The sequence below is a fragment of the Microbacterium sp. 67-17 genome (assembly GCF_001898325.1).
Taxonomy (GTDB): Bacteria; Actinomycetota; Actinomycetes; order Actinomycetales; family Microbacteriaceae; genus Microbacterium; species Microbacterium schleiferi.
Genome location: NZ_MKTR01000021.1, coordinates 1 through 57,671 on the forward strand (window position 1 = coordinate 1; position 57,671 = coordinate 57,671).

General features: G+C 67.2%; 49 protein-coding genes (1 of these 49 running past the window's edge). 33 read left to right on the plus strand and 16 right to left on the minus strand.

Annotated features, from left to right (window positions below; translation table 11 throughout):
- From BGO47_RS09075 to BGO47_RS09085, 3 genes are all read left to right on the plus strand, one after another.
- The coding region (locus tag BGO47_RS09075) for an AAA family ATPase (RefSeq protein ID WP_292710969.1) at positions 1 to 2,392 on the plus strand (2,392 nt) is incomplete at its 5' end.
- Positions 2,393 to 2,650: 258 nt separating this feature from the next.
- Positions 2,651 to 3,028 carry a sulfate permease gene (locus tag BGO47_RS09080; RefSeq protein ID WP_228162880.1) on the plus strand — a complete coding sequence of 126 codons (378 nt, stop codon included), beginning with the start codon at positions 2,651 to 2,653 and terminating at the stop codon, positions 3,026 to 3,028.
- A gap of 232 nt (positions 3,029 to 3,260) precedes the next feature.
- Complete coding sequence (locus BGO47_RS09085) at positions 3,261 to 4,412, plus strand: acetate kinase (protein ID WP_292711164.1); 1,152 nt, start codon at positions 3,261 to 3,263, stop codon at positions 4,410 to 4,412.
- On the opposite strand, the gene BGO47_RS09090 is transcribed toward BGO47_RS09085, so the two are convergent.
- The 3 genes from BGO47_RS09090 to BGO47_RS09100 all read right to left on the minus strand — a co-directional run bounded on the left by BGO47_RS09090 (position 4,409) and on the right by BGO47_RS09100 (position 5,983).
- Positions 4,409 to 4,900, minus strand: coding sequence for a DUF305 domain-containing protein (locus tag BGO47_RS09090; RefSeq protein ID WP_252370853.1), 492 nt, complete (start codon positions 4,898 to 4,900; stop codon positions 4,409 to 4,411). The genes BGO47_RS09085 and BGO47_RS09090 overlap by 4 nt on opposite strands.
- Positions 4,897 to 5,301, minus strand: a complete 405-nt coding sequence (locus tag BGO47_RS09095; protein WP_292710973.1) for a four-helix bundle copper-binding protein — start codon at positions 5,299 to 5,301, stop codon at positions 4,897 to 4,899. The genes BGO47_RS09090 and BGO47_RS09095 overlap by 4 nt, the downstream gene beginning before the upstream one ends.
- Before the next feature lie 160 nt (positions 5,302 to 5,461).
- Positions 5,462 to 5,983 carry an ATP-binding protein gene (locus BGO47_RS09100; RefSeq protein ID WP_228162877.1) on the minus strand — a complete coding sequence of 174 codons (522 nt, stop codon included), beginning with the start codon at positions 5,981 to 5,983 and terminating at the stop codon, positions 5,462 to 5,464.
- A gap of 94 nt (positions 5,984 to 6,077) precedes the next feature.
- Here BGO47_RS09100 and BGO47_RS09105 point away from each other — a divergent pair, with 94 nt between their 5' ends.
- From BGO47_RS09105 to BGO47_RS09185, 17 genes are all read left to right on the plus strand, one after another.
- Positions 6,078 to 6,362: a metal-sensitive transcriptional regulator gene (locus tag BGO47_RS09105; RefSeq protein WP_045246014.1), complete on the plus strand. Its 285-nt coding sequence runs from the start codon at positions 6,078 to 6,080 to the stop codon at positions 6,360 to 6,362.
- A 49-nt stretch (positions 6,363 to 6,411) separates the two neighbouring features.
- The gene (locus BGO47_RS09110) at positions 6,412 to 6,765 is read left to right on the plus strand and encodes a heavy-metal-associated domain-containing protein (protein ID WP_138172298.1); all 354 of its coding nucleotides are present in this window, start codon (positions 6,412 to 6,414) and stop codon (positions 6,763 to 6,765) included.
- Positions 6,762 to 9,050, plus strand: coding sequence for a heavy metal translocating P-type ATPase (locus tag BGO47_RS09115; RefSeq protein WP_292710978.1), 2,289 nt, complete (start codon positions 6,762 to 6,764; stop codon positions 9,048 to 9,050). Before BGO47_RS09110 ends, BGO47_RS09115 begins: the two co-directional genes overlap by 4 nt.
- 27 nt (positions 9,051 to 9,077) lie before the next feature.
- A complete protein-coding gene (locus BGO47_RS09120) occupies positions 9,078 to 9,368 on the plus strand; it encodes a YHS domain-containing protein (RefSeq protein ID WP_292710980.1) in 291 nt (96 codons plus the stop codon).
- 29 nt (positions 9,369 to 9,397) lie between these two features.
- Complete coding sequence (locus BGO47_RS09125) at positions 9,398 to 9,979, plus strand: hypothetical protein (protein WP_292710982.1); 582 nt, start codon at positions 9,398 to 9,400, stop codon at positions 9,977 to 9,979.
- Between the two features lie 155 nt (positions 9,980 to 10,134).
- The gene (locus tag BGO47_RS09130) at positions 10,135 to 10,614 is read left to right on the plus strand and encodes a DUF6153 family protein (protein ID WP_138178302.1); all 480 of its coding nucleotides are present in this window, start codon (positions 10,135 to 10,137) and stop codon (positions 10,612 to 10,614) included.
- A gap of 110 nt (positions 10,615 to 10,724) precedes the next feature.
- Entirely contained in the window at positions 10,725 to 11,351 is a 627-nt protein-coding gene (locus BGO47_RS09135; RefSeq protein ID WP_292710986.1) for a DUF305 domain-containing protein, read from the plus strand.
- Positions 11,352 to 11,443: 92 nt separating this feature from the next.
- On the plus strand, positions 11,444 to 11,566 hold the full coding sequence (locus BGO47_RS09140; protein ID WP_292710989.1) for a hypothetical protein: 123 nt from the start codon (positions 11,444 to 11,446) through the stop codon (positions 11,564 to 11,566).
- The gene (locus tag BGO47_RS09145) at positions 11,563 to 12,414 is read left to right on the plus strand and encodes a F510_1955 family glycosylhydrolase (RefSeq protein ID WP_292710992.1); all 852 of its coding nucleotides are present in this window, start codon (positions 11,563 to 11,565) and stop codon (positions 12,412 to 12,414) included. Before BGO47_RS09140 ends, BGO47_RS09145 begins: the two co-directional genes overlap by 4 nt.
- A gap of 52 nt (positions 12,415 to 12,466) precedes the next feature.
- Entirely contained in the window at positions 12,467 to 14,914 is a 2,448-nt protein-coding gene (locus tag BGO47_RS09150; protein ID WP_292710995.1) for a phosphoketolase, read from the plus strand.
- Positions 14,911 to 17,523: a heavy metal translocating P-type ATPase gene (locus tag BGO47_RS09155; RefSeq protein ID WP_292710998.1), complete on the plus strand. Its 2,613-nt coding sequence runs from the start codon at positions 14,911 to 14,913 to the stop codon at positions 17,521 to 17,523. Before BGO47_RS09150 ends, BGO47_RS09155 begins: the two co-directional genes overlap by 4 nt.
- Before the next feature lie 19 nt (positions 17,524 to 17,542).
- Positions 17,543 to 20,749 (plus strand): HAD-IA family hydrolase, encoded by a 3,207-nt coding sequence (locus tag BGO47_RS09160; protein WP_292711001.1) that lies wholly within the window; start codon positions 17,543 to 17,545, stop codon positions 20,747 to 20,749.
- On the plus strand, positions 20,746 to 20,895 hold the full coding sequence (locus tag BGO47_RS09165; protein ID WP_292711006.1) for a hypothetical protein: 150 nt from the start codon (positions 20,746 to 20,748) through the stop codon (positions 20,893 to 20,895). The genes BGO47_RS09160 and BGO47_RS09165 overlap by 4 nt, the downstream gene beginning before the upstream one ends.
- Positions 20,896 to 20,933: 38 nt before the next feature.
- Positions 20,934 to 21,992: a type II glyceraldehyde-3-phosphate dehydrogenase gene (locus BGO47_RS09170; protein WP_292711009.1), complete on the plus strand. Its 1,059-nt coding sequence runs from the start codon at positions 20,934 to 20,936 to the stop codon at positions 21,990 to 21,992.
- Complete coding sequence (locus tag BGO47_RS09175) at positions 21,982 to 22,299, plus strand: DUF2933 domain-containing protein (RefSeq protein ID WP_292711011.1); 318 nt, start codon at positions 21,982 to 21,984, stop codon at positions 22,297 to 22,299. The genes BGO47_RS09170 and BGO47_RS09175 overlap by 11 nt, the downstream gene beginning before the upstream one ends.
- Complete coding sequence (locus tag BGO47_RS09180) at positions 22,296 to 23,306, plus strand: DMT family transporter (RefSeq protein WP_292711014.1); 1,011 nt, start codon at positions 22,296 to 22,298, stop codon at positions 23,304 to 23,306. Before BGO47_RS09175 ends, BGO47_RS09180 begins: the two co-directional genes overlap by 4 nt.
- Positions 23,303 to 24,817 (plus strand): multicopper oxidase family protein, encoded by a 1,515-nt coding sequence (locus BGO47_RS09185; RefSeq protein ID WP_292711017.1) that lies wholly within the window; start codon positions 23,303 to 23,305, stop codon positions 24,815 to 24,817. The genes BGO47_RS09180 and BGO47_RS09185 overlap by 4 nt, the downstream gene beginning before the upstream one ends.
- 306 nt (positions 24,818 to 25,123) lie before the next feature.
- On the opposite strand, the gene glnA is transcribed toward BGO47_RS09185, so the two are convergent.
- The gene (glnA, locus tag BGO47_RS09190; protein WP_292711021.1) at positions 25,124 to 26,548 is read right to left on the minus strand and encodes a type I glutamate--ammonia ligase; all 1,425 of its coding nucleotides are present in this window, start codon (positions 26,546 to 26,548) and stop codon (positions 25,124 to 25,126) included.
- Positions 26,549 to 26,689: 141 nt separating this feature from the next.
- Here glnA and BGO47_RS09195 point away from each other — a divergent pair, with 141 nt between their 5' ends.
- Positions 26,690 to 27,085: an RDD family protein gene (locus tag BGO47_RS09195; RefSeq protein ID WP_292711024.1), complete on the plus strand. Its 396-nt coding sequence runs from the start codon at positions 26,690 to 26,692 to the stop codon at positions 27,083 to 27,085.
- A gap of 15 nt (positions 27,086 to 27,100) precedes the next feature.
- Here BGO47_RS09195 and BGO47_RS09200 read toward each other — a convergent pair whose 3' ends face one another.
- Positions 27,101 to 27,811: a DUF4191 domain-containing protein gene (locus BGO47_RS09200; protein WP_292711027.1), complete on the minus strand. Its 711-nt coding sequence runs from the start codon at positions 27,809 to 27,811 to the stop codon at positions 27,101 to 27,103.
- 155 nt (positions 27,812 to 27,966) lie between these two features.
- Here BGO47_RS09200 and BGO47_RS09205 point away from each other — a divergent pair, with 155 nt between their 5' ends.
- Entirely contained in the window at positions 27,967 to 29,307 is a 1,341-nt protein-coding gene (locus BGO47_RS09205) for a hypothetical protein (protein ID WP_292711030.1), read from the plus strand.
- A 33-nt stretch (positions 29,308 to 29,340) separates the two neighbouring features.
- Here the strand turns inward: BGO47_RS09205 and sucB are convergent, their stop codons facing one another.
- From sucB to BGO47_RS09220, 3 genes are all read right to left on the minus strand, one after another.
- Positions 29,341 to 31,026, minus strand: a complete 1,686-nt coding sequence (gene sucB / locus BGO47_RS09210) for a 2-oxoglutarate dehydrogenase, E2 component, dihydrolipoamide succinyltransferase (protein WP_292711033.1) — start codon at positions 31,024 to 31,026, stop codon at positions 29,341 to 29,343.
- 62 nt (positions 31,027 to 31,088) lie between these two features.
- Positions 31,089 to 32,462 (minus strand): dihydrolipoyl dehydrogenase, encoded by a 1,374-nt coding sequence (lpdA, locus tag BGO47_RS09215; RefSeq protein ID WP_292711036.1) that lies wholly within the window; start codon positions 32,460 to 32,462, stop codon positions 31,089 to 31,091.
- The gene (locus BGO47_RS09220; protein WP_292711039.1) at positions 32,459 to 33,943 is read right to left on the minus strand and encodes a leucyl aminopeptidase; all 1,485 of its coding nucleotides are present in this window, start codon (positions 33,941 to 33,943) and stop codon (positions 32,459 to 32,461) included. The genes lpdA and BGO47_RS09220 overlap by 4 nt, the downstream gene beginning before the upstream one ends.
- An 83-nt stretch (positions 33,944 to 34,026) precedes the next feature.
- Here BGO47_RS09220 and BGO47_RS09225 point away from each other — a divergent pair, with 83 nt between their 5' ends.
- From BGO47_RS09225 to BGO47_RS09235, 3 genes are all read left to right on the plus strand, one after another.
- Positions 34,027 to 34,944: a PAC2 family protein gene (locus BGO47_RS09225; protein ID WP_292711042.1), complete on the plus strand. Its 918-nt coding sequence runs from the start codon at positions 34,027 to 34,029 to the stop codon at positions 34,942 to 34,944.
- A 223-nt stretch (positions 34,945 to 35,167) separates the two neighbouring features.
- Positions 35,168 to 36,544 carry an RNA polymerase sigma factor gene (locus tag BGO47_RS09230; RefSeq protein WP_292711045.1) on the plus strand — a complete coding sequence of 459 codons (1,377 nt, stop codon included), beginning with the start codon at positions 35,168 to 35,170 and terminating at the stop codon, positions 36,542 to 36,544.
- The gene (locus BGO47_RS09235; protein ID WP_292711048.1) at positions 36,541 to 37,239 is read left to right on the plus strand and encodes a coenzyme F420-0:L-glutamate ligase; all 699 of its coding nucleotides are present in this window, start codon (positions 36,541 to 36,543) and stop codon (positions 37,237 to 37,239) included. The genes BGO47_RS09230 and BGO47_RS09235 overlap by 4 nt, the downstream gene beginning before the upstream one ends.
- 6 nt (positions 37,240 to 37,245) lie before the next feature.
- Here the strand turns inward: BGO47_RS09235 and BGO47_RS09240 are convergent, their stop codons facing one another.
- Together BGO47_RS09240 and BGO47_RS09245 are read right to left on the minus strand one after the other, a co-directional pair.
- Positions 37,246 to 38,262, minus strand: coding sequence for a sugar-transfer associated ATP-grasp domain-containing protein (locus BGO47_RS09240; protein ID WP_292711051.1), 1,017 nt, complete (start codon positions 38,260 to 38,262; stop codon positions 37,246 to 37,248).
- Between the two features lie 32 nt (positions 38,263 to 38,294).
- Positions 38,295 to 38,516, minus strand: a complete 222-nt coding sequence (locus BGO47_RS09245) for a hypothetical protein (RefSeq protein ID WP_228178845.1) — start codon at positions 38,514 to 38,516, stop codon at positions 38,295 to 38,297.
- A gap of 157 nt (positions 38,517 to 38,673) precedes the next feature.
- Here BGO47_RS09245 and BGO47_RS09250 point away from each other — a divergent pair, with 157 nt between their 5' ends.
- Positions 38,674 to 40,749, plus strand: coding sequence for a DNA topoisomerase IV subunit B (locus BGO47_RS09250; protein ID WP_292711167.1), 2,076 nt, complete (start codon positions 38,674 to 38,676; stop codon positions 40,747 to 40,749).
- Positions 40,750 to 40,783: 34 nt separating this feature from the next.
- Here the strand turns inward: BGO47_RS09250 and BGO47_RS09255 are convergent, their stop codons facing one another.
- Positions 40,784 to 43,243 carry a DNA topoisomerase IV subunit A gene (locus BGO47_RS09255; RefSeq protein ID WP_292711054.1) on the minus strand — a complete coding sequence of 820 codons (2,460 nt, stop codon included), beginning with the start codon at positions 43,241 to 43,243 and terminating at the stop codon, positions 40,784 to 40,786.
- A 71-nt stretch (positions 43,244 to 43,314) separates the two neighbouring features.
- Between BGO47_RS09255 and BGO47_RS09260 the strand changes: the two genes are divergently transcribed.
- A complete protein-coding gene (locus tag BGO47_RS09260; protein WP_292711058.1) occupies positions 43,315 to 44,436 on the plus strand; it encodes an alkaline phosphatase family protein in 1,122 nt (373 codons plus the stop codon).
- A 23-nt stretch (positions 44,437 to 44,459) separates the two neighbouring features.
- Here BGO47_RS09260 and sepH read toward each other — a convergent pair whose 3' ends face one another.
- The gene (gene sepH / locus BGO47_RS09265) at positions 44,460 to 45,506 is read right to left on the minus strand and encodes a septation protein SepH (RefSeq protein WP_292711061.1); all 1,047 of its coding nucleotides are present in this window, start codon (positions 45,504 to 45,506) and stop codon (positions 44,460 to 44,462) included.
- Between the two features lie 210 nt (positions 45,507 to 45,716).
- Here sepH and BGO47_RS09270 point away from each other — a divergent pair, with 210 nt between their 5' ends.
- Positions 45,717 to 46,010, plus strand: coding sequence for a DUF4193 domain-containing protein (locus BGO47_RS09270; RefSeq protein ID WP_292711064.1), 294 nt, complete (start codon positions 45,717 to 45,719; stop codon positions 46,008 to 46,010).
- 25 nt (positions 46,011 to 46,035) lie between these two features.
- Here the strand turns inward: BGO47_RS09270 and BGO47_RS09275 are convergent, their stop codons facing one another.
- A complete protein-coding gene (locus BGO47_RS09275) occupies positions 46,036 to 46,506 on the minus strand; it encodes a DUF3093 family protein (protein WP_292711067.1) in 471 nt (156 codons plus the stop codon).
- 24 nt (positions 46,507 to 46,530) lie between these two features.
- Between BGO47_RS09275 and dut the strand changes: the two genes are divergently transcribed.
- From dut to dxs, 5 genes are all read left to right on the plus strand, one after another.
- Complete coding sequence (dut, locus tag BGO47_RS09280; RefSeq protein ID WP_292711070.1) at positions 46,531 to 47,004, plus strand: dUTP diphosphatase; 474 nt, start codon at positions 46,531 to 46,533, stop codon at positions 47,002 to 47,004.
- Positions 47,001 to 47,630, plus strand: a complete 630-nt coding sequence (locus tag BGO47_RS09285) for a DUF3710 domain-containing protein (RefSeq protein WP_292711073.1) — start codon at positions 47,001 to 47,003, stop codon at positions 47,628 to 47,630. The genes dut and BGO47_RS09285 overlap by 4 nt, the downstream gene beginning before the upstream one ends.
- 59 nt (positions 47,631 to 47,689) lie before the next feature.
- Positions 47,690 to 48,382 (plus strand): DUF3159 domain-containing protein, encoded by a 693-nt coding sequence (locus tag BGO47_RS09290; RefSeq protein WP_292711170.1) that lies wholly within the window; start codon positions 47,690 to 47,692, stop codon positions 48,380 to 48,382.
- 132 nt (positions 48,383 to 48,514) lie between these two features.
- Complete coding sequence (locus tag BGO47_RS09295; RefSeq protein ID WP_292711076.1) at positions 48,515 to 51,349, plus strand: aconitate hydratase; 2,835 nt, start codon at positions 48,515 to 48,517, stop codon at positions 51,347 to 51,349.
- A gap of 120 nt (positions 51,350 to 51,469) precedes the next feature.
- Positions 51,470 to 53,416 carry a 1-deoxy-D-xylulose-5-phosphate synthase gene (dxs, locus tag BGO47_RS09300; protein WP_292711079.1) on the plus strand — a complete coding sequence of 649 codons (1,947 nt, stop codon included), beginning with the start codon at positions 51,470 to 51,472 and terminating at the stop codon, positions 53,414 to 53,416.
- Between the two features lie 69 nt (positions 53,417 to 53,485).
- On the opposite strand, the gene BGO47_RS09305 is transcribed toward dxs, so the two are convergent.
- The 3 genes from BGO47_RS09305 to BGO47_RS09315 all read right to left on the minus strand — a co-directional run.
- The gene (locus BGO47_RS09305) at positions 53,486 to 55,633 is read right to left on the minus strand and encodes a 3-hydroxyacyl-CoA dehydrogenase NAD-binding domain-containing protein (RefSeq protein WP_292711082.1); all 2,148 of its coding nucleotides are present in this window, start codon (positions 55,631 to 55,633) and stop codon (positions 53,486 to 53,488) included.
- A 12-nt stretch (positions 55,634 to 55,645) separates the two neighbouring features.
- Positions 55,646 to 56,851: a thiolase family protein gene (locus BGO47_RS09310; protein WP_292711083.1), complete on the minus strand. Its 1,206-nt coding sequence runs from the start codon at positions 56,849 to 56,851 to the stop codon at positions 55,646 to 55,648.
- 73 nt (positions 56,852 to 56,924) lie between these two features.
- Positions 56,925 to 57,671 carry the 3' portion of a ribonuclease D gene (locus BGO47_RS09315; protein WP_292711086.1) on the minus strand. 456 nt of this gene lie beyond the right edge of the window, so only the last 747 of its 1,203 coding nucleotides appear in the window; the start codon falls outside the window, past its right edge; it ends in the stop codon at positions 56,925 to 56,927.

Below are 57,671 nucleotides of genomic sequence, written 5' to 3' on the forward strand. Positions count from 1 at the left end.
CGCGAAGCTCCTGCGCGCGGAGGATGTGCCGCTGGAGCGGATCGCCAGGCTCGGCGCGTCGGTGGTCGCCGCGGTTGCCGAGAAGCGCACGACGTGGAGCCACTGGAATCTCTACGCCGAGGCCGCACGCCAGACGATGGGCTGGCGCTTCACCGCCACCGAGGACCGCGAGGCGATCACGGGGATGGTCACCGACGCCGCGGAGCAGGCGTCCATCCGGCTCACGCCGCCCGAGCTGGCCTCCAGCCCCGCCGCGTTCCAGCGCGCGGACGGGACGAGCATGTTCCGCCCCCGCAACACCGCCCGCTACAGCGGTGCCGCGGTGCTCGCCGCCGAGGACCGTCTGCTTGCACGCTCCCGCGAGCAGGTTGCACCGCGCCTGGCCGACGCAACCATCGCGCACGCGCTGCAACCCCACCGTGGGCGCACGCTCGGCGACGACCAGCGCGCCGCGCTCGCAGCGATTGCGTCGTCGGGTCGGGTACTCGACCTGCTCGTCGGCCCTGCGGGGGCGGGGAAGACCACCGCGCTGCGCGCGCTGCGGCGTGCGTGGGAGGCCGAGCACGGGCGCGGCGCGGTCGTCGGTCTGGCACCGTCCGCGGTCGCGGCCGAGGTGCTGGCCGGTGACCTCGGCATCCCGACGGAGAACACCGCGAAGTGGTGGCAGACCCACCGCGACCACGGCACCGGGTTCACCGCCGGGCAGCTCGTGATCGTGGACGAGGCATCCCTCGCCGGGACGCTCGCGCTCGACCGGCTCGTGCGCGTCGCAGCCGACGCCGGAGCGAAGGTGCTGCTCGTGGGCGATCCCGCGCAACTCCAGTCCGTCGACGCCGGGGGAGCGTTCGGGATGCTCGTCGCCGACCGTGCCGACGTGCCCGAGTTGACCGACGTGCGCCGCATCACCGCAGCCTGGGAGAAGGGTGCCACCCGCGATCTACGCAACGGCCGCATCGAAGCCATCGACACCTACCAGGCCCACGGTCGTATCCGGGCGGGCGAAACCGAGCGCATGGCCGACGCCGCCTACGCCGCCTGGCAGCGCGACCGCGCGTTGGGGCTGGCGAGCATCCTCATTGCCGAGTCGAGCGCGATGGTCACCACCCTGAACCGGCGCGCCCGCGCCGACCTCATCCTCGCCGGGCAGGTCGACGCGCGCGCCGAGGTGCGGCTGCACGACTGCACCGAGGCGTCCGTCGGGGACGCGATCATCACCCGCCGCAACGACCGTGAACTGCGCACCGGACGCGGCTGGGTGCGCAACGGCAGCCGGTGGACGATCACCGCCATCGGCATCGACGGGTCGCTACGAGTGCGGCCTGCCGGGCGACGCGGAGGCGCGACGCTGCGACTCCCTGCCGGATACGTCGCCGAGCATGTCGAACTCGGCTACGCGGTCACCGCATACCGGGCGCAAGGAGTCACGGTCGACACCGGACACACGCTCATCGAGCCCGGCGCGACCCGCGAGAACTTCTACGTCGCCATGACCCGTGGCAAGGCCGGGAACTTCGCCTATGTCTCCCTCAACCGCCCCGATGATGACCACATTCACCCGCCCGCTCAGGACACCCTCGTGGTCGCGGCGCGCAAGGTGCTCGCCGGGGTGCTCCAGCACGTCGGCGCGGAACTCTCCGCCCGCCAGACGATCGCCGCCGAGCAGGATGTGTGGGGCTCGGTCGCGCAACTCGCCGCCGAATACGAGACCATCGCCGCCGCCGCGCAACAGCCACGGTGGGAGGCTCTGCTGCGAAGGACGCGGCTCACCGAGGCCGAGGCATCCGCAGCAATCGACTCGACCGCGTTCGGCGTGCTCAGCGCAGAGCTGCGCCGAGCCGAAGCCGACGGCTACGATGCCGAGCGCCTTCTGAGCGCTCTCGTCGCTTCTCGTCCGCTCAATGACGCGGGCGATGTGGCCGCGGTGCTCCACGAGCGGGTGATCCGCGCCCTGGAGCACACGAACGGCGCGGGGCGCGTGCGCCAGCCCGCCACGCCCATCGCCGGAGTCGTCACTCCCGCGCTCGGCCCGATGGACGACGATATGCGCAGCGCACTCCGTGAACGTGCCGCGCTCATCGAGCAGCGAGCAGATGCGCTCGTCACCGAGGCCGTCGAGTCCTCGGGGGAGTGGATCTCGGGACTCGGGATGGAACCCTCTGATCCGCAGCTCGCCGCACTTTGGCGACGCGAGGCACGCACCGTCGCGGCCTATCGCGACAAGTACGGCATCGCCGTGGCCAGGGGGCTCGGCCTTGTCGGCGATGATGCTTCGCAACGCGCAGACGCGGCACGAGCACGCGCCGCGACCCTTCGCGCGCAACAGCTCGCGGTACGCGCGGCAGAACCTGGACCGACCACCCGCAGTCTCAGGGTCGCTGGGCCGCGCCTGTAAGGGCAGAACGGGCATGCTCAGCGACTGCTCATTGCGAGCCGACATGCCACTGGGCTGGAGTGCGCGCCAGACGCGGGGCTCCTTACTTGGCGCTCTCGCGACTCCCGCCGCATCCCTTCCGCGTCTCGCGGGTCGGGCGTACTCTGATCTTGAGGTAGTAGCCACGATTTCTAGGTCGCTTTCGACGGTCCCTCGGGACACTCACCACATGATCTACCTCCTCGGCGGAGCTACGCACCCTCTCGGGAGGCGGACATCGTGTTCCGACTGCTCTGGAATCTCAGCATCCGAGTTCGGCTGTTCCTGCGGACGTACATGCCGACGAACATCCTGCTCGACGCGCTGCACACGCGCCGCGGCCTGAAGTGGGGCGTGCCCGCCATGCTCATCGCCGTGCTGTACCTGCTCGGCGCGTGGCTGCTGACGGTGTGGATCGCCGACGGCGGGCCGGGCTGGCTGAACCTGGTCGTGCTGCTGTTCATCTGGAACGCGCTGAAGTTCCTCGTCAACGGCCCGATCACCCTCATCATCCTGATCCGGGCTCGCCGCGCCGAGCGGCGCCAAGCCTTCGAGCAGAAGTCGGCGGCTTACGCGATGGGCGGGCCTCCTCCGGTGCTCGCCTCTACGAGAGGCTGACAAGCCCCGCTGTCGCGCCTCTCATACCGCAGGCCGCGCGAAAGGGGGGAGGGAGCGACCGAGGCGCTACCGCGCTAGCGCGCCGATTAGCCGACTCCGGCTGTTCGTTGGACGCCGTCAGGCGCAAGAAGCACCGACGCGTGGAAGGTTCGGAGTTGGCATCGACGGGGGGCCACTCATGGCACATAGAATCCGACGACGATGACGATTGAGCACTTTCTGGGGGCTACGGATGACCGTCGTGCTGGTGCTGAACGCGGGCTCCTCCTCGATCAAGTGGCGGCTGGTCGACGGGCAGTCCGGAACGGCAATCCGGGGCGGCACCGTGGAACGGCTCGGTCACGATGCCTCCGAGGGAACGGGGCACGGTGCCGCGATCCGGGATCTGCTTGCCGAGCTGCGCCATGAACCTGTCGGCGTCATCGGTCACCGGGTGGTGCACGGCGGCAGCCGGTTCGATTCCGCGACGCTGATCACCGACGAGGTGGAGCAGCAGATCGACGATCTCGCCGCCTTGGCGCCGCTGCACAACCCAGTCAATCTCGCGGGCATCCGCGCCGCCCGCGCCGTGTTCCCCGGCGTCCCGAACGTGGCGGTGTTCGATACCGCGTTCCACCGCACCCTGCGCCCGGCAGCCACCGCCTATGCGCTGCCGCCGGAGCTCGTCCGGCAGCATCGGATCCGCCGGTACGGGTTCCACGGCATCTCCTACCAATACGTCTCCGCCCGGGCGGCCGAGCGGCTGGGGCGGCCGCTGTCGGAGCTGCGGCTGATCGTCTTCCATCTGGGGAACGGCGCCTCCGCCTGCGCGATCGCCGGCGGGCGGTCCGTGGACACCTCGATGGGCATGACGCCCTTGGCAGGACTCGTCATGGGCACCCGCGCCGGCGACCTCGATCCCGGAGTGCTCATCGCCCTCGGCCGAGCGGGCCTCGGATGGGACGAGCTTGAGGAGCTGCTGACCCGCGAGAGCGGCTTGCGCGCTTTGGCCGGCACCGAGGACATGCGCGACATCCACGCGGCTGCGGTCGCCGGCGATCCCGCCGCGACTGCGGCGCTGGAGGTCTACCACTACCGGCTGCGGCACTACCTCGGCGCCTACCTCGGCCAGCTCGGCGGCGCCGACGCGATCGTGTTCACCGGCGGTGTCGGCGAGAATGCCCCGGCGACCCGCGCCGCCGCCGTCTCCGGCATGGAGCGTCTCGGGATTCGCCTCGACGACGAGCGCAACCGCGCGACGGCGGGGCGGGAGGCGCGGACGGTCTCCGACTCCCGCTCCCCGACCGCCGTCCTGGTCGTGCCCACAAACGAGGAGCTCGAGATCGCCCGGCAGTCTCTAGCCGCGGTGACTCGGCCCGACGCTGATCCAGCAGGGCCGGTCTAGTTCCCGAGCCGCTGCAGGATGTCCTTCATCTGATCGATTTCTTGTTGCTGGGACTCGACGATCTCGCCGCAGAGGTCTTTGATCTCCAGGTCGGTGATGTTCGACTGTTCGCAGAGCAGGATGGCTCGGGAGTGGTGGGGGATCATCGAGTCCAGGAACTGCTGGTTTCCCACGAACGTCGCGGCCCTTCCCATGAAGAACGCGCCGACCGTGAGCAGGGCGAATGCGACGATGAGCCCGATGTTGAGCGGCTTGTTCGGGAACATGCGCCACATGATCGCGATCATGATGATGCCCATCGGGAACACCATCATCAGGGCCATGTAGAGGTTGCTGATGTTCAGGTAGAGATCGCCGACGACGTTGATCAGTGCGAACGTGAAGAAGTACATCACCACCAGGCTCAGGGCCAGCGCGATGAGCAGGCGCAGGTAGCTCTTCGCACCGCCGGTGTGCGAGGCCCGTTCGTGCGGGGTGTGGTCGCTCACAGCAGGCCGAGCAGCTTCTCGCAGGCCTGCTCGCAGGTCCGGCAGGCTTCCGCGCACACCCGGCAGTGCTCGTGCATGCCGGCGTGCTGTTCGCATTCGTCGGCGCAGGCCGTGCACGCGGTGCGGCAGGCTTCCAGGGTGGCTCGCGTGACGTTCGCGTCGTAGCCGGTGCGCCGCGACAGGATGCGACCGGTTGTCTCGCATAGGTCCGCGCAGTCGAGGTTGGTCCTCACACACTTGGTGAGGTCGGCGATCATGTCCTCGCTCAAACAGGCGTCGGCGCACGCGCTGCACGCCTGGGCGCAGTCGACGCAGGCCTGAATGCAGGCCAGTAGTGCCGCCTGATCGAGGTCTCCCAGATCCTTCGGGTGGGTCCGGAGCATCTGATCCGCGATGGTCATCTCAGTCCTCCTTCTCGTCGGCCCGTATCGGGTCGGTTGCGAAGAACCGTAGGCCGGGCGGCAGCGGTCGACGACCGGCTTGCATACGCTAGGGGGGTATGTTATGAGGAGTCCTGCCTTCCACACCCGGGCAGTAGGCGCCCGGGAGCGGCGACCGGCGCTAGAGCCGGTCGAGGATGAAGTCGACCCGCTCCTGCGCCCCGAGCACTGGGACGTGCACGATCGGGAACGGCAGCGCCGCGTATACCTCGGTGAGCAGGTGATGGATCCGCTGCTGGGCGGCGGTGTCCTCGGTGCGGGCGTAGTCCGGCGCCAGCGGCAGCAGGTCCAGGATGAACGTCGTGCGGTAGTCCACCTGCTCGAGCGCGGCCACCAGGATCGGGTCGGGTTCGAGCTGCAGGAAGCGGTAGTAGGCCAGCGAGTCTGGGATGGCCCGGTCCAGAAACACCGTCGTGGCGGGATCGAGGGCGGCTTCCTCGGCGAGCTGCATGTCCAGCACGCCGCGCTGGAACTCGCGCTGCTTGGCGCGGACCTCCTCGACGGTTCGCCCCTCGATGCGCTGGAGATCGATGTAGTGGCGGGCGTGCTCGATGGTGGTGGTGTAGCCGCGGTCGCGTAGCAGGTTCACGGTCGTGGTCTTGCCCGAGCTAGGCCCACCGGTGATGACGTACCAGTTAGTCACGTTCGCCCTTTCAATTTGCGTTCTCCGGGAATATTTGGACTGACATGTACCCTATACCCCTAGTAGGTATATGGTCAGGTAGGAGGTGGTCGGAATGGCACACGGATACGTGGATGACAAGCAGGCGCTGCTGGCGCGGTTGCGTCGTGCGGAGGGTCAGGTGCGCGGGATCGCGCGGATGGTCGATGAGGACGTGTACTGCATCGACATCCTCACCCAGGTCTCCGCGGTGACGAAGGCGCTGGAGTCGGTCGCGCTGACCCTGCTCGAGGATCACCTCGGGCACTGCGTCGCCCAGGCGACCGCCGAGGGTGGCCCCGTCGCGGAGGAGAAGCTGCGTGAGGCGAACGCCGCGATCGCGCGGCTGGTCCGCTCCTAAACATTCGTCCCCACAAACATTCATTCAATGCTCGCGAAGGGAGCACATCATGACCGGACAGGGATTCCAGGACCTCGGACTGCAGGCGACTAGCGGCGGCGGTTGCGCGTGTTGCAGCCCGACCACGCACGGCACCGCGGCGAAGGCCGAGGCTGCACCGCCGGCTCAGCCTGGGGTGGGTGGCGTGTCGGCGCAGTTCCTGGTGGAAGGGATGACCTGCTCGCATTGCGTGCGCAGTGTGACCGAGGAGGTCTCCGCCATCGACGGCGTCTCCGGCGTCGAGGTCGATCTGCACGCGGGCGGCGTCTCGACGGTGACCGTGTCCAGCACCGCCCCGGTGGACGCTGCCCGCGTGAGGGAGGCGGTCGAGGAGGCCGGATACAGCCTCGCCAGCGCGTCATGAGTACGGCTACGGATGTCGATCTCGACATCACCGGGATGACGTGCGCGTCGTGCGCGACGCGGGTCGAGCGGAAGCTGAACAAGCTGCCCGGGGTGGAGGCGACCGTCAACTTCGCCACCGAGAAGGCCCGTGTCCACGCCGAGTCCCCGGTGGCGGTGGAGGAGCTGATCGCGGCCATCGAGCAGGCGGGGTACGGGGCGACCGTTCCTGCCCCACCCGCCACCGACCCCGTCGAGGGGCAAGCTGGTGCGCCTCGCGATGAGGAGCTGCTGTCGTTGCGGCAGCGGCTAATCATCTCGACGCTTCTGGCGGTGCCCGTCGGGGTGCTGTCGATGATCCCTGCGCTGCAGTTCACCTCCTGGCAGTGGCTCGCCCTGACCCTCGCCGCCCCCGTGGTGGTGTGGGGGGCATGGCCGTTCCACCGGGCCGCGGCGATCAACGCCCGCCACGGCGCGGCCACGATGGACACCCTGATCAGCGTCGGCGTGCTGGCCGCGTTCGGCTGGTCGCTGTATGCGCTGTTCTTCGGCGGCGCCGGGATGCCAGGGATGCGGATGAGCGTCACCTTCGTCGGCACCCCGCAGTCCGGCGGTCACGAGGTATACCTGGAGGTCGCCGCGCTGGTGACCGTGTTCATCCTGCTCGGCCGCTACCTCGAGGTCCGCGCCAAGCGGCAGTCCGGGGAAGCGCTTCGAGCCCTGCTCGAGCTCGGCGCGAAGGACGCGGTGGTCCTCCGGACAGGCGTCGAGCAGCGCATCCCCGTCGGCCAGCTCGTCCCCGGCGACCGCGTCGTGGTGCGGCCGGGCGAGAAGATCCCCGCCGACGGCCTGGTCGCCGAGGGCGTCTCGGCGGTGGACGAGTCGATGCTCACCGGCGAGTCCGTGCCGGTGGAAGTCGGCCCCGGCTCCCGCGTCGTCGGCGCGACCGTGAACACCGGCGGTCGCCTGCTGGTGGAGATCACCCGCGTCGGAGCGGACACCGAGCTGGCCCGGATGGCCCGGCTGGTCGAGGAGGCGCAGACCGGCAAGGCGCAGGTGCAGCGCCTCGCCGATCGGGTCTCGGCGATCTTCGTGCCCGTCGTCATCGTCCTCTCGTTGGCCGCGTTCGCCGGCTGGCTGATCGCCGGAGCCGGGCTGGAGGTCGCCTTCACCGCCGCGGTGACGACCCTGATCATCGCGTGCCCGTGCGCGCTCGGGCTGGCGACGCCGACCGCGTTGCTGGTGGGAACCGGCCGCGGCGCGCAGCTGGGCATCCTGATCCGCGGACCGCAGGTGCTGGAGCAGACCCGCCGCATCGACACCGTCGTGCTGGACAAGACCGGCACGGTCACCGCCGGCACCATGACCGTCACCGGCATCCACCCCGCCGAAGGCACCGACCCGGCGGAACTGCTCCGAGTCGCCGCCGCGCTGGAGCACGGCTCAGAGCACCCCATCGGCCGCGCCATCACCGCCGCCGCGACCGTTGCGGCAGGCGCGGTGGAGTCCTTCTCCGCCGAAGCCGGTCAGGGCGTGCACGGCATCGTCGAGGGCCGGATGGTCGCTGCCGGCCGCGCCTCGTGGATCACGACGCGATGGGCCATCCCGGTCCCCGAGGAGCTCGCCGCGACGATCGCGGCGGACGAATCGGCGGGAGCGACCGTGACGGTGGTGGCGTGGGACGGGCAGATGCGCGGCACGATCAGCGTCGCCGACACCGTCAAGCCCACCAGCCCCGAGGCGATCGCCCGACTCCGAGCGCTCGGGCTGACCCCGATCCTGCTCACCGGCGACAACCCGGGCGCCGCCCGCGCGATCGCCGACCAGGTCGGCATCGAGGACGTCCGTGCCGGGGTCACCCCGCAGGGCAAGCTCGACACCATCCGAGAGCTCCAGGCCGCGGGACGCGTGGTCGCGATGGTCGGCGACGGCGTGAACGACGCCGCCGCCCTGGCCGCCGCGGACCTCGGCATCGCGATGGGCACCGGCACCGATGCGGCCATCACCGCCGCCGACCTGACCATCGTCTCCGGAGACCTGGTGCTGGTCCCGGATGCGATCCGGCTGGCCCGCCGCACCCTGGGCACGATCAAGGGGAACCTGTTCTGGGCGTTCGCGTACAACGTCGCCGCGATCCCGGTCGCGATGCTCGCCCTGCTCAACCCCATCCTCGCCGGCGCCGCTATGGCGTTCAGCAGCGTGTTCGTGGTCACCAACAGCCTCCGGCTGCGCCGCTTCCGCCCCCTGTCCGTCCCGACCCCCAGCGCAGCCCCGGTCTCGCGGGAGCCCGCCCCGATCCGGGCCTGACCCATCGCTCAAGAAGGAGAAGACATCATGTCCCACGACCACGATCACTCGGGGCGCGACCACACGGATGACCACGCTCACGAGCATGCTCACGGAGCGCAGAATCACAGCGCGCACGAGCATCACCATCACGAGCCTCCGGCGGGGGCAACGAACCTGGTGACCTGTCCGGTGATGCCCGGCAACCGGGTCGATCCGGCGTGGGCCGAGCAACGCGGCCTGTTCCGGGACTACGAGGGCGCCCGCTTCTGGTTCTGCTGCCCCGAGTGCGGTCCGCTGTTCGACGCCGACCCGGCCCGCTACGCCCACGCCGCCTGACTGACGACGGCGACAGAACGGAGCGCACGGTGGACACCGCGGTTGGATTGGTGCAAGCGTACTTGCGGGTAAACGGATACTTCACCGTCGCCGAGTACCCGGTGCTGGACGCGGCCGGTGCCGACAGGCCCCGCACCGTCACCGACCTGGACATCCTCGCGATCCGGCTCAACCGCGCACCCGACGACGATCCGGACCCTGCGCTCGGCGCCCGGCCGGGCATGCCGGACATGATCGTGGGCGAGGTCAAGGAAGGCGCCCCTAAACTCAACCCGGCTATGCGCGACCCCGCTGTGCTGGAAGCCGCCTTCGCGCGGTTCGGCTGCTGCTCACCCGCCGACGCGCCCGCCCTCGTGCAAGAGCTGCTCACGGTCGGGCAGGTCACCGCCCCGGAAGGTCACCTGATTCGCGCCGTCGCGTTCGGCAATACCGCGAATCCAGCCCAATCGGCCTCGTGGCACACCGTCGCCCTCGCGCACGTCCTCGACTACCTCCGTCGCCACCTGGACCGCAACTGGGCGGCCGTCGGACGCACCCAGATCAAAGACGACACCCTCGGGCTGCTCGCACTGATCGAGAAGTCCCATCGCAGCGGGGCCGGCCTACGATGACCGAGCGCCCGACACGTGCCATCCAGGATCTTCGCCCGCACCGCGGCCCGGTTCAGTCGACTCGGCTGGTCACGACGCTCGCGCGTCGCCTCAGGTGCGCGCCGATCAGAATCCGGCGCGCCCGGAGTAACCTGGATGCGGGAAGGAGGTCGGCGGTGAACCACATCCGAGCTCTCGTGCACGCCCGGTCCGGGCTGCACCGGCTCCTGCTGACCTTCACCACCGCCCTTCTGCTGATCGCCGGCCTGCTGGCCATGCATACACTCACCGGCACCCTCTTGGGCGGGCATTCCGACACGACGGCGACCGCGTTCGAATCCGCCCATGTGGACGCCGGCACCGACATGAGCGCCGTCACCGCGACCGAGACCACGCCCGGCATGAACTCCGAAGCTGCTGCCGGTCATTGCGCAGGCGACTGTGGCGGCTCGGGCGGAGTGCCGGATCACTCGATGCTGACGATGGTGTGCGCGCTAGCACTGCTAGCCGCCGCCATCGTGCTGCTGGCGCCGGTCCTGCTGGCTCGCCTCGGCGTCGCCCTCGCCCTGCTGCGACTCCACGGACGCATTGTCCTGGCCGCGCTGCCGCACCCGCGACCACCCTCTCTCCTCGTCCTGTCCATCAGTCGAACCTGATTCCCCGCCCGTGCCGGCGCGACCGCGTGCCGGACGGTTCTCTCGCCGTGCCCACCCCGGGCGGGCGGAATCAGCTCACCCGTTTCGACTGACAGATAAGGACCCCTCTCATGCGTTTCCGTACCCTCGCGCTGACCACCGGCGCTCTCGCCATCGCGCTCGTGCTCGCCGGCTGCGCCCCCACGGGCAGCTCTATGCCCGGCATGGATCACGGCCCCGGCGGCATGACCAGCACGACACCCGACACCACCGAGGAAGCGTCGTTCAACTCGGCGGACGAGATGTTCGTGACGATGATGATCCCCCACCACGAGCAGGCCATCCAGATGGCCGATCAGATCCTGGCCAAGGACGGCATCGACGAGCGGGTCGTGGCCCTCGCCGAGCAGATGAAGGCCGCTCAGGATCCCGAGATCCAGACCATGAAGGGCTGGCTCGAGGACTGGGGCATCCCCTACGACGACTCCATGTCCGGCATCGGCGGCATGGAGGGCATGGACCACGGCGACGGGATGATGTCCGAGGAGGACATGGCGGCCCTCGATGCCGCTACCGGTGTCGAGGCGACCCGCCTGTTTCTGGAGGGCATGATCACCCACCACCAGGGCGCGGTCATGATGGCCGAGATGGTGCTCGACAACGGGCAGAACCCGGATGTCGCCGCGCTGGCGCAGCAGATCATCGACGGGCAGACCGACGAGATCACCACGATGCAGGACATCCTCGCCACCCTCTGACCCCCCCCGGCCCCTCGGGCGGAGCCGATACCAAGCCGGCTCCGCCCGAGCCCCGGCGACCCGCCAGGCCATCGCTTCCAGGAACCGGCAGCGTGACCCGTCGAAAGGCCCCCGTCATGACGTCCCGCACCCTGGCCGCCTCCCTGGTGGCCATCCTCCTCGCCCTGATCATCCTGTCCGTGGCGACTGTTCTCTTCATCGGAGCCATCGCATGAGAAGCCAAACCATCACCGTCGCCGCGGCGGCAATCGTCGCCGTCGGGCTCCTCCTGGCCGGCTGCGCGGGCTCTACCGCCCCGGCGCCCGCACCGACCGAGCCTGCGTTCGGGCATGTGCACGGCATCATCGACCTCGGTGAGGGCACCGTGCTGCTCGGCGCGCACACGGGCCTGTACACGCTCACTGCCGCCGGCGTGCTCGCAGGCCCGGTGGGAGGCAACGACTTCGACGCGATGGGCCTCACCGCCCACGGCGACACGCTCTACGCATCCGGGCACCCGGGACCGGCCACGCCGACCGAGCTCGGTGAGCACAACCTCGGCATCGTCCGCAGCATCGACGCCGGCGCCACCTGGGAGCCGGTCGCCTTCACCGGGCAGGAAGACTTCCACGTCCTCACCGCCACCGCCGAGGCGATCTACGGGATCGGGTCCAGCTCGATCACCGTGCGCACCAGCCCCGACGGCGGAACCACCTGGGTCGACGGCGCCAATCTGCCTGCCGTCGACCTTGCCGCCACACTCGACGGCGCCCTCTACGCGGCGACGCAGGATGGGGTCCAGGAGAGCCGCGATGCCGGAGCCACCTTCGCCCCTGTCCCCGACGCGCCGCTGCTGTACCTGCTGGAGTCTGATCCGGCGGGCGGGCTGGTCGGCGTCGACACTGACGGCGCCCTCTGGCGCCTCAACGGCGCCGGCTGGGAGAGGTCCGGAACGGCCAGCGGCACCGTCCAGGCGCTCGGCACCACCGCCGACGGCGCGATCGTGCTCGTCGACGACCGCGGCGTCGTGTGGATGCGCGGCACCGAAGCCACCGTGGTCCTCCCGTCAGGAGCACGATCATGAACACCATCACACCCGGCGGCCGCTGCAGCCGCGGATCCGGAGGACACCGACCATGAGCACGACATCGACCCGCTGGGTCCGCCACACCACCCCGCTCACCGCGGAAACCCTGTCCGGGGTGGACGCGTGGTGGCGCGCGGCGAACTATCTGAGCATCGGGCAGATCTACCTGCAGGGCAACCCGCTGCTGCGCACGCCCCTCACCCGTGACGACATCAAGCCGCGGCTGCTGGGGCACTGGGGCACGACCCCGGGGCTGAACTTCCTCTACGCGCACCTGAACCGGGCGATCATCGACCGCGACCTGGACACCCTGTACGTCACGGGGCCAGGGCACGGCGGGCCGGGGATGGTTGCCAACGCCTATCTCGACGGCACTTACACGGAGCTGTTCCCCCAGATCGCTCAGAACGAGGACGGGCTGCGGGCGCTGTTCCGGCAGTTCTCCTTCCCCGGTGGCATCCCCTCGCACGCGTCCCCGGAGACGCCCGGGTCGATCAACGAGGGCGGGGAGCTCGGGTACTCCCTCGTGCACGCCTACGGCGCCGCGTTCGACAACCCGGGCCTGCTGGTCGCGTGCGTGATCGGCGATGGGGAGGCTGAGACCGGGCCGCTGGCCACGGCCTGGCACGGCAACAAGTTCCTCAACCCCGCCCACGACGGCGTCGTCCTGCCGATCCTGCACCTGAACGGTTACAAGATCGCCAACCCGACCGTGCTGTCCCGCATCCCCGAGGAGGAGCTGGTCGCGTTGCTGCGCGGCTACGGTCACGAGCCGTTCGTCGTCACCGTCGGCTTCGACGACGAGGACCCGCGGGAGTCTCACGCGCGGTTCGCGGGAGTGCTGGACACGGTGCTGGACCGCATCGCCGACATCAAGGGCCGCGCCGCGAACGGAACTTTGGAGGGGCGGCCAGTGTGGCCGGCGATCGTGTTGCGCAGCCCGAAAGGCTGGACCTGCCCGCCGGTCATCGACGGGCTCCCCGTGGAGGGCACCTGGCGCGCCCACCAGGTCCCGCTCGCCGAGGTCCGCGACAACCCGGAGCATCTGCGGATCCTCGAGGACTGGCTTCGCTCCTACCGTCCCGACGAACTCTTCGACGCCGCCGGCGCCCCGCTCCCGGCGACGGTCGCGGTCGCGCCAGACGGCGCGCGGCGGATGAGCGCGAACCCCGTCGGCAATGGCGGGCAGCTGAGCGTCCCGCTGCGCCTCGGTGACTTCCGCGCGTACGCCCACCTGGTTCACCCGGATAGGCGGGGCGCCACATCGGCGGAGGCGACTCGGGTGCTCGGAGAATGGCTTGCCGATGTGATCCGGGACAACCCGGACAACTTCCGCATCTTCGGACCCGACGAGACCGCCTCCAACCGGATCGCACCCGCCGTCTACGAAGCCACCGGCAAACAGTGGAACGCGGCCGTGCTCCCGGTAGACGAGCACCTCGCCCCGACCGGCCGCGTGATCGAGGTGCTCAGCGAGCATCAGTGCCAGGGCTGGCTCGAAGGCTACGTGCTGACCGGGCGACACGGGCTGTTCAACTGCTACGAGGCATTCACCCACATCGTCGACTCGATGTTCAACCAGCACGCCAAGTGGCTCGAAGCCGCCCGGCATGTGCCGTGGCGGGAGCCCATCCCGAGCTTCAACTACCTGCTGTCCAGTCACGTCTGGCGGCAGGACCACAACGGATTCAGCCACCAAGACCCCGGCTTCATCGACGTCGCGCTGAACAAGAGCCCCGACGTCGTGCGGGTCTACCTGCCGTTCGACGCGAACACCCTGCTGTCCACCTACGACCACTGCCTGCGTTCCACCGGGTACATCAACGTCGTCGTCGCCGGCAAGCAGCCCGCCCCGCAGTGGCTGACCATGGATGAGGCGATCGAGCACTGCACCCGCGGGCTCGGCATCCTGCCCTGGGCCGGCACCGAGACCGAAGGCACCGAGCCGGATGTCGTCCTCGCCGCTGCCGGAGACGTGCCCACCCTCGAGACCCTCGCCGCGGCCGCGCTGCTGCGCGAGCACATCCCGGAGCTGAGCGTGCGGGTCGTCAACGTCGTCGACCTGACCCGTCTGCAGTCCGAGGACCAGCACCCGCACGGACTGTCGGATAGGGAGTTCGACGCGATCTTCACTCCCGACAAGCCGGTGATCTTCGCCTACCACGGCTACCCGTGGCTGATCCACCGGCTCACGTACAAGCGCGCGGGGCACCCGAACCTGCACGTCCACGGCTTCGTGGAGAAGGGCACCACCACGACCCCGTTCGACATGGTCATGCTCAACGACCTGGACCGGTACCGGCTCGCGATCGACGTTCTGGACCACGTCCCAGGCCTGGCCGCACGTCGCGCCGAACTGCGTCAGGAGTTGCAGGACGCCCGGTTGCGCGCCCGCGCCCACACTCGCGAGCACGGCACCGACATCCCCGCCGTCGCCGACTGGCAATGGCCCCATCCCGGCACCACCGACCTCGCCATCGGGAAGGAACCCCAATGAACGACACCAAGACCGTGACGTTGCAGGTCAGCGGCATGATCCGCGCGACTTCGAAGAATGTCACCGAAGCCCACCTGGCCCGCCAGCCGGGTGTGATCAGCGTCGACGCGAACCCCGTCTCGCAGACCGCGACCGTCACCTACGATCCGCAGACCACCTCCGTCGCGTACCTGCAGCAGTGGGTCATCGAATGCGGGTACCACTGCGCCGGGCAGTCCGTGCCCGACCACATCTGCGACCCCACCCACGAGCCGCACGACCACGCGACCACGCAGGGGCACGACACGCATGTCGGCCACGGGGGCCACGAGGCGCGCACCGATCACGGCGGGCATCCCGAGCATGCTGGCCATGAACCGCACGACGGGCACGAGGGGCATGAAGGCCATCAGGCAATCGCAGCGGACGGACACGATCACGTTGGTACCGCGGTCGCTGGCGAGCACGCCCACCCGGCGGCGGGCGCGGGTGATGAGCATGCTGGCCATCCGGCAACCGCCGCGGACGGGCACGATCACGGGACGGAGGCGTCCGGGCACAGTGCGCAGGAGATGATGGGCCACGGCGGGCACGGCGGGATGTCGATGGACGCGATGATCCGCGACATGCGCAACCGGTTCCTGGTCGCGCTGATCCTGTCGATCCCGATCACCCTGTGGTCGCCGATCGGCCGGGAGGTGATCGGGTTCGAGGTGCCGGCCCCGTTCGGGCTGCGCGATGACGTGTTCATGCTGATCCTGTCGCTGCCGGTGATCTTCTACTCGGCCTGGATCTTCTTCGACGGGGCCTACCGTGCCCTGCGCGCCCGCACACTGGACATGATGGTGCTGGTCGCGGTCGGCGTCGGCGCCGGTTGGATCTACAGCCTGATCATCACCCTCACCGGCGGCGGCGAGGTGTTCTACGAGGCCGCGACCGTGCTGGCCACCTTCGTGCTGCTCGGGCACTGGGTGGAGATGCGTGCCCGCGGTGGGGCGAACGACGCCATCCGCCGCCTACTGGAGCTCGCCCCGGCCCGCGCAGTCGTCATCCGCGGTGGCGAGGAGGTGGAGATCCCCACGTCCGAGGTGGTCCCTGGCGACCTGATGCTGATCCGCCCCGGGGCGAAGATCCCCACCGACGGCACGGTGGATGAAGGGGAGTCCGAGGTCGACGAGTCGATGGTCACTGGCGAGTCCATGCCGGTTGAGAAGGCGCCGGGCTCAGAGGTGATCGGCGCGACCGTGAACACCGTCGGCACGCTGCGAGTGCGGGCGACGAAGGTCGGCGCCGACACCGCGCTCGCGCAGATCGTCAAGCTCGTGCAGGAGGCGCAGAATTCCAAGGCACCCGGGCAGCGTCTTGCCGACCGGGCGGCGTTCTGGCTCGTCCTGGTCGCCCTGATCGGCGGCACCCTCACCTTCCTGGTCTGGTTCCTCGCCGGGATGGACGTGCCGATGGCGATCCTGTTCGCCATCACCGTCGTGGTCATCACCTGCCCCGACGCTCTCGGACTCGCGACCCCGACCGCGATCATGGTCGGCACCGGCCTGGGCGCCAAGCGCGGCGTGCTGTTCAAGAACGCCTCCGGGATCGAGACCGCCGCCCGCATCGACACAGTCGTGTTGGACAAGACCGGCACCCTCACCAAGGGCGAACCGGAGGTCACCGACTACCTCCCGGTCGGCACGGACGACCTGGAGCTGCTGTCCCTCGCTGCGGCGCTCGAGCGAGAGTCCGAGCACCCGCTGGCGAAAGCGATCGTGACCTATGCCGACGAGCGCGGCATCCCTCGGCGGACCGCGACGGCATTCCGCAACGTCACCGGGCAGGGGGCGATCGCGACCGTCAACGGGAAGCAGGTCGTCCTCGGCAACGCTCGGCTGATGGCGTCCGAGGGCATCGACACCAGCGCGGTCGCCGCGCAGCAGCAGGCCCTCGCCAACGGTGGTCGCACCGCGATCATGTTCGCTGTCGACGGGAAGATCGCCGGGGTCATCGCCCTTGCCGATGCCGCCCGTGACACCGCAAGAGCAGCGATCGACGCGCTGCATGAGCAGGGTATCGAGGTGGCGATGCTCACGGGCGACAACAAGCCCACCGCCGAACGGATCGCGTCGCTGCTGGGCATCGACACGGTCATCGCCGACGTGCTCCCCGAGGACAAGTCCGCGAAGATCGCCGAGCTGCAAAAGGCCGGCAAGAAGGTCGCGATGGTCGGCGACGGCGTCAACGACGCGCCCGCCCTCGCCCAGGCGGACCTCGGCATCGCGATCGGCGCTGGCACCGACGTCGCGATCGAGACCGCCGACGTCGTGCTGATGCGCTCCGACCCGCTGGACGTCGCAATCGCGCTGAAGATCGGCAAGGGAACGCTACGGAAGATGCGGCAGAACCTTGGCTGGGCCATCGGATACAACGCCATCGCGCTGCCCATCGCTGCCGGAGTGTTCTACCCGGCCTTCGGGATCATGCTCACCCCAGAGATCGCCGCCATCAGCATGTCCGGCTCCAGCGTCATCGTCGCAGTCAACGCGCTCCTTCTGAAGCGGCTGCGCCTGCCCGCCCCGGCCGATCCGGCAACCGCGAGCACTCCCACCACGGCCTCGGCGTCCGGCGGTGCGTCATGAACCCTCACGGTGCGTCACGATGAGGGCCGATCGGCGATCGCAGGCGCAGAGGACTCATCGTCTTGACACTGCCTACGACGCAGTCCTCTTCGACCTGGACGGCGTCGTGACGAACACCGCCGCCATCCATGCCGCCGCGTGGAAGCAGCTCTTCGACGAGGTGCTGCGAGATTCGCGCGTCCACGTGGATGATCCGCAGAACACCTTCGACCCGGTGGCTGACTATCGGCGATACGTGGACGGGCGGAGCCGAGAGGACGGAGTGGCGAGATACCTCGCCGCCCGCGGCGTCAGGCTGGATGCCGGGCAATCCGACGACCCACCGTCGGCATGGACGATCGCCGGGATCGCCGCGCGCAAGAACGCACTCTTCCTTGCCGAGCTGCGCACGCGCGGACTGCGGGTCTATCCGGGCACGGCAGCGCTGCTGCGGCGCCTGCGGGACGCGGCCGTACCGGCCGGTCTGGTCACCGCGAGTCGAAACGCGCAGCAACTGCTGAACACAGCCGGTCTTACCGGCGCCTTCGACACGGTCGTGGACGGCCAAACCGCGCTCACGCATCACTTGCAGGGCAAGCCTTACCCCGACATGTTCGCCGAGGCAGCACGCCGCCTCGGCGTTCCTCCCGCTCGCATTGCGATCGTCGAGGACTCGGTCGCCGGCGTGGAAGCCGGCCAACGCGGCGGTTTCGGGCTCGTCGTCGGAATCGACCGCGCCGAACAGCGCGAGCAACTCGAAGCCGCGGGCGCCGACGTCGTGCTCAACGATGTCGGCGAGCTGGATCTGGGCCTCTCCACGACGGATCCCTGGCGGCTGGTCTACGAAGGCTTCGACCCCGCGCACGAGGGGCACCGGGAGACACTCACCGCGCTGGGCAACGGCTATCTGGTGACGCGAGGGGTACGTCCCGAGCACCACGACGACGGCATCCACTACCCGGGCACCTACCTCGCTGGCGTCTACAACCGACTGATGAGCACTATCCACGGCCGCGCTGTCGAAGAAGAACACCTCGTCAACACACCGAACTGGCTTCCGGTGGACCTCCGAATCGGAAACGGACCATGGCTTTCCTCCGGACAGGCGCCGACGCTCAGCGAACGACGCGAGCTCGACCTCCGACGCGGGCTCGCCACACGCCGCGCCGTCCTTGCCGGCCCGGACGGGCATCAGCTCTTCCTCGTGCAGAGGTCCTTCATCTCCATGGACGACCCTCACCTGGCCGTCCTGGAGACCACGATCAGTGCACCCGACTGGAACGGCACGCTCACCCTGCGAGCAGGAGTCGACGCGGGGGTACGCAACTCCAACGTGGCCGCCTATATCGGTTCGGACACCACACACCTCGCCCCGCCGGCGTTCCGCCACGCCGACGACATCACCGTGTGCGAGACACACACCCGGCAGAGCCGGATCCGTATCGTCACCGCCGTCCGCACGCGTCTGACCGGTGCCGCCGCCGTGACGGAACACCTCACCGAAACGGCCTCGCAGGCAACGCGAGAGTTCCGCGTCGAGCTGGAACGGGGCCGAGCGGTCACTCTCACCAAGACCGCGGCGATCTTCACCTCCCACGACCGAGCCATCAGCGAACCGAGTGCCGCCGCACTCGACCTGTTCGAGAGGCGCGGCCAGGATGTCGCAGGGCTCCTCGAACGGCACGAGGCGGAATGGCGACGCCTCTGGCACCTGTTCGCGGTGACGCTGGACGCCGATACGCACAGTCAACTCGTACTGAATCTGCACGTCCTGCACCTGCTGCAGACCGTGTCCACTCACACCACCGCGCTCGACGCAGGGGTGCCCGCACGCGGCCTGTACGGTGAGGGGTATCGAGGTCACGTCTTCTGGGACGAGGTCTTCGTGCTGCCCATCCTCGACACCCGCGCCCCGCAAGTGAGCCGGTCGCTGATCGAGTACCGGTGGCGGCGCCTGAACGAAGCTCGCACAGCCGCGACGGCCGCCGGCCTGGGCGGGGCGCTGTTTCCCTGGCAGAGCGGCAGCGACGGCCGCGAGGAGACGCCCACCGCGCTCTACAACCCGCGTTCCGGCAGATGGATGCCGGACAACTCACGTCGCCAGCGTCACGTCGGGCTCGCCATCGCCCACAACGCCTGGCAGCACTATCAGGCCACCGGCGATCTCGACTGGCTCGCCGAGCGCGGCGCCGAGCTCATCATCGAGGTGACCCGCCTGTTCGCCTCCCTCGCCGAACACGACCCGACCACGGACAGATTCCACATCGCCGGAGTGATGGGTCCCGACGAGTTCCACGATGGCCCGCCGGACGCTCCCGGCACCGGGCTGCGCGACAACACCTACACCAATGTCCTGGCCTCTTGGGTCGCCCAGCGGGCCGGCGACACGCTGGGAGTCCTGGCCGGCTACCGAGCCGACGGCCTGTGCGACCGGCTCAACGTCACCGACGACGAGATCGCGCTCTGGGCGCGCCTGAGCAGACGGCTCACCGTCGGGTTCCACGCCGATGGGATCCTCACCCAGTTCGACGGTTATGAGGACCTGGAGGAGCTGGACTGGGGTCACTACCGCGACGAGTACGGGAACATCGGCCGACTCGATCTCATCCTCGAATCCGAGAACGACAGCACCAATCGGTACAAGCTCGCCAAGCAGCCCGACGTCGTCATGCTCGTCTACCTTCTCGGCCGTGACGGGCTCCGTAAGCAGCTCGCCGCCCTCGGCTACCCGTTCTCCGAGGCCGACCTGGTCCGCACCGTCAACTACTACCTGACCCGAACCGCCAACGGTTCTACGCTCAGCCGCGTCGTGAACGCCTCTGTCCTGGCCGGCATCGACCCTGCACGCTCGTGGATCGCGTTCCGCGAAGCCCTGATCGCCGACCTCGACGACTCCCAAGGCGGCACGACTCGCGAAGGGATCCACCTGGGTGCGATGGCCGGCACGGTAGATCTGCCCGTCCGCTCCTTCGCCGGCATGACCGTCGGCGACGACGAGCTGACCTTCGCGCCGCAACTCCCTCCACACCTGACCCGAGTCGCGTTCCAGGTCAGATATCGCGACCATCTCCTCGACGTGACTCTCGGCCGAAGCGGTCTAGAACTGCACGCCCACCCGACCACGGCCCCAGTCATCCGGCTGCGCGTCGGCAGCGACGGCGGCCAGCTCTCCGCCGGCGAAACGAAGGTGTTCGCCGTCCGCTCAGCTGATGCCAGGACACGCTCCGTCTCCAAGGAGTCTCGATGAGCACGCACCGGCGCCGATACCGGCGGATCGCATCGGTTCTGGAGAGGCATGGCCTCGGCCTGGCCACCGGCCTGATCGGTGCCGGCGCGGGCGCGGTCACCTCCCTCGGCGGCTATCTGCTATGGACCACGCGGCGGCGACGATGACGACCGCGCCCCCCGCACCCTCTCAGAAAGGCACGCTCATGAACCCCATCCGAGTCGGCGTCAACGGCTATGGTGTCATCGGCAAGCGCGTCGCTGACGCGATCCTCCTGCAACCGGACATGCGCCTGATCGGCGTCGCGGACATCGCCACCGACTGGCGCATCAAGTCCGCCGCGAACCGATTGCCCGTGTTCGCCTCCACCGCTGAGGTGCGGCAGGGTATGCACGACGCGGGTGTGACCGTCCGCGGGAGCCTCGACGAGCTGCTCACGCAGTGCGACGTGATCGTCGACACCACCCCCAAGCATGTCGCGGCCGGCAACCTGGAGCGCTACCGCGGGGCTGGGGTGAAAGCGGTGCTGCAGGGTGGCGAATCCCACGCCACCACTGGGCATTCGTTCGTCGCCCAAGCCAATTACGCCACCGCCCTCGGCCGCGACAGCACCCGGGTGGTGTCCTGCAATACGACCAGCATCGTCCGCGTCCTCGGCGCCTTGGACACGGCGGGGCTGCTTCAGCGCGCCCGCGGAGTGCTCATCCGCCGCGCCACCGACCCGTGGGAGTCGCACCTGGGTGGCATCATGAACACGATGGTCCCGGAGCCGACCATCCCCTCCCACCAAGGTCCCGACGCGCAGACCGTTCTCCCGGGCCTGGATGTCGTCACCATCGCAGCCAAGGGCGCCCACACCCAGACGCACACCCACTTCTGGACACTGCAACTATCCCGGGAGGCCGCCCGGGATGAGGTGCTGGACGCCCTCCGTGCCGCGCCCCGCATAGCCTTCATCCGCATGTCCGACGGCTTGATCGCCCTCAATTCCACCATCGAGCTGATGCGCGACCTCGGCCGGCCCCGAGGGGACATGTGGGAAGTCGCCATATGGGAAGACCTGGTCACCGTCACCGGCAACGAAGCGTACCTCGCCTACCAGGTCTACAACGAGGCCATCGTCGTGCCCGAGACCATCGACGCGATCCGCGCCCTCTCCGGCACCGTCACCGATGCCGAGACCTCGATCCGCCTTACTGACAAGAGCCTTGGCATGCGCCAGGACTTTCTCACCCGTCCGGAGGACTCCGACCATGACCGATGACCAGCATCCGCACCCCGGTCAGGAACCAGGTGTCGCTGCGCCGCGGCGACGGATGCCCCTGTCTGCCTGGGCCATCATCGGCCTGGCCGTCGTCGGAATCGTCATCTACCTGTTCATCGACCACTTGCCGCACGTGCTCGCGGCCCTCCCATATGTGGCGATCATTGGCATGGCAGCGATGCACATCTTCGGCCACGGCCACCACGGCGGCAGCCATCACACCAATCACGACCACGCAGGCGGTGCTCGCCAGGATGGCGCCGCCGTCGACGGTGAGACCAGCAATGGCCCCCGCGATCCGTCATGACCGTCGCCCACCCGTGGCTGCGTGCCACCCCAGTCGGACATCCTCGGCCCTGGCGGATGCTGTGGATCACGGCAGCCTGGGGTTCCTGTTTCGTCGGCATCACCATCGCCCTTGAGGACGCGCCGGTGCTGTGGCTCGCGGCACTGCGGGCCCTCATCGCTGGTGCCGCCCTCGCGTTGCTCATCGGCATCCAACGGGTGCCGATCCCGCGCGACCCGCGGACCTGGGCGCTCGTTGTCTGCCTCGGAGCGGTGAACATCGCCGTGGTGTTCGCGACGATGTTCGGCGCTGCTACCGGACTGTCTACCGGAATCGTGTCGGTGCTCGCCAACGCTCAGCCGATCCTCATCCTTCTGCCCGCGTGGTGGATCTATCGCGAACGCCCCACCCCCGTCGCCATCGTCGCCATCGCCCTCGGCTTCGCCGGGCTGCTCGTGATCGTGTTGCCGGTAGGGCTTGGCAGTGGGGCGTGGATCGCGTTGACCTCGGCGGCCGCTACGACTGCCGGCACCCTCATCGGGCGGATCGTGCAGGCGGACCCGCGATTCGTGGCCGCCGCGCAACTGCTCATCGGAGGGGCTCTCCTCGCTGGCACCGCCGCTTTCGCGGAAGGACCCCCGAGGATCTACTGGAGCATCCCGTTCCTTCTCGCCCTCCTGTTCCTGTCGCTGGTCGGGACCGCCGCGACGACAGTCGCGTGGTTCACCGAAACCCGACGTGCCCGTCTTGACATCCTCGCTGCGTGGACCCTGCTCGTGCCGGTGTTCGGAGTGCTCCTGTCCCTGGTGGTCCTGCGGGAAGACCCCGGTCTGTGGGGCTGGATCGGCATTGTCATCGTGCTGATCTCGATGGCCTTGCTCGCAGCGGGATCCCGGTGCCGATCCTCCGCGGCGGGAATCGCGGCAGTAGCTACCGTCCCACGAACCGCCGAACACGCAACGCCCGACTCGGACGGACGAGACGAAAGTCACCGCCACCCCATGCGACCCGAGAGGAAACACCGATGACTGTGCCATCAGACCCGCGTACCCGCTTCCTGCTCACACGACGAGCGTTCCTCGGCGTTAGCGTCGGCACCCTCGCGACCATTGCGCTGGCCTCCTGCGCTCCCGCTGCGAACTGGGTGCAGCCCGACGGCGCCCCCGTGCGGGAGGCCGAACGCCGCCGCGGAGGCACCGGCAAGGTCACCACCGCGACATTGACCGCCGCACCCAGTGCGCTTGACCTCGCCGGGACCACCGCAGCCACCTGGGCGTTCGGTTCGATCCCGGCCCCCGTGATCCGTCTCGGCGCTGGAGACACACTGAAAGCGACCGTGCGCAACCAGCTGGACACCGACACCTCCGTGCACTGGCACGGGCTCGCACTGCGCAACGACATGGACGGCGTACCGCCAGTCACCCAGCAGCCCATTCGGCCCGACGAGAGCTTCGACTATGAGTTCATCGCCTCCGACCCTGGAACCTACTGGTTCCACCCCCACGTCGGGGTGCAGCTGGACCGCGGCCTCTACGGAGCACTGATCGTCGAGGATCCTGCCGAGGCCGGAGATTACGACGACGAATGGGTCATCATCCTCGACGACTGGCTCGACGGCGTTACCGCCACTCCCGACGAGGTCCTCGCCGAGTTGAGCCGGGGGATGGGAACGATGACAGGCGACATGTTCATGCGCATGGGCAACACGCTCATGGGCGCCACGTCCGACCTACTCGGCGGCGACGCCGGTGACGTCTACTACCCGACCTACCTCATCAACGGGAAACCGGCTGGGGACCCCGCCCAGTTCACTGCCTCGCCTGGTCAGCGGATTCGGCTTCGGATCATCAACGCCGGTAGCGACACCGCATTCCGCGTCGTAGTCGGCGGACACACGCTCACGATCACTCACACGGATGGGTTTCCCGTCACTCCGAGCGAAGTCGACAGCATCCTCATCGGCATGGGAGAGCGATACGACGCGGTCATCACCCTTGCAGATGGCGTCTTCCCCCTGATCGCGCAAGCCGAAGGCAAACGCGACCGCGGTTTCGCGCTCGTCCGCACCGGCGACGGCTCGGTGCCTGCAGTCGACGTAAGCGTCCCGGAACTGGACAGCGACCGCGTCGGTACCGCAGACCTACTCAGGGCAGCCGGTGAGGTAACGCTGCCGACAAGAGGGCCCGATCGACAGGTCTCCATCGCGCTCACCGGAAGCATGGCCGCCTACGACTGGGGCGTCGACGGCCGCCGCTTCGACATGAGCGACCCGCTCCGAGGCGCACATGAGATCCGGCAGGGGGAGCGTGTCCGGCTCACGATCGACAACCAGACGACGATGTGGCATCCCTTCCATCTGCACGGTCACACCTACCAGCATCAAGACGGCGGCCCCCGGAAGGACACCTCGATCATCCTGCCGCAACAGACCCTCACCGTCGACTTCGACGCCGACAACCCCGGCCTCTGGGTCGCCCACTGCCACAACATCTACCACGCAGAAACCGGCATGACCACGGTGATCGGCTATCGGGCGTGACTACGGACCCGGTCACGACAGTGAACAGGTAACAGCGCCGTCGACCGGACGGGGGCCGTGGGTCAATGCGGTGTGACCGCATCGTCACACGACGCGGCTTGATTGTCGGTCAGCCTGGCCGCGCCGCAGCCGCTGACGGCACCGCAGAAGCGGTCGTCCGTCCCGTCCGAAAACCTGTCCGTTTACCGCCCGTAGCCGTCCGTAAACGTCCAGAGGTAGACTGAGCCCCAGACGGCGACTGCCGCCTGGGGCTCAGTAAATTGCTGGCCTCTGAGACCGGGAGTGCGGTCCCAAAACCCCTCGGAATCAGACCCCGAAGTACAACTCGTACTCGAAGGGGTGAGGACGGGCGTTCATCGGCTGGATCTCGTTCTCGAACTTGTAGTCGATCCACGTTTCGATGAGCTCGGGCGTGAACACGTTGCCACGCAGCAGGAACTCGTGGTCGGCGCGCAGAGCGTCGAGCGAGTCGAGCAGCGAGTTCGGGACCTGCGGGATGAGCTTGGCCTCCTCGGGGGGCAGCTCGTACAGGTCCTTGTCGACCGGCTCGTGGGGCTCGATGCGGTTGATGATGCCGTCGAGGCCGGCCATCATCTGCGCGGCGAAGGCGAGGTACGGGTTGCCCGACGCGTCGGGAGCGCGGAACTCGATGCGCTTGGCCTTCGGGTTGGTTCCGGTGATCGGGATGCGGATCGCAGCCGAACGGTTACCAGCCGAGTAGACCAGGTTGACGGGAGCTTCGTACCCCTTGACCAGACGCTTGTAGGAGTTGAGCGTCGGGTTGGTGAACGCGAGAACCGCGGGGGCGTGCGCAAGCAGGCCACCGATGTACCAGCGGGCGATGTCAGACAGCCCACCGTAGCCGGCCTCGTCGTAGAAGAGGGGCTTCCCATCGAGCCACAGCGACTGGTGGGTGTGCATGCCGGAGCCGTTGTCACCGAACAGCGGCTTGGGCATGAAGGTCGCGACCTTGCCCCACTCGTTCGTCGTGTTCTTGACGATGTACTTGAACTTCAGGATGTCGTCAGCCGCGTGCACCATCGTGTCGAAACGGTAGTTGATCTCCTGCTGGCCACCGGTACCGACCTCGTGGTGCGAGCGCTCGAGAACAAAGCCGGACTCGATGAGCTTCAGGGTGATGTCATCGCGCAGGTCGGCGGTCTTGTCGACCGGCGAGACGGGGAAGTAGCCGCCCTTGTAGGGAGTCTTGTTGGCGAGGTTGCCGCCGTCCTCTTCGCGGCCGGTGTTCCAGGCGCCCTCAGACGAGTCGACGGAGTAGAAGCTCGTGTTCTGCTTCACTTCGTAGCGCACGTCATCGAAGATGTAGAACTCAGCCTCGGGTGCGAAGAACGCGGTGTCCGCGATGCCGGTGGAGGCGAGGAACTTCTCTGCCTTCTTGGCAACCTGACGCGGGTCCTTGTGGTAAATCTCGCCCGTACGCGGGTTGTAGATGTCGAAGATCATGATCAGCGTCTTGGCCTCGCGGAACGGGTCAAGGTACGCCGTGGTGACATCCGGGATGAGCTGCATGTCCGACTCGTGGATGTTCGCGAAACCGCGGATCGAGGATCCGTCGAACAGCTGGCCGACGGTGAAGAAGTCCTCGTCGACGGTGGATGCCGGAATGTTGAAGTGCTGCTGCACACCGGGGAGATCCGTGAAACGGATGTCGAGGAACTTGACGTCCTCGTCCTTGATGAACTTCAGCACCTCAGATGAATCTTTGAACATGAAGACTCCAGAGGTAGGGCGTGGTGATACCCGTGTCGGGTTTCCCAAAACGGTAGTCGGCAGGGATTGCCCTGCCGTGTCCCTATTGTTTCGGGCATGTTACGAGCCTGTCGAATCGGCGCGCCCAGATAGGCTCTTCCGGTGACCTCAGTTGCCCAGGACTACCCCGGTAAACGCCTCGGACTTGCGGAGTCTGGACCCGGATCGATCGGTCGACTCGGTCGTCGAGTCGGTGCGTTGTGCGTCGACTACGGTGCGGCGTATCTCATCTCTGGGTTCTTCGGGTGGGACGCACTCGCCATTCTCGGGATCTTCGCGCTCATCCAGATCGCGTTCCTGCCGACGTTGCAGGGCAGCCCCGGACACCGGATCTTCGGGTTGACCCTCCAGCGCGTGGAGGGGGGCTGGGTGGGCCTGTGGCGACCCGTGCTGCGCACGCTGCTGCTGATTGTCGTCATCCCGGCTGTCATCTGGGACGCCGATCAGCGTGGGTTGCACGACAAGGTGGCGGGCACAGTCCTGCTTCGTAGTCGCTGACGGTGCCGCCGGGACTCAGCGGGGGCGCGGTGCCCGAACCTTGGTGGGATCGATGCCCTTTGGGATCGGCAGCGAGGTCAGCGTCTGGGAAACTGAGTCGACTCGCTTGATCACGGCAGCCATTGTTGCGCGGTCGATCTTCTTGGGAAGCTTCTTGATCCTGGTCGCGAGCTGCGAGATCGGCACGTCCTCTTCGCCGTGTCCGACGTAGAGCACCGTCAGCGGTACACCGGATGCCACCCGCTGAACTTTCTGGCGTTCGTCATTGACCAGCCGAGTCAGTCTCCCGCGTGAGCCCTCGCCGATAATGACGACGCCGCCGCGGCCGATGACACGGTAAACAGCTTCTTGGGTCTTGGGGTTGACGCCGACCGGGTTCTCGTTGGCCTGCCACGAACGTCCCAACGAGGTGGAGATCACGTGGCCGGTGGCGCCGGGTACGCCGTCGATGCGCTTGTACATCGCGCGTGTCGACAGGCGCGTCGTCAGGGTCAGACCTATCAGGACACCGAAGAGAAGACCCGTGACACCCCAGAGGATGATGCTCCAGACAGCCACCGGCGGGATGAGGAACCCGATGCCCACACCGAGGGCGGCACCGGCGAGCGCGACGCCGACGAGCAGCCAGGGGAGTCCCCGGTAGGTCTGCTGCGTGAAGGTATACAGGGTACGAAGCTGCGAGAAAAAGCCGGGCCTCTTCTCGGGTGAGGACGCGCGTGCTGCCATCCCTCCAGCGTACCCGTGACGGACGCGCCGCATGAGTCGCCGGCTCGCCCAGCCGCATCTGCGCGCCTTCCTCCCCAGGCTGCGATCGGGATCGCGGGTCCCCGCATCGGCGCTGGGCTGACTGCGAGTTTGGTATGGCTGTTCAGGCTGGGGACATGAGTGATGCAATGCCCGGGTGGGCGGATGATCCGTTCCTGATCCCCTTCACCCCGCTGCGTCGGGTCACGACACGAGAGTCTCCCTACGCGGGAACGCTCGTGCGCAGCCCGGCAGGCGTCCACCTGCTGATCGATCCCGAACAGGTGCCTGCGGGGGAGCTGTTCTGGACGCCGCAGGAGGACACGCACGTGATCCGCGCACTGGATGTCGTGCACATGGGTACATCGCGCTCTGAAGCCGCCGTCGGCGCGCTGGTCGAAGCGTGTCGTGAGCCTCTAGAAACCTACCTCGAGGTGCGTGACAGCCTGCTGGCGCCGGTCACGGAGCCGGAGTGTGCCACGATCATGATCAGCCTGCTGCGGGGGGCGAACGAGTTGCGCGCAGCAGCCAGTAAGGATCTCGGCGGAGCATGGTGGCTCTCCGCTTCCGCCAGACCCGTGTTCGCGCTCATGCCCGGCGCGGAACCCGCTGCGCAGAGCGCCTGCCGCATCCTGAACCGGCTTCCGCTCGATGATGCGCGGGGTGGCTCCGTCAGGGATGCCATCGTGGCTGTCTTGCGGGCCGATGACATTCGGGCAGGTGGTATCGACGCCTGTGAGCGCGCCGTGTTCGAGTGGGTCGAGCCGGGGCCGCTTCGCCCGTCCTCGAAGCCTCCGGCCCCAGTACGGCTCACACCGAGCCCGGCAACCGTTGACTCGCCGCTGCGCGCGGAGTCCCGGCCAGTCACGCCGGACGAGCCTGCTGCCTTCGATCGGCTCGTGCGCGGTGGCGATGGCGGATGGCACGAGACGCTCGCGGACGTGGCCGCTTCTGCCCGTGGCGCCATGCGTTCCCTCCGGCGTCGCCCGAGAGCGGAGCGCCCGGTCAGGCGGGGCCGACTGGTGATCGCCGCTGTTGCCGTCGGCGTGGTCCTCGCCGTCGCCGTCACGTTTCTGACCCCCGACGCCCGGACTGCGCCAGCGGACAATGCGCCGACCGGGGGAGGCGCGCCGTTACCGGCTATCGGAGAGGCTACCTCGCCCGACTCAGGGCTCGAGGAGGAGTCGCCCGATCTGTCCCGCGTGGCGGGCGTGATCCTCGACGCCATGTCGACGTGTGCCTGGGATGCCGCCTGTGTGGGGACGATCTCCGAGCGTGGGGACGTGGCACCCGCCGCCGGGGCCGCCACCGCTCCTGCTGCGCTTCGGACCCTTCACCTTGTCGACGAGTACGGGGACGTCGCCGTGGTCCGCGCCGAGGCTGACAGCTACCCGCCGCAGCTCGTTGTGATTGCGCGCCACGATGACAGATGGCTGCTGCGTGAGGTGCTCGACCTCACGCAGCAGCCATCTTCGTAGCGCTGGTGCGTTTCCTTTTCGGCGTCGACCTGGTCAGATACCGAGGTCGCCGGCGAAGTCCGCCTCTTCGAGGCGAGCCTTCACGGCACCGAGGAAGCGTGCGGCATCCGCACCGTCAATGATCCGGTGGTCGTACGACAGCGCGAGGTAGACGTACGAGCGAACCGAGATCGCATCCTTTCCGTCAACCTGCACGACACCGGGTCGCTTGACGACGGTGCCGGTGCCGAGGATCGCGGACTGCGGCAGGAAGACGACCGGCGTGTCGAACAGTGCACCACGGGAGCCGGTGTTGGTGAGCGTGAACGTGCCGCCGGCCAGCTCGTCTGGCTTCAGCTTGTTCTCGCGCGTGCGAGCCGCAAGGTCGGCGATCTCGTGAGCGATCTGAGCCAGGTTCTTCGTTGCTGCATCACGCAGCACAGGAGTCAGCAGTCCCCGCTCGGTGTCGACGGCGATCGAGAGGTTCTCGGTTGCCGGGTAGACGATCGAACCATCGTCGACTGTGGCGTTGATGACGGGGTACGCCTGGAGAGCCTCGGCAGCCGCGAGTGCGAAGAAGGGCAGGAACGAAAGCTTGTCGCCAGTCTTCTTCTGGAACTCGCCCTTCACCGCATCGCGGAACGCCGCGACCTTGGTGATGTCCACCTCCACGACAGTGGTCAACTGAGCCGTCGACTGCATGGACGCGACAGCGCGCTCGGAGAGAACCTTGCGCAGACGCGACATCGGCTGTGTGGTCCCACGGAGCTCAGAAACCTCGCGGGCAGCGCGCTTGGGCGCTTCGCTTGCAGCCGCGGGAGTTGCCGCCGACTCGGCAGCGGCCAGGACATCCTCCTTGCGGATCCGCCCCCCGACGCCGGTTCCCTTGACCGTCGCGAGGTTGACGCCCCTCTCCTGCGCGAGCTTGCGAACGAGCGGAGTCACATACGTCTTGCCGTCGCCGTCGGTCTCGGAAGCAGTTTCCGCGGCCGCGGACTCGGTCGCCTCGGACGAGGTCGCAGGCGTCTGCGCGGTCTGGCTCGATGCTTCGGGCTTCTCGGGCTCGGCCGCCGGCTTCTCCGGTGCACGCTCCGGCTCCGGCTCCGCGGCGGGAGCGGGCTCAGGCGCGGACTGCTGCGGAGCGCCGTCACCGATTCGGGCGAGCGTCGCGCCGACAGAGACTGTCTCGTCTTCTTGCACGAGAATCTCCTGCAGCGTTCCCGCGACAGGGGAGGGGATCTCGGTGTCGACCTTGTCGGTGGAGATCTCCAGAAGCGGCTCGTCGACCTCAACGGTGTCACCGACGGCCTTGAGCCACCGGGTTACGGTGCCTTCCGTCACGCTTTCGCCGAGCTCTGGCAGGACGACGTCCTTTCCCTCACCGGAGGGAGCAGCCTGCGCCGCGGGGGCGGGGGCGGGCTCTTCGGCCGGGGTGGGCTCCGGCTCGGGAGCCGACTCCTGAGGCGCCTGCTCGGCGGGGGCGTCCGACGACGGTGCAGACGAGCCGTCACCGATCTTCGCCAGGATCGCGCCGACCTCGACGGTCTCGTCTTCGTCAACGAGAATCTCCTCGATCACGCCCGAGACGGGGGAGGGAATCTCGGTGTCGACCTTGTCGGTCGAGATTTCGAGAAGCCCCTCATCGGCCTGAACTGTGTCTCCCACCTTCTTGAGCCAGCGGGTCACCGTTCCCTCCGTAACACTCTCGCCGAGTGCGGGGAGGACCACGGAAGTGCTCATGAGTTTGTCTCCTTCAGGATGCCGATGTCTTTTCCAGCTTAGTGATTCTGCAGGGGCGGTCGTCAGATCGCATGCAGCGGTTTGCCCGATAGCAACAGCAGGGCCTCACCGAGTGCCTCGCTCTGCGTCGGATGGGCGTGGATGAGGGGAGCGACATCCTCGGGATGCGCGTCCCACCCGACGAGCAGTTGACCTTCGGTGATGAGTTCACCCACGCGATCGCCGACAAGGTGCACACCCAGGACCGGTCCTTCGCGTCGACGCACGATCCGCGCGAATCCGGATGTGCCCAGGATCTCGCTCTTGGCGTTGGCAGCCAGCGGAATCTCCGCGGTCTGCACGGCATCCTCACCGAACCGTTCGACCGCCGCCGCTGTCGTCAGCCCAACGGATGCCACCTCCGGACTCGAGTACGCGACCCGCGGCACCGAGTGGTCATCGAGCGGGGCGACGGAGAGCCCGGCGATGCGCTCTGCAACCGCGATGCCGTGCGCGAATCCGCGATGGGCAAGTTGTGGCCCCCGGACGATGTCGCCGACCGCCCAGACGTGCGGCGCGCTCGTGCGCAGCTCGGCATCCGTCACGACGAAGCCGGCACTGAGTTCAACGCCAGCTTCTTCGAAGCCGAGGTCTTCGGTGGACGGAACCCGGCCCGCCGCGACCAGAACGTAGTCGGCGGTGCGGGTCGAACCATCCGACAAGGTGACCGTGACGTCGCCCTCACCCGCAGCAACGTCGGTGCACGAAACTCCGAAAGTCGCCGTGATCCCGCGTTTACGGAACGCCCGAAGGAGCGCCGCACTACTGGCTTCGTCTTCCGAGGGAAGCAAACGACCGAGTGGCTCGACGATCGTCACCTCCGCACCGAACGAGCGCCAGATGCTGGCGAACTCGACACCGATGACGCCCCCGCCCAGGATGACGACGGACGCTGGCACCTCGTCGAGTTCGAGCGCGGTGTCGCTGCTCAACACCCGCCCCCCGAGCGGGACGTCCGGAAGCTCGCGGGTGCGTCCGCCGGTGGCGAGGACGATGTCGGATGCCGACAGGACGCGGTCACCGACCCGCACCTGCAGGCCGGGCTCGAGATAGCCGTCACCGATCACGGTCACGACACCGCGCGCGGCGAGAAGTCCGGTGAGACCCGCGTGCTTCTTGCTGACGATCTTGCGGCGGTAGTCGTGGACCGCCGCCATCTCGATGGCCTCAAAGCTTGCGCTCACGCCGTGGTGGGCAGCGTTTCGGACGACATCGGCGACTTCGCCGGAATGCAGCAACGCCTTCGTGGGGACGCAACCGCGGTGAAGGCAGGTCCCGCCGACCTGGTCCCGCTCGATCAGAGCGACGGTGCGCCCGAGCTCCCGTGCGCGCAACGCCGCGGCGTAGCCTCCGGAGCCGCCGCCGAGGACAACGATGTCGAAGGCGTCCGCGCTCATCGGCTCGCCTCGCTGAGGACGAACTCGATGAGGCTCCGGGTCGTCGCAGCGGTCGGACCCATGTCGGTGAACCCGAACGGGGCACCCTTGTTCATGCCCACACCGGCGATGTCGAGATGAACCCACGGGATCCGGGATCCGCCGCCCTCGGCGTCGTCGCGTGTTCCGACGAAGTGACGCAGGAACAGGCCCGCGAAAAGCGATCCTCCCGCGGGGTCGCCGACCTTGGCGTTCCGAAGATCCGCGATGGGGGAGTCGAGTTCGTCCACCATGTGGTCGGGAAGGGGCATCTGCCAGGCGAGTTCGTTGACACGATCCGCGGCCGCCAGGTAGCGGGCGACGGTCTCGTCATCGCCCATGACACCCGCGTGTCGCGTTCCCAATGCTGTGGTGATCGCACCTGTGAGTGTTGCCACATCGACGATCAGGTCGGGGTGCTCACGGCTTGCTGCGACGAGCCCGTCGGCAAGGACCAGCCGGCCCTCGGCATCCGTGTTCAGAACCTCGACCGTCGTGCCGTCGGCGATGCGAAGGACATCACCGGGTCTGGTCGCCGTTCCCGAGGGCATGTTCTCGGCCAGACACAGCCACGCGGACACGCGCACCGGAGCGCCGATCTCGGCGATGGCGCGAAGCACGGCAAGCACCGTCGCAGCGCCGCACATGTCGTACTTCATGTCGACCATGCCGGCTGCGGGCTTGAGTGACAGTCCACCCGAATCGAACGTGATCCCCTTGCCGACCAGAGCCACGTGGCGCGTCGCGCCGTCCGGTGCATACTCCGCGCGGATGAGGCGTGGAGGGCGGACCGAGCCACGCCCGACACCGAGGATGCCACCGAACCCGCCGGTTGCCAGATCGTTTTCGTCCCACACCTGGACTGTTACCGGGAGGCCTGTCAGCAGGTCGCTGGCAACCTCAGCCATGTCAGCAGGGCCGAGGGCATCGGCGGGGGTGGTCACGAGATCCTTCACAAGCGCGACTGCCTCGATCACGGCGCGCACTCGTGCTGCATCCTCGGGCGGAACCGCCGCCGCAGCGTGAACGACGACACGCGTCGCGCGGGGCTTCGGCGGCTCTTTCTTGAAGCTCGCGAAGCTGTAGCCGCCGAGACCTGCGCCTTCGGCGGCTGCGAGCGCCGCATCCGCTGTCTGATGGAACGGCAGAGCCACCGCGACAGTGGCGAACCCGGCCAGAGTGCGACTTCCAACACCGACAGCGTTGCGAACGGATGCCGCGTCCCGACCCGCACCGCTGCCGACGACGGCAACGGGGTGAGCGAACAGCTGCGGAACCGCCACTCGGGCATAGGATCCCGCCGCGCCTGTGAACCCGATCGACTCCAGGCTGTCGCGCAGGCCGGGAAGCGCCTGCCATTCGTCGTCAGTGGTAGCGGAAACGAGAGGGATGACCAACATCACCGCGTCTGCGTCGTGTTCGGTAATCGGGGCTTCGCTGAAATCGACGACAGGACTGGCCATGCATTCATCCTAGGTCGGGGCATGTTCGCTCTGAGCGGCACGCGGCGGGGCAGTCGTAACGAGCGCGCGCCTAGCATGGAGGCATGACCTTGTCGGTACCCGTTTATCACCGCGTCGCCAGCGCCCCGCCGGTGCCCGCGGGTCTGCCACTCGTGATCGCCCTCACCGGTTTCACCGATGCCGGATCTGCCGTGAGCCGGGTCGTCAGCTATGTGAGGGAGGATCTGGAGCCGACCCCGATCGCTGTGTTCGAGAACGACATCCTTCTCGATTACCGCGCGCGTCGCCCCGTCATCTCCTTCGAGCACGACCACCTCACTGACTATCGCCCTCCCCGGCTGGAGCTCTCCCTCGTTCACGACGCGTTGGGTCAGCCGTTCATCACGCTCACCGGATACGAGCCGGACTTCGCCTGGGACTCGTTCACGGCAGCAGTTCTCGACCTTGCCGCGGAGCTTGGCGTGTCGAGCGTTACGTGGGTCCACGCGATTCCGATGCCCGTGCCCCACACGCGCCCCCTGGGAACGACAGTGAGCGGCACCCGGACGGAGCTGACGGCGGCTCACTCGGTATGGCAGCCCGAGACGCAGGTGCCTGCGACTGTCGGCCACCTTCTCGAGTATCGCTTTGCGGAAGCCGCGGCGGATGTCGCGGGATTCGTGCTTCTGGTGCCTCATTATCTCGCAGACACGCAATACCCTGCAGCCGCTCTGGCCGCACTCGATAGCGTGACGGTGGCCACGGGACTGGTCTTCGCCGGTGACGAGCTTCGCGAAGAGAACCGCGAGTACCTCGAGAAGGTGCAGGAGCAGGTTGGCGGTAGCGACGAGTTGCAGCGGATGGTCGAGACGCTCGAAGAGCGCTACGACGCCTACATGGCGGGGGCCACGAACGCGACACCGATTATCCATGCCGGCGACCTGCCGACCGCGGACGAGATCGCCGCTGAGCTGGAGCGGTATCTGGCCAGCCGTCCCGCCGGCGACGACGACAAGGCTTGACGACCAGCATCTCGGAATAGGTAGCGCGTCACACACGTTGTGATTGATATCCGTTCGCGCGGCCGGGGGAGTAGGCCAGGAATCGCGTACGGAGTATGAGACAATGGTGGTTCGACCCATTGTCACCCGTAGCCGTCAGACGCTTCGGGACTTGACAAGGGTCTTACTAGCGTCCGAAACCAACAGCGCGGCAATCAGATTGCCGTGCGCTGAGAGGCGAAACGTGACCGCAAGCACGACACCCACCCGTACGCGCGCCAAGAAGGCCGACGCGGACGATCTGGCAACGGAGATCGAGAGCGACGACGAGGTCGCCACGACTGCTGCCAGCAAGCGTCCCGCAGCCAAGAAGCGTAGTGGTGCGGCGGGCGCAAAGGCCAGTGCCAGGAAGACATCCACGAAGACTGCGGATGACGATGCCGACGACATCGACGAGGACGAAGAACTCGACGAGGCTGATGTTGACGGCGACGACGAGGCAGCCGATGACGAGTCGTCCGACTCGGAGTCATCGGATGATGCAGCCGACTCGCCGGCCGCGAAGGACGCGTCTGACGACGACGACGCTGACGATGACGACAAGCCCGGCAAGCCTGTCTTCACCGAGCCGCTCCCTACTGGCGCCATCGTCATCACCTCGAGCGACGAGGATGATGTCCCGGTCTACTCGACGCAGATCACCGGCGCGACAGCCGACCCGGTCAAGGATTATCTGAAGCAGATCGGTAAGGTTCCGCTGCTGAACGCGGCCGAAGAGGTCGAGCTCGCTATGCGGATCGAGGCGGGTCTGTTCGCCGAAGAGAAGCTGTCGAACATGACGCCGGCAGAGAAGTCCAGCCAGCTTGGCCTGGACCTGCAGTGGATAGCCCGCGACGGTCAGCGCGCCAAGAGCCACCTGCTCGGAGCTAACCTGCGCCTGGTGGTCTCGCTTGCGAAGCGCTACACGGGTCGCGGGATGCAATTCCTCGACCTCATCCAGGAGGGAAACCTCGGCCTCATCCGTGCCGTCGAGAAGTTCGACTACACGAAGGGCTTCAAGTTCTCGACCTACGCGACGTGGTGGATTCGTCAGGCGATCACCCGCGCGATGGCAGATCAGGCCCGCACCATCCGTATCCCGGTGCACATGGTCGAGGTCATCAACAAGCTCGCCCGCGTCCAGCGTCAGATGCTGCAGGACCTCGGTCGCGAGCCCACCCCCGAAGAGCTCAGCCGTGAGCTGGACATGACCCCCGAGAAGGTCATCGAGGTCCAGAAGTATGGCCGCGAGCCGATCTCGCTGCACACGCCGCTCGGTGAGGATGGTGACAGCGAGTTCGGTGACCTCATTGAAGACACCGAGGCTGTCGTCCCGGCTGACGCTGTCGGGTTCACGATGCTGCAGCGTCAGCTCGAGTCCCTGCTCGACTCGCTCTCGGAGCGAGAGGCCGGCGTCATCCGCATGCGTTTCGGACTCGGCGATGGCCAGCCCAAGACGCTCGACCAGATCGGCGACACCTTCGGCGTGACCCGTGAGCGGATCCGCCAGATCGAATCGAAGACGATGGCCAAACTTCGCCACCCGTCGCGGTCGCAGTCCCTGCGGGACTATCTGGAATGACCGGCGTCGCCAACGAGGGGAAGTCGCTCGACGTCGAGATCGACGGCACGAGCTATCGCCGGATTCCGATCCGCACGCGCGTCGTGATGCCCGGTGACGACCTGGATGCCATCATCCGCGAGTACGCCCTCGAGAACGCTGTCGCCGGCGACACGCTGTTCGTCACCGAGAAGATCGTCGCGATCACGCAGGGTCGCTCGTACGCGGTCTCGGATATCCAGCCGCGCAAGCTGGCGCTCTTCCTCTCGCGGTACGTGACCCGAACTCCGTACGGGATCGGCCTCGGAATGCCCGAGACCATGGAGATGGCGCTGCGCGAGTGCGGCACGCCCCGCATCCTGTTCGCTGCGGCAGTCTCGGCAGTGACGAAGGCGTTCGGGCGTTCAGGTGACTTCTACCGGATCGCCGGAGACCGAGCCCGTGCGATCGACGGCCCGACGAGTGGGACGATCCCGCCCTATAACAGTGCTGTCGTACTGGGCCCCGAGCGTCCGCGCGAGGTGGCTCAGCATCTGAAGACGCTGCTGGCCCCCGGTGTCGAGGTTGCGGTGGTGGACATCAACGACCTGGGGGGGAACATCCTCGGGTCGACGCTCTCGAAGAGCGACGAGAAGACGCTGCTCTCCGTGCTTCGCGACAACCCCCTGGGCCAGGGCCACCAGTCCACGCCGCTCGGAATCGTGCGCGCCGTCTAGCGCTACTCAGAAGCCGATCGCAGCCCGGTACCGGGGCTTGTGGCCGGTACGGATGCCGGTCACGCTGGGCTTGTTCTCGTAGACCCCTGCCGCCCAGTTCCCTTCGACGAGGACCGGACCGGCGGGAGTCACGACGACGTCCCAGCCGACATAGCGCACCGTGGGAACGACGCGTGCCACCGCATCGATGAAGAGCTTCACCTCGTCGAGCATCGGCAGAGTGAAGTCCGAGATACGGCGTCCGGTGTCGGGGTGCAGTTCGTGCACGTTGCCGTGAGAGTCGTAGCCGGCGCCCACCGCCCGGCCGTCGTCATCGAGCATCGAATAGAAGCCGCCGAAGCTCATCTGATCGCTGACCTCTCCGCGGCCGAACTTCTGCGCCATGGCGAGGATGTGTGTGCGTTCGCCGTCGAAGAAGGTCGTCACCCGGGTCGTATTCACCGTGCCCGGGCAGAAAGCAGCAAGGTCAGGATGCTGGATGATCACCTCTTCTGCGAGGAGTTCGCCGCGCTCGAGCAGACCCGTGTGGAAGGCCGCCCAATCTGTCACGGCGTCCGCCCGATAGCGGTGCACGCCGGATCCTGCCTGACCGACCGGCTCCTTGACGATGACGGTGCCGTGGCGCTCGACGAAGTCGCGCAGTCCTTTCGCGTTGTCGGGCGTGATCGTCATCCATTCGCGGTGGAGGAATGGCGCAAACGTGCGGTTGAACGCGATCTTGTTGTGGAACTGGGAACGGTGCCGCGGATCGTCGTAGCGCTGTGACAACTCGTTCGAGACGGGATGCGTCATGTAGGTGTCGCGCTCCGCGCGGGTCAGCATCGCGAAGTCGTAGTCGACGTAATCCTGGAATCCCACCTGACGCACGCCCGCCGACCAGAGCATGTCGGCGAGCACGGCAGGAGCCCACCGATCGTGCTCCCGTGACGCTTCGCGCGCGCGCTGCCACAGCGACACGACATCGATCCGTCGTGCGCGCGCGGCGCGGTAGTGCATCCGCGTCAGCGGATCAAGCGAAGCCATTCAGGGGGTACGGGGTGTTCGGTGTGCTGAAATCATTCAGCGCTGAGACGGTGCGTCTCGTCGTGCCAGCTCGTCGCGACCTCGCGCAGCTTCTCTTCGTAGCGGCGTCCGTGGTGGGCGCAGAAGAGCAGCTCGCTGCCGTTGACTTCGGCGGCGATGTAGGCCTGAGCGCCGCACGAGTCGCAACGGTCGGCCGCGGTAAGACGGCTCTCGATGACGTCGATCTCTGCGGGGGAAAGGGTAGCCATGGTCATGCCTCCTCGGTGCGTCACTCCTGGCGGTGTCATGACATACAACCATGGGGATGTTTCGGGTATGCCGCGAACGGGTCACATTTCGCTGAGCGCGTACGCGGGTACGCAGCGCAGCGTGCCTGCCGGCCGATCGATGGGGCCGCGCGTAGTCTGAACGATTGTGACCTCCGAGTACTCCGCCCATCATCTTCAGGTGCTTGAAGGCCTCGAGGCCGTCCGCAAGCGGCCTGGAATGTACATCGGATCGACCGACTCGCGCGGTCTGATGCACTGCCTCTGGGAGATCATCGACAACTCCGTCGACGAGGCACTGGCCGGGCACGGGTCGACAATCGAGATCGTTCTCCATGCCGACGGAAGCGTTGAAGTGCGAGACCGTGCCCGCGGGATTCCGGTCGACATCGAACCGCGCACTGGGCTGTCGGGCGTCGAGGTCGTGTTCACGAAGCTGCACGCCGGCGGAAAGTTTGGCTCTGGGTCGTACAGCGCCTCGGGCGGTCTGCACGGCGTGGGAGCGTCAGTCGTCAACGCCCTGTCGGAGCGATTGGATGTCGAGGTCGACCGGGGCGGCAAGACGTGGGCGATGTCGTTCCACCGTGGTGAGCCGGGCGAGTTCGCGGGCCCCACGCCTGACTCTGCCTTCACACCGTTCGAGAAGAGTTCCACTCTTCGTGCGGTCGGGAAGGTTGCCAAGGGTGTCACGGGAACGCGCATTCGGTACTGGGCCGATCGGCAGATCTTTACTCGTGACGCGGCGTTCTCGCTTGAGGACCTGCAGCAGCGGGCGCGCCAGACGGCGTTCCTCGTGCCGGGCCTATCGATCACGATCACCGACGAACGTGACCCCGAGGCGCCGCTCACGACGGAGTATCGCTTCGATGGCGGGATCTCGGAGTTCGCGGAGTTCCTCGCTCCGGATGCCGCGGTCACCGATACCTGGCGACTGCAGGGCACCGGTACCTTCACCGAGACTGTTCCCGTGCTCCAGGCATCCGGGACCATGGTTCCGACCGAACTCGAGAGATCGTGTGAGGTCGATGTCGCGGTTCGGTGGGGGACCGGCTACGAGACCACGATGCGATCGTTCGTGAACATCATCGCGACGCCGAAGGGTGGCACGCACCAGCAAGGCTTCGAAGCCGGCCTGATGAAGGTGATTCGCGCCCAGGTCGAGCAGAACGCGCGCAGGCTGAAGGTCGGCAACGACAAGCTCGACAAGGACGACATCCTGGCGGGGCTCACAGTCGTGCTCACGGTGAGGGTTCCCGAGCCGCAGTTCGAGGGGCAGACGAAGGAGGTCCTCGGCACCCCGGCCGTGCGCCAGATCGTCTCGACCGTGGTCTCCCGCGAGCTCGCGGCACGATTCGCCTCCACCAAGCGCGACGACAAGGCGCAGACGTCGCTCTTGCTCGACAAGGTCGTCGCCGAGATGAAGGCTCGCATCTCAGCCCGCGCGCACAAGGAGACGCAGCGTCGCAAGAACGCGCTGGAGTCATCGTCGCTTCCGGCCAAGTTGGTGGACTGCCGCTCGAACGACGTCGCCGACTCTGAGCTCTTCATCGTCGAGGGTGATTCGGCTCTGGGCACTGCCAAGCTCGCGCGCAACAGCGAGTATCAGGCGTTGCTTCCGATTCGCGGGAAGATCCTCAACGTCCAGAAGGCGTCGATCAGCGACATGCTCTCCAACGCGGAATGCGCATCGATCATCCAGGTCATCGGTGCCGGATCGGGTCGCTCGTTCGACATCAGCACGGCGCGCTACGGCAAGGTGATCCTCATGAGCGACGCCGACGTCGACGGCGCTCACATCCGTACGCTCCTGCTCACCCTCTTCTTCCGTTACATGCGGCCACTGATCGAAGAAGGCCGAGTGTTTGCCGCCGTTCCGCCGCTTCACCGCGTCATCGTGAAGCATCCCGGGTCCAAGCCCAACGAGACGCTCTACACCTACAGTGAGGCAGAGCTCCATGGTCTGCTGAGCCGGCTGACCAAGGCCGGCCGCACGTGGCAGGAGCCCATTCAGCGCTACAAGGGCCTCGGTGAAATGGATGCCGAGCAGCTCGCGACCACCACGATGGATCGCGCTGGTCGTACCCTGCGTCGCGTTCGGGTTCAGGATGCCGAAGCCGCGGCATCCGTCTTCGAACTGCTCATGGGCAATGACGTCGCGCCGCGGCGCGAGTTTCTGATCGAGTCGTCGGACCGGCTCGCTCGCGAGCGCATCGACGCCTGAGCGACGCCTGAGCGACGCCTTGAGGCGATCGGGCTCAGCGGACGACGGTGCCGATCGCGGCGACGCCGGCTTCCAGCGATACCCCGGATGCGTCGCGCTTGGCGCCGGCGGGCGGCAGGGTTCGTGCTGCACCGTCCTGCGCTACGGCGCGCGGGTCGGACCCCGCCCAGGCCAGAACCAGCCGGTCTTCACCCTTCAGGAGCCGGTGCGCGCGAACGCCGCCGGTTGCGCGACCCTTCGGGGGAAACTCGCTCAGCGGCGACACCTTGCCAGAGCTCACGTCTGCACCGGCCAGCGCGCCTGCGCTTCCCGCCGCCGTCACCACGACTGCCTCGGCAGCATCCGCGGCTGGGATCACGGCGAAGCCGATGACAGCAGCGCCCGAGCCCAAGCGGATACCGGCCATGCCGCCGGCCGCGCGTCCCTGAGCACGCACGGCGCTCGCGTCGAAACGCAGCAGCTGCGCATCGTCGGTGACGAAGAGAAGCTCGGCGTCATCGGGAGCCAGCGCCCCGCCGACGACAGCGTCGCCGGGCTTCAAGGCGATGATCTCGATCTCGTCACGAGCGGCGATTTCGCTCGGCAGCACGCGCTTGACGACACCCTGCGCGGTACCGATCGCGAGCGGGGTTGCGCCGTCCAGGGGAACGATCGCGACGACGTGTTCACCGCCCGCAAGTCCGAGGTACTGGTCTGCGCGGGTCCCTGCAGCAAGCTGCACCGCGTTACCGGGAACCGACGGGAGGTCGACGGGGGAGAAGCGCACGAGGCGTCCACGGGTGGTGAGCGCCCCGAGGTGGCCGCGGGTTGTCGCATCGGCGGCGCTACGGATCGCATCATGCTTCGACCGGCGTGTGGGCGAGACGATCCCGCCACCGGTAGCCTGCGGATCGAGGTCGGCCCGAACCATGCGACCCGTAGCCGAGAGGAACACTCGGCACGGGGTATCGGCGATCTGCAGATCCACGGGCTTCTTCGACGACGAGCGCGAAGCGACGGGTCCACCATTGAGCAGCAGAGTCCGGCGCGGCGTACCGAAAGCCTCGGCCGCGGCATCCAGCTCTGTGGCGACCTGTGCGCGGATCAACCTATCGCTCGCGAGCAGCGCCTCCAGCTCGGCGATCTCAGCCTTCAACGCGTCACGTTCCTGCTCGAGCTCGAGGCGCGAGAAGCGCGTGAGCCTGCGCAGACGAAGCTCAAGAATGTACTCGGCTTGCGGCTGGGAGAGGTCGAACACCTCCATGAGGCGAGTGCGGGCCTGCTCGCCGTCGTCGGACGCGCGGATCACCTGGATGACTTCGTCGATGTCGACGATTGCGATCAAGAGACCCTCGACCAGGTGCAACCGCTCACGTCGTTTGCCCAGGCGGTGCCGACTGCGCCGCGTCACGACCTCGATGCGGTGCCCGACGTACACCTCGAGCATCTCCTTGAGGCCGAGCGTCTGCGGCTGCCCTTCGACAAGCGCAACGTTGTTGATGCCGAAGGAGTCCTCCAGTGGCGTCAGTCGGTACAGCTGCTCGAGCACGGCGTTCGGGTCGAATCCGGTCTTGATCCCGATGACCAGCTGCAGGCCGCGGTGCCGATCGGTGAGGTCTGTGACGTCGGCAATGCCCTGCAGCTTCTTGGACGTGACGGCATCCTTGATCTTCTCGATCACCCGCTCGGGGCCGACGAGGTACGGGAGCTCAGTCACCACGAGGCCCGTGCGTCGGGGGCCCAGCGACTCGATCGACACCTTCGCGCGGGTCCTGACCGATCCGCGACCCTTGGAATAGGCATCCTTCACCCCGTCGAGTCCGACGATGATGCCGCCCGACGGGAAGTCGGGTCCGGGAACGAATTCCATGAGCTCTTCGACGGAGGCCTGGGGGTTCTCGAGCAGATGAATGGCTGCCGCTACCACCTCGATGAGGTTGTGCGGCGCCATGTTCGTGGCCATACCCACAGCGATGCCCGATGCGCCATTGACCAGCAGGTTCGGGAAGGCTGCGGGCAGGACCGCCGGCTGCTGGAACTGTCCGTCGTAGTTCGGGATGAAATCGACAACGTCCTCATCCAGGTTCTCGGTAAGCGCGAGCGCGGCGGCTGCCAGTCGCGCCTCGGTGTACCGGGGCGCAGCGGGACCGTCATCCAGCGACCCGAAGTTGCCGTGCCCGTCTACCAGCGGCACGCGCAGCGAAAAGGGCTGCGCCAGGCGTACGAGGGCGTCGTAGATCGCCGCGTCGCCATGGGGGTGGAGTTTTCCCATGACCTCGCCCACGACGCGGGAGCTCTTCACGTGGCCACGGTCGGGCCGCAGCCCCATGTCTGCCATTTGGAAGAGGATGCGGCGCTGCACCGGCTTCAAACCATCGCGGGCGTCGGGGAGGGCCCGCGAGTAGATCACCGAGTACGCGTACTCGAGGAACGAGCCCTGCATCTCTGCTGCGACGTCGACATCCTCGATCCGCTCGGCGACCTCAGCGGGCTGGGGGGGACGGGATGACGGCATGACAAAACCTCGGACGCTGGAACGGACGCACCTCGCCCTGCGGGAAGAGGGCGCGTGGGAGACTGGCGTGGATGCCGATCACACTACCTGCGCACTCGCCGAGAACCCGGAGCCTCACCGACGTCGTGCCGGAGATGTTTCGTTCGCTGCGTGGAGAGGGCACCTGGCTGAGGCCTGTTCGCAGCGCCGTCCTGGTCTTGTTGGACGGCGTGGGTGCGGCACAGCTGCGGGCCCGATCTGGACACGCGAGGTTTCTTGCGAGCGTCGGTGGTCCACGGGATGTCGCGCGCACGACGTTCCCCTCGACGACGGCGAGCGCGCTCACCAGTCTGCTCACCGCGACATCCCCCGGGCGCAACGGCATGCTCGGGTATCGCGTGCGCGTTCCCGCGACGGGCCGCGTTGCCAACCTGCTGCATGGGTGGGAAGACGGCGATCTGCCGATGGATTGGCAGCCGCAGACGCCGCTCACCCGTCCACAGGCTCAGCACGGGCCCGTCTACGTGGTCTCGAAACCGGAGTTCGCCACCACGGGCTTCACCCGTTCGACCACCGACGGTGCCGAGTTCATCGGGGTCTCGGATCTCGATGAACGAATCGCCCGCGCCGGGGCGATCGCTGCGCAGCATCCGGGGAGCTTCACCTACCTGTACGTTCCCGAACTCGACGGCATCGGCCACCGTGCCGGCTGGGAGTCGGGGGCATGGACCGACGGTCTCGAACGCGTGGATGCTGCCCTTCGCGACCTCGCGCGTGCAGCGCCCCCGGTAGGCGTACTCATCACCGCCGATCACGGGATGATCGACGTGCCTGCGAGCCGTCATGTCCTCCTGGATGACGGTGACCCACGCCTCGAGGGGGTCGCCGACATCGCGGGCGAACCACGCATGCTGCATCTGTATACGCAGCCGCAGGCAGCGGATGCGGTGGCCGGTGTCTGGCGGGCAGCCGACGCCGAGCGGGCCTGGGTCATGACCCGTGACGAAGCGATCGCCGCCGGGGTCTTCGGATCCGTGAGCCTGGACATGGTCCACCGGATCGGGGACGTTCTCGTCGCAGCCAGAGCACGGGTCGCCTACTACGACAACCGGCTCGACGACCGGTCTCCCCAGCGCATGGTCGGGCAGCACGGTTCGCTGACGCTCGAGGAATCTGTCGTTCCGCTGCTTCGAGCCGGCGCATACGCCGCCTGACCGTGATCGCGGCGTCCTCGGGGCTACTCGTCGGAGCGGGCGCCGAAGACGATCTCGTCCCAGGTGGGAAGGGCCGCCCGACCGCGCCGACGGGATGACGACAGTTGCGTCGCCTCGAGGTCGGTGGGATCCTCCTCGGCTGCTGCCGCAGGCGGAGAGGTGGCCTCGTCGTAGCCGGGCTCGAGCGCATCGAAGAGCGCAACCGGTGCGCGCTCTGCCTCATCGGCGCCGGCTTCCGGAGCGGACTCGCGCTGGCCTCGCCTGCGGCGCAGCGCCTCAAGCAGATCCGCTGTCTCGGGGGAGGTGGTCACGACGGGATCGGCCGCGCGCTTGGTCGCAGCCTCGCGAACTGCAGCGCTCGCCCGATCCGGCGTGCGCTCAACAGCCCGCTCTGTGTCGCGCGTCTGTTCATCGTCGCGCCGCGGGCCAAAAGCTCCGGAGTCGAATCGCGAGTCATCCTTCGACGGAGAGGGATCGAGGGCGCGGAGTCGAGGGATGAGGCCGTCGGGGAGGGCTCCCTGCCTCGACAGCTGCGTCGCATCAGTGTTCAGCGGTGACAGAGTCGTGCGCCGCGGGTCGAATCCCCACCGGGCGTCGCGATCGACGTCGCCGGTGCGGAACTCGAGCTTGATGACCCAGCCCGTGCCGTCCTTCCAGCTGGTCCACCGTTCAGCGGTCGCACCAGCCTCGGCGAGCTTCGCACGCACTGCTGCGCCGAACGTCGACTCACCGTCGGGTTCGAGTTCGGCAGACACGAGTACGGGGACTGCCAGCGCCTGGCTGAGAACGTGCTCGCGTTCAGCAAGGACGGGCCCTTCGTATCGGCGCACGTCTTCGACCCGCGCCCCCAGAAGCTCCGCGACTTCCTCCGCGCTGAGGCCCGCACGGATCTGCGTCTGGATCTCACGGGGGCTTGGCCTGGCGGCCGTGGTGTCAGATTCCCGGGCTCGCCGGGCACGCCGGACTTCGAACGCCAGTGCATCATCGAGGGCGAGCGTAAACCTGTCGCCTGACTCCGTTGCGAGGATCAGCTGATCGTCTTCCGTTGCGATGACTTTGAGCTGTTCCATCCCACGCTCCTCCCGTGCCTCTGCGGCCTGTCGGCCCCATGGTGACACACCGAACCGCCGCGGCAGGGAATATCCATCGCGTGCCGCTCGTTTCGTCGGCGTCGACACACGGACCGAGCATTTGCTAAATCCCGATCCGTCGTGCAAACTATCGCCGCCCATAGCGGCCCCGCAGCACCGCACCACAGCATCACGCAACGGAAGTAGAGAATGGCCACCGACTACGACGCACCGCGCAAGAGTGACGACGACAGCGAGTCCATCGAGGCGCTCAAGGAGCGGGTCCCTGACAAGATGTCAGGTTCGGTCGACGTCGACGATTCGGACAACCCGTCGGGCTTCGAGTTGCCAGGCGCTGACCTCTCAGACCTCGAGCTCGACGTGGTGGTTCTGCCGCCCCAGCAGGACGAGTTCACCTGCGCCAGCTGCTTCCTGGTGAAGCACCGCTCACAGGTGGACCACGAGGAAGCGATCGGCATCATCTGCAAGGAGTGCGCCGCCTGATCGGGGCGCGTGGCGGCCGAGCCGCTTAGAGCACGGCCCGAGCGCGTCGAATCGCCGCAGCGAGTCTGTCCGGTGTCCGGCTCGAGATGACCCAGGCTCGTGCCGGATCATCCGGGTCGATGACCGGGACGACCACGACGCCGTCAATGCCACCGCGGATGACGTGCCACGCCGTCGCATCCAGTCCCGGCCCGCGCGCGAAGCGCGCATCCTCACCCGTGAGGCCGACGGGTCCGCCGAGGTAGCGAGCTTCAATCCAGGCTCGGCCTGCGAAGATGCGCCCGTCAGCGACCCGCACGACCGGACTCGCCCAGACCAGGAGGGCGATCGCGATGACTCCGATCGCTGCGCCCACGGCCAGCGCCACGGTGGTGTCGATAGGTGTGAGAACCAGCGCTGCCATGGGTGCCACCACCGCTGCAGACACGATCACCCACAGGGATGGTCCCAGCCGTTCTCGATAGTCTGCCGCGGTCTGCACTCTCGTCGTCGCCATCGTGTTCTGCATTACCCTCGTTGCGTGACCCCATCCGTGGACATCCCCATTATCGCCGCCCACCCGCCGACGTACAGCCATCCGGGCGATGCCGGCGCGGATCTGGTCGCCGCTGAGGCTGTGCGTCTCGAACCGGGCGAGCGTGCGCTCGTGGGCACCGGTGTTCGCATCGCCCTCCCGGATGGGTACGCGGCCTTTGTGGTTCCGCGAAGCGGGCTTGCCGCAAAGCACGGCATCACGGTTGTTAACTCGCCCGGCACCGTGGATGCCGGCTACCGCGGCGAGATCAAGGTGTGCCTTTTGAACACCGACGCGCGTGAACCGTACGAGATCGCGGTGGGTGACCGAATCGCTCAGATGATCATCATGCCGGTGACCGTTGCCCGGTTCCTCCCCGTGGAGGAACTGCCCGATAGTGTGCGTGGCAACGGCGGGTTCGGATCGACCGGCTACGTCGGGGGTAGCGTTGACGGTGTGGGACGGAGCGTAGCGCGATGACGGAGCAGATCGACGACGGTTCACCGGATGCCTCGACTGACGGGCCCGAAAAGGATGCCAAGTCCGCTCCCGCGGACCGCGAGCAGTCGGGCCCCTTCGATGAGGCCGAGGCGCGAGCTGTGCGCCCGTACATCGACCTCGGTGCCATCAAGATCCTGCCGCGCGAGGGCCTGAATCTGCGCCTCGAGGTCGAGGAGCAGACCAAGCGCATCGTGGCTGTCGGACTTGACTATGCCGGGTCCACGCTGCAGGTCCAGGCCTTCGCTGCGCCGCGATCGACAGGATTGTGGAATGAGACGCGGGACCAGATCCGCGCGCAGATCCGCCAGCAGGGCGGTCGCGTCGAGGAGCGTCACGGCCCGCTCGGCCCAGAGCTCCTGGCCGAAGTTCCCGTTGTGGCGGGCACTGATCCGTCGGCGGGCAAGCGCATCGCTCGCTTTGTCGGCGTGGATGGTCCCCGGTGGTTCCTCCGTGGCGTGGTAGGTGGCGCCGCAGCCACCGATGTGGACGCTGCAGCGCAGGTCGAGGATCTGTTCCGCTCGATCGTCGTGGTACGGGGCACGACCCCGATGCCCCCGCGCGACCTGATTCCGCTTCGGATGCCCGCAGCCCCGGGTACCACGTGAGCACTCCGCGCCCGGATGCCGATGATGCTGCGCAGCCCGATGATTCAGCAGCTCCCTCGGTGAGCGGAGAGCAGCCCCGGGTCTCGGATGCTGTGAGCGCTGCTCTCGGCGAAGCTGCGCGTCGCGCGGGTCTGGACCCGGCGCAAGACGTCACAACCGGTCGTGCCGTGTGGGCTGCGATCGGCGGCTGGCGCGGCATCCTCGAATCTGTCCTGCCGAGCCTTGCCTTTCTCGTCCTCTACACGCTGACGAGTGACCTCGTGCTGGCGCTGGGCGTCTCGGTGGGGCTCGCGCTGGTCTTCACGGTGGTGCGGTTGGTCGCCCGCTCGTCGGTGAACGCCGCGCTCGGTGGTCTGATCGCCGCTGCGGCCGCAGCTGCGCTCGCGCTGTGGACCGGGAGAGCCGAAGACAACTTCGTGCTCGGCTTCGTCACGAATGCCATCTACGGATCAGCGTTCCTTATCTCGGCCTTGGTGGGGTGGTCTCTGATCGGACTTGCCGTCGGGTTCCTGATGGGCGAAGGGACGGCGTGGCGCCGTGACCCGCGCAAGCGCCGGGTCTTCTTCTGGCTGTCGATTGCGTGGGCCGCCCTCTTTGCTGCACGCCTCATCGTTCAGCTCCCGCTGTACTTCGCGGGAGACGTCACCGCGCTTGGAACGACCAAGCTGCTGATGGGGATACCGCTGTTCGCCCCCCTCATCGCCGTGACGTGGCTGGTGGTCAGGGCGCTGTATCCGCGACGCACCGAGTGATAGCATTTATCTTGACATCAAGATACTTTTCCGCGTCAGGGCCGGTAAGGCTCGCCTTGCTGGCAGGGTCTGATGCTGACGAACAAGATGGGGAGCGACCGGCTTCCCGCCTCCGCCGACGAAGGAGCACACATGTCCACCGTTGACAGCTTCGGTGCCAAGATCACACTGACAGTCGGGGAGACCGACTACGAAATCTTCCGGATCGACTCGGTCGCTGGGTACGAGAAGCTTCCCTTCAGCTTGAAGGTGCTCCTGGAGAACCTGCTTCGCACCGAAGACGGCGCGAACGTCACGAAGGAACAGATCCAGGCGCTCGGCTCCTGGAACCCGGATGCCGAGCCCGACACTGAGATCCAGTTCACCCCCGCTCGTGTGGTGATGCAGGACTTCACCGGTGTTCCCTGCATCGTCGACCTCGCCACGATGCGAGAGGCCGTCACCGCCCTCGGCGGCGACCCCGCCAAGATCAACCCGCTCTCGCCTGCCGAGATGGTGATCGACCACTCGGTCATCGCCGATCTGTTCGGCACGCCAAACGCACTCGAGCGCAACGTTGAGATCGAGTATGAGCGAAACGGCGAGCGTTACCAGTTCCTGCGATGGGGCCAGACAGCCTTCGACGATTTCAAGGTCGTTCCGCCCGGCACCGGCATCGTCCACCAGGTCAACATCGAGCACCTCGCCAAGGTCGTGTATGACCGTGAAGTCGGTGGTGTGCTCCGCGCCTACCCCGACACCTGCGTCGGGACCGACTCGCACACGACCATGGTCAACGGCCTCGGCGTGCTGGGCTGGGGAGTCGGTGGTATCGAGGCCGAGGCCGCCATGCTCGGCCAGCCGGTCTCGATGCTCATTCCGCGGGTCGTCGGCTTCAAGCTCACCGGCTCCATCCCGGCTGGCGTGACCGCCACGGATGTGGTGCTCACGATCACCGACATGCTTCGCAAGCACGGCGTGGTCGGCAAGTTCGTCGAGTTCTACGGCGAAGGTGTGGCATCCGTCCCGCTCGCCAACCGCGCGACCATCGGCAACATGAGCCCCGAGTTCGGTTCGACCGCTGCGATGTTCCCCATCGACGATGTCACGCTCGACTACCTGCGCCTGACGGGCCGCGACGAGCAGACGGTGGCCCTGGTCGAGGCGTACGCCAAGCTGCAGGCGATGTGGCACGACCCGGCGCGGGAACTCGTCTTCAGCGAGTACATGGAGCTCGATCTCGGAACTGTCGTTCCCTCGATCGCCGGACCGAAGCGCCCGCAGGATCGCATTCTGCTTTCCGAGGCGAAGGCGCAGTTCGAGAAGGACATCCTGAACTACGCCGCGCCGACGTCGTCTGATTCCATCGTCGACCTCGAATCGCAGGGCTCGTTCCCGGCATCCGACCCGGGCGGGGAGCCCGGTGACGAGGACGGCCACGTTCACAATGTCCTGATTTCTTCGGGCGGCCCGGCTGCCGCATCCAAGCCCGTGAAGGTGACCACTCCCGAGGGCCAGAGCTACCTGCTCGACAACGGCGCGGTCACGCTCGCCGCGATCACCTCGTGCACCAACACCTCGAACCCGTCGGTGATGCTTGCGGCAGGTCTTCTGGCGAAGAAGGCCGTCGACAAGGGCCTCAAGCGCAAGCCGTGGGTCAAGACGACCCTGGGCCCGGGCTCGAAGGTTGTCACCGACTACTACGAGTCATCGGGCCTCGACAAGGCGCTGGAGGGGCTCGGCTTCTACACGGTCGGCTACGGCTGCACGATCTGCATCGGCAACTCCGGTCCGCTCATCGACGAGGTCTCGGCAGCGATCAACGACAACGACCTCGCGGTGACCGCGGTGCTCTCGGGCAACCGGAACTTCGAGGGTCGCATCAGCCCAGACGTCAAGATGAACTACCTGGCCTCTCCGCCCCTCGTGGTGGCCTACGCCCTCGCCGGTTCGATGAACTTCGACTTCGAGACCGACCCGCTTGGCAAGGACCAGGACGGGAACGACGTCTTCCTGAAGGACATCTGGCCCTCGACCGAAGAGGTCCAGGAGGTCATCGACTCGTCCATTTCGCGGGAGCAGTTCATCAAGCAGTACGCGACGGTGTTCGACGGTGACGAGCGCTGGCGCAGCCTTCCCACGCCGGATGCCGCGCAGTTCGAATGGGATCCGAACTCCACCTACGTTCGCAAGGCCCCGTACTTCGACGGCATGACGATGGAGCTCACCCCCGTGAGCGACATTCGGGGAGCTCGCGTGATGGCCACCCTCGGTGACTCGGTGACAACCGATCACATCAGTCCCGCCGGCAACATCAAAGCCGGCACACCTGCCGCTCAGTACCTCGCCGAGCACGGCGTCGCGCAGAAGGACTTCAACTCCTATGGGTCGCGCCGCGGCAACCACGAAGTCATGATCCGCGGTACCTTCGCCAACATTCGACTGAAGAACGAGCTCGTGGCAGCCGTCAACGACGGTCAGATCGTCGAGGGCGGCTACACCCGCGACTTCACCCAGGAGGGCGGCCCGCAGTCGTACATCTACGACGCGAGCATGAACTACCAGGCGCAGGGAATCCCGCTCGTCGTGTTCGGCGGCAAGGAGTACGGCTCTGGCTCGTCACGCGACTGGGCGGCCAAGGGAACCAACCTGCTCGGCGTGAAGGCCGTCATCACCGAAAGCTTCGAGCGTATCCACCGCTCGAACCTGATCGGAATGGGTGTCGTGCCGCTGCAGTTCCCCGCCGGAGAGAGCTGGAAGTCGCTCGGCCTGGACGGCACCGAGGTCATCAGTATCACCGGCCTCGAGCAGCTCAACGAGGGCGTGACTCCCAAGACCGTGCGTGTCACGGCCGAGCCGAGCGAGTTCTCGCCCGAGGGCAAGCAGACTGTCGAGTTCGACGCGATCGTTCGCATCGACACGCCGGGTGAGGCTGACTACTACCGCAACGGCGGGATCCTCCAGTACGTGCTGCGCTCGCTCGTCTGAGGCTGGAGCGTAGCCGAGGGGCGGGGTCGAGACACGGGAGTGCTCGATCCCGCCCCGTCGGCGCCTCGATAGACTTGCGAGATGGCACCGGCTGGATTGCCACCCGACGGGAGGAGTGAGATGGCTTTGCTGCCCACGATCCGCTCGCCACGGGATCTGGACGCTCTCACGACGGATCAGCTGTGCGACCTTGCCGAAGAAGTGCGCGCGTTTCTTATCGAGAATGTCGCGCGTACGGGCGGCCACCTCGGACCGAACCTCGGAGTGGTGGAACTCACCATCGCCCTGCACCGTGTGTTCTCATCCCCCGATGATCCGATCATCTTCGACACCGGGCACCAGTCGTACGTACACAAGCTCCTCACGGGGCGCCAGGACTTTTCGCAGCTGCGCAGCCGTGGCGGCCTTGCCGGCTACCCGCAGCGTTCGGAGAGTGAGCACGACGTCGTCGAGTCGTCGCACGCCTCAAGTTCGCTCAGCTGGGCTGACGGAATCTCGCGGGCGTTCGCCCGCACAGGGCGGCGTGACCGCCACGTGGTTGCCGTCGTCGGTGACGGCTCGCTCACGGGCGGCATGACCTGGGAAGCGCTCAACAACATCTCCGACGACAACGACCGCAATCTGGTGATCGTCGTCAATGACAACGGACGCTCGTACGCGCCGACGATCGGCGGCATGGCACGTTATCTGAATCGCGTGCGCACGGCATCCAGCTATGAAACGCTGCGCAAGCGTTCCGACCGGATCTCCAGCAGGCTCGGCCCTGCAGCTCGCGCCTTCTACCGAGGTGTCCGGGGCGGAACCCGGGGTTTTCTTTCCCGGTTCACGAACAACGAGGCGTTGTACTCGAATCTCGACATCAAGTACCTCGGCCCGATCGACGGGCATGACCTGCCGATGCTGATCGAGACGCTCGAGCTTGCGAAGGAACACGGCGCTCCCGTCATCGTGCACGCGATCACCGAGAAGGGGCGCGGTTACGAGCCGGCCCTTCGAGACGTCGCCGATCAATTCCACGCAGTCGGCAAGATCGACCCCGTTTCGGGCGAGCCCGTCGGCGGATCAGGTGCATCGGCCTGGACCGACGTCTTCGCCCAGGAGCTCGTGGAGCTCGGTTCCGAGCGCGAGGACGTCATCGCCATCACCGCTGCGATGTTGCGGCCCACCGGCCTGCAGCCGTTCGCTGAGCGTTTTCCGCAGCGGGTCTATGACGTCGGCATCGCTGAGCAGCACGCTGTGGCCTCCGCCGCTGGTCTGGCCTTCGGGGGTCTGCACCCGGTCGTCGCCGTGTACGCGACCTTCATGAACCGCGCGTTCGATCAGGTCATGATGGATGTCGCACTGCACCGCGCTGGGGTCACATTCGTCCTCGACCGCGCCGGGGTCACTGGGCCGGACGGCCCGAGCCACCACGGCGTGTGGGACCTCGCTATGCTCCAGCTTGTTCCGAACATCCGGATCGCTGCTCCGCGGGACGCGGAGCGTCTGCGCGAAGAGTTCCGCGAGGCGGTTGCGGTATCGGATGCACCGACCGTTGTGCGCTTCCCGAAGGGATCAGTGCTTCCGGATCTCCCCGCGGTCGAACGCCTCGAGGATGGCGTTGATGTGCTCGCCCGCGGGGGAGCGGAAGACGTCCTTCTGATCGGCATCGGACCGATGGCACACATTGCGATGGACGTCGCGACCAGACTACGTGCCCAAGGGATCGGTGCGACTGTCATCGACCCCCGCTGGGTGATCCCGGTGCAGCCGTCTGTGATCGATCTCGCGGCGGCACACCGCCTCGTGATCACGATCGAGGACGGCATCCGGGTCGGCGGGATCGGGACGCGCGTGCGCCAGGTCCTGCGGGAGGCTGGCGTCGACACTGCTGTCGATGAACTCGGGCTTCCCGACGAGTTCATCGCTCATGCGACCCGCGAGCAGATCCTCGAGGATGCCGGGCTCGTCGCCAGCAAGATCGCCCAGGATGTCGTCGCGCAGGTCCTCGGGACGAGGATTCCGATTGCACGCCGTGCCGAGAACGGCGCCGATCTCATCGCCGAGTTCGCGGAACGCCGCGACTGACGAGGCAATGCCAACGAGAGAGGGGGCCCGGCTGATCCAGCCGGGCCCCCTCTCTCGTGTGCGGTCTGATCAGACGGCGGCGATTCCTCGGATGGGCGGTTCGTGGAAGGTGCCCCCAAAGACGCGCTGAGACGCCCCTTCGCGGTCGAGGTACGGCGAGGCACCGCCGTCGATGAAGGGCCAGCCGGCACCGAGGATCAGGCAGAGATCGATGTCTTCGACCTCGGGCACGACACCCTCATCGAGCATGATGCGGATCTCCTGTGCCAGCCCGTCCTGCACGCGGCGCAGAATCTCGTCTTCGCCTGCCGGCGCAGTGCCCACAGCAGGCTTGAGGATCTTCTCGGCGGCCTTCGTCCAGCCGGTGACCTTGCCGTTCTTGTCCTTGTCGACAACCTGCGGCAGCTCAGCCAGCTGGTGGAAGTTCTCGTTGGCGTAGAAGCGCTCCGGGAACGCGGAAGCCATTGTGTCCTGCACGTGTGCGGCGACCTTCCAGCCCACCAAATCGATGAGCTGGAACGGCGTCATAGGCAGGCCCAGTGGGCCGAAGGCCTTCTCGACCGTGAGCAGCGGCGTGCCTTCGTACACGGCCCGAGCAGCCTCGCCCATGACCTTCGCGAGAAGACGGTTGACGACGAAGCCCGGGGCGTCGGCGGTGAGGACAGCGTTCTTGCCCAGCCCCTTGGCGACGACGAACGCGGTCGAAAGAGCCGCCTCGTCGGTGGTCGGTGTCTTCACGATCTCGATCAGTGGCATTACCGCGACCGGGTTGAAGAAGTGGAACCCCACGAGTCGCTCGGGGTGCTCGAGCTTCTCACCGATCTCCTCCACAGACAACGAGGAGGTGTTGGTCGCGAGAATCGCGTCGTCGGCGATGATCTTCTCGATCTCACCGAACACCTGCTGCTTGACTCCGACCTCTTCGAAGACCGCCTCGATCACGAAGTCGCAGTCGGCGTACTCACTCTTGTCCGTGGTGCCGTGAATGAGTGCGCGCAGGCGATTCGCGGCATCCCCGTCGAGTCGCCCCTTCTGCTCGAGCTTGCCGATCTCGTCGTGGATGTAGGCGAGTCCCTTATCGACGCGCGCCTGATCGAGGTCGGTGATCAGGACGGGAACCTGGAGTTTGCGCACGAACAGCAGCGCGAACTGGCTGGCCATGAGTCCTGCCCCGATGATCCCGACCTTCTGCACCTTCTTTGCCAGTGCCTTGTCGGGCGCACCGACGGGGCGTTTAGCGCGCTTCTGAACAAGGTCGAACGCATACATGGATGCCGCGAACTGATCACCGGTGATGAGATCGGTCAGCGCCTCATCTTCGCGGGCGAAGCCCTCTGCTTTCGTGCCGCCCTTGGCCTTATCAAGCAGGTCGAGTGCGACATAAGGGGAGCGGGGCACCGTGCCGATGCGGCTCTCCAGCATCCCGCGCGCCATCTTGATGGCGATCGGCCACTTGGTGAGACGCTCGATCTTGCCCGGCTCGTTCTTGCGTTCGACCTTGACGGAGCCGGTCAGGACGCCATCTGCCCACCGCAGCGAGTCCTCGAGGTAGTTGGCCGCGGGGAAGATCGCATCCGTGATGCCGAGGTCATAGGCCTGCTGGGGCTTGAGCACCCGGTTCTGCTTGAGCGGGTTGGACACGACGACTTCGAGCGCGTTCTCAATGCCGATGAGGTTCGGGAGGAGGTATGCCCCGCCCCACCCCGGGATGATGCCCAGGAACACCTCGGGGAGCGCGATAGCGGCCGCCGAAGCATCCACCGTGCGATACGTGGAGTTCAATGCGATCTCGAGCCCGCCGCCGAGCGCGAGGCCGTTCACGAATGCGAAGCTCGGGACCCCGAGGCTCGAGAGTTTCCCCAGAACCTGATGGCCCCGCTGCGCAATGAGCTTTGCGATCTCGGCCGAAGGAACCCGCGAGACATCACTCAGGTCGGCGCCAGCCGCAAGAATGTACTGCTTGCCCGTGATAGCGACAGCGTGGATCTCACCGGCCGCAGCGCGCGCCGTGAGGGTGTCGAGAGTCGCACCGAGCTCCTTGAGTGTTGCCGGTCCGAGTGTGTTGGGCCGGGTGTGATCGCGTCCGTTGTCCAGGGTGATGAGCGCGAGCGTCTTGCCGGAGGCCAGACGCACGTCAGTCACGAACGAGTGCGTGATGACCTCACCGTCGGCGAGGGCATCGAGCGGCGAGAAGTCGATCTCGTCGTAGTTGGTCATGGCGGCGAACTCCTACTTCTTCTTCTTGCCGTCGTAGTGGGGGTTTTCCCAGATGACCGAGCCACCCTGTCCGAGGCCCACACACATGGCGGTGAGCCCGTACCGGACGTCGGGGCGCTCGGCGAACTGCGCCGCAAGCTGAATCATCAGGCGCACGCCGGATGCCGCGAGGGGGTGGCCGAGGGCAATGGCGCCGCCCCACTGGTTTACGCGAGGGTCGTCATCCGCCACTCCGAAGTGATCGAGCAGCGACAGCACCTGCACAGCGAAGGCCTCATTGAGTTCGAACAGTCCGATGTCATCGATCGTGAGACCGGCCTTCTGAAGCGCCTTCTCGGTCGAGGGGATCGGCCCGATGCCCATGATTTCAGGCTGCACTCCCGCGAAGGCGAAAGACACCAGTCGCATCTTGGGTGCAAGGCCGAACTGCTTGACCGCGTCGCCGCTGGCCAGCAGTCCCATCGTCGCGCCATCTGTGAGCGGTGATGAGGTGCCCGCGGTAACGCGCCCGTGCGGGCGGAAGGGGGTCTTCAGTGCTGCGAGACCTTCCATCGTCGTCTCGGGACGTCGGCCCTCATCCTCGGTGGCGAGCCCCCAGGCGCCGTCAGCGTTCTTGATCGCCACGGAGACGAGATCCGGCTGGATCTTTCCGGAGTCGTATGCTGCCTGCGCCTTCAGCTGGCTCTGCATGCCGAACCGATCCGCGCGCTCCTTGGTGAGCTGCGGGAACCGGTCATGGAGGCGTTCGGCCGTGACGCCCATGTTCAATGCGCCGGGGTCCACCATCTTCTCCGCGACGAAGCGCGGGTTAGGGTCAGCGTTGGAGCCGATCGGATGACGCCCCATGTGCTCCACACCGCCTGCGAGCGCGAGGTCGTACATGCCGAAACCGATCGAACCAGCCATCGTGGTGACGCTCGTCATCGCGCCCGCGCACATCCGGTCAATTGCGAACCCCGGAACGGTCATCGGCAATCCGGCAAGGATCGCCGCAGACCTACCGAGCGTCAGTCCTTGATCGCCGGTCTGTGACGTCGCAGCGATCGCCACATCGTCGATGCGCTCTTTCGGTACGTCAGGATTGCGCTCCATCAGCCCGATGATCGCCTTGACCGCCAGGTCGTCAGCCCGGGTGTTCCAGTACATGCCCTTCTCGCCCGCGCGCCCGAACGGGGTGCGCATACCGTCGACGAAGAAGACGTCCGACATTTCGGCCACTCTGCCTCCAAGGATTGGGAATGACGCCAGCCTAGGAAGGCGTCAAAACGGCGCGGAATCGGTTGGGTCGAACCTACGAAGCGCTCTCGGAGGCCTCTGGAGAGGGTTGACCGGATTCCACAAAGGCTTCGGCGATCACCTGTGCAGTCTGCTCAATCTGCCACGGTCGTGCACCGAGTTCAGCCAGGGCTTTGCCGATTCCGTCGGCGCCGATGACAGCCGGTGGAGCCCAGGCGACGCGTCGCAGCAGCTCTGGGGTGAGAAGGTTCTCGACCGGCATGTGCAGCGACTGCGCGACCTCGTCGATCGCAGGCTTGGCTGCCTTGAGTCGAGCGTCGGCCTCCGGCGCTCGGTCAGCCCACGCCCTCACCGGCGGGATCGTGTCGGTGTTGCGCACCCGCTCGGGTGGCAGGTCGAGGTCGGCGCGTCCCGCCTCGAACGCTGCCCACCATCGATCGAGCTCGGAGCGGCTGGCTCTGCCTGTGAACTCCTTCACGGCTGCGAGCTGCTGCTTGGTCTTCGGATCTGCCAGGATCGCGGCGACCAGAGCCCGGTCGGGGACGAGGCGCCCGGGTGAGACATCCTGCGTGACGGCGAGTTCTTCGCGAGCGAGCCACAGCGCCCTCGCGATCGCGAGCCCCCGACGCCCGCGCACGGTATGGAGACCGCTGAGCCGACGCCAGGGATCCTCCCGCGGAGGTTTGGGCTCCCGGGTGAGAACGGCAGAGAACTCCTGCGCAGCGAACTCTGTCTTGCCGGCGTCCGCGAGCTGCTGGACAAGGATGTCGCGCACGTCGATGAGATACTCCACATCGAGCGC

Bases quoted from the DNA above. Each gene is read 5' to 3' on its own strand.
- BGO47_RS09085 (WP_292711164.1), top strand. From the start codon at position 3,261: ATGACCGTCGTGCTGGTGCTGAACGCGGGCTCCTCCTCGATCAAGTGG.
- BGO47_RS09095 (WP_292710973.1), bottom strand. From the start codon at position 5,301: ATGACCATCGCGGATCAGATGCTCCGGACCCACCCGAAGGATCTGGGA.
- BGO47_RS09105 (WP_045246014.1), top strand. From the start codon at position 6,078: ATGGCACACGGATACGTGGATGACAAGCAGGCGCTGCTGGCGCGGTTG.
- BGO47_RS09110 (WP_138172298.1), top strand. From the start codon at position 6,412: ATGACCGGACAGGGATTCCAGGACCTCGGACTGCAGGCGACTAGCGGC.
- BGO47_RS09115 (WP_292710978.1), top strand. From the start codon at position 6,762: ATGAGTACGGCTACGGATGTCGATCTCGACATCACCGGGATGACGTGC.
- BGO47_RS09120 (WP_292710980.1), top strand. From the start codon at position 9,078: ATGTCCCACGACCACGATCACTCGGGGCGCGACCACACGGATGACCAC.
- BGO47_RS09135 (WP_292710986.1), top strand. From the start codon at position 10,725: ATGCGTTTCCGTACCCTCGCGCTGACCACCGGCGCTCTCGCCATCGCG.
- BGO47_RS09145 (WP_292710992.1), top strand. From the start codon at position 11,563: ATGAGAAGCCAAACCATCACCGTCGCCGCGGCGGCAATCGTCGCCGTC.
- BGO47_RS09150 (WP_292710995.1), top strand. From the start codon at position 12,467: ATGAGCACGACATCGACCCGCTGGGTCCGCCACACCACCCCGCTCACC.
- BGO47_RS09155 (WP_292710998.1), top strand. From the start codon at position 14,911: ATGAACGACACCAAGACCGTGACGTTGCAGGTCAGCGGCATGATCCGC.
- BGO47_RS09160 (WP_292711001.1), top strand. From the start codon at position 17,543: ATGAGGGCCGATCGGCGATCGCAGGCGCAGAGGACTCATCGTCTTGAC.
- BGO47_RS09165 (WP_292711006.1), top strand. From the start codon at position 20,746: ATGAGCACGCACCGGCGCCGATACCGGCGGATCGCATCGGTTCTGGAG.
- BGO47_RS09170 (WP_292711009.1), top strand. From the start codon at position 20,934: ATGAACCCCATCCGAGTCGGCGTCAACGGCTATGGTGTCATCGGCAAG.
- BGO47_RS09175 (WP_292711011.1), top strand. From the start codon at position 21,982: ATGACCGATGACCAGCATCCGCACCCCGGTCAGGAACCAGGTGTCGCT.
- BGO47_RS09180 (WP_292711014.1), top strand. From the start codon at position 22,296: ATGACCGTCGCCCACCCGTGGCTGCGTGCCACCCCAGTCGGACATCCT.
- BGO47_RS09185 (WP_292711017.1), top strand. From the start codon at position 23,303: ATGACTGTGCCATCAGACCCGCGTACCCGCTTCCTGCTCACACGACGA.
- glnA (WP_292711021.1), bottom strand. From the start codon at position 26,548: ATGTTCAAAGATTCATCTGAGGTGCTGAAGTTCATCAAGGACGAGGAC.
- BGO47_RS09200 (WP_292711027.1), bottom strand. From the start codon at position 27,811: ATGGCAGCACGCGCGTCCTCACCCGAGAAGAGGCCCGGCTTTTTCTCG.
- BGO47_RS09205 (WP_292711030.1), top strand. From the start codon at position 27,967: ATGAGTGATGCAATGCCCGGGTGGGCGGATGATCCGTTCCTGATCCCC.
- sucB (WP_292711033.1), bottom strand. From the start codon at position 31,026: ATGAGCACTTCCGTGGTCCTCCCCGCACTCGGCGAGAGTGTTACGGAG.
- lpdA (WP_292711036.1), bottom strand. From the start codon at position 32,462: ATGAGCGCGGACGCCTTCGACATCGTTGTCCTCGGCGGCGGCTCCGGA.
- BGO47_RS09220 (WP_292711039.1), bottom strand. From the start codon at position 33,943: ATGGCCAGTCCTGTCGTCGATTTCAGCGAAGCCCCGATTACCGAACAC.
- BGO47_RS09225 (WP_292711042.1), top strand. From the start codon at position 34,027: ATGACCTTGTCGGTACCCGTTTATCACCGCGTCGCCAGCGCCCCGCCG.
- BGO47_RS09235 (WP_292711048.1), top strand. From the start codon at position 36,541: ATGACCGGCGTCGCCAACGAGGGGAAGTCGCTCGACGTCGAGATCGAC.
- BGO47_RS09240 (WP_292711051.1), bottom strand. From the start codon at position 38,262: ATGGCTTCGCTTGATCCGCTGACGCGGATGCACTACCGCGCCGCGCGC.
- BGO47_RS09245 (WP_228178845.1), bottom strand. From the start codon at position 38,516: ATGACCATGGCTACCCTTTCCCCCGCAGAGATCGACGTCATCGAGAGC.
- BGO47_RS09255 (WP_292711054.1), bottom strand. From the start codon at position 43,243: ATGCCGTCATCCCGTCCCCCCCAGCCCGCTGAGGTCGCCGAGCGGATC.
- BGO47_RS09260 (WP_292711058.1), top strand. From the start codon at position 43,315: ATGCCGATCACACTACCTGCGCACTCGCCGAGAACCCGGAGCCTCACC.
- sepH (WP_292711061.1), bottom strand. From the start codon at position 45,506: ATGGAACAGCTCAAAGTCATCGCAACGGAAGACGATCAGCTGATCCTC.
- BGO47_RS09270 (WP_292711064.1), top strand. From the start codon at position 45,717: ATGGCCACCGACTACGACGCACCGCGCAAGAGTGACGACGACAGCGAG.
- BGO47_RS09275 (WP_292711067.1), bottom strand. From the start codon at position 46,506: ATGGCGACGACGAGAGTGCAGACCGCGGCAGACTATCGAGAACGGCTG.
- BGO47_RS09285 (WP_292711073.1), top strand. From the start codon at position 47,001: ATGACGGAGCAGATCGACGACGGTTCACCGGATGCCTCGACTGACGGG.
- BGO47_RS09295 (WP_292711076.1), top strand. From the start codon at position 48,515: ATGTCCACCGTTGACAGCTTCGGTGCCAAGATCACACTGACAGTCGGG.
- dxs (WP_292711079.1), top strand. From the start codon at position 51,470: ATGGCTTTGCTGCCCACGATCCGCTCGCCACGGGATCTGGACGCTCTC.
- BGO47_RS09305 (WP_292711082.1), bottom strand. From the start codon at position 55,633: ATGACCAACTACGACGAGATCGACTTCTCGCCGCTCGATGCCCTCGCC.